Below are 57,671 nucleotides of genomic sequence, written 5' to 3' on the forward strand. Positions count from 1 at the left end.
ATTCAACCGCCCGTTCGGGATAATATTCCTTGAAAATGCACATCGCGATAGCAGGCTTTTCAGAATTCGGGTACCAGTCGCTTTCTTCCGGGTTGCGGATGTGCCAGAGGTAATCTTCGCCAAATGTAATGCCCGTAAGCTCTTCCACATTTTTATAGGCATTAAGGATATAGCCTGCAGTCACTTTAATGTGAACAGGTTTTTCCGGCAGGATCATGCCGCCACTCAACACTTCCGTTTCCAATTCTTCCTTAAATTCTTCCGCTATTTTTTTGATCACCGGGCTGAAGCCATAACACCAGCCGCAATAAGCATCGTAACAGTATAATAATACAGGTTTTTCCATGAGAGCAAAATTACGAATTTAAGCGAAGATATTTGAGCTAAGGGGATCGCAGATTAAAAAGGATAAAGGTGATTACACGGATTATTTTTCACTGCGTGAAAAACCAAAATGCAGTTTATAAAAACCTGGCTTCATTTAACAAACTGCGGGACTTACAAACTGCGTTTTCGTTTTCTGCGCAGCAGGAAACAATCTGTGTAATCCCCTTCATCCTTTTTAATCTGCGATCCTCTTCTCGCTCATACCTTCGCTTAAATTCGTAATTTTTCAGTTCTTCACGAATTGCACCGGCGCCTGTCCGAACAGATAAATATTAGAGCCGTACAGGTTGCCATCTTTAATATCCAGCTGCACATGATCAAAAACCACTTCGGTGAGCGAAGGCTTGAGGGCAAACTGAAAGAAATTATTGCTGTTCCCTTTGATCTTGTACGATGTAGGAACGTCGGGGAAATAACCATGGATCAATTGCACTTCTTCGCAATCGGGCATGGTTACAGTTGCAATGCCTTCTCCGTTTGTTTCCGCCACCAGTGTATCTTTTTTATGGATGAAATAACAAACAACATTGCGGAGCAGCATATCATTTTCATCAGCAATACTTACAGTAATTCCGTTGCCCGATCTTTTTTCTTCCACCAGTTCAAAATCCTTGCTGGCAGTTTTACTTCCGTGCAGGATCACTTTATCGTTTTCTACCGTGTAAGTACCGTGTGCGCTACGGTCGCTGGCGCCATATATATACATGAACTGAAAAGTATTGTCTGCATTGAACCTGAAGCGTGCTACCATTTCCGGTATCCCACGAAGGGCATATTCGCCCGTAACTTTATTTTGTTGCATAGGTTGTTGTTTTAAAAATCCCAATACCGCGGTAAGCCCGGCAAAACTGATCAGCATCATGGTGATTTTTTTCATTTGAACTGTTTTGATGGTTTGAAATGAATAGCCGTTAATTATTTCCAGTTGGGTTTCAAAAGCATCGCTGCCGCCAGGAATACCGCAGAAAGCAGGATGGGCGTCGCGGGCAGGCACACGAGTAATTTCGCGAGAAAAATATTGCCATTGTTTTTATGATAAAATGAAACAGCAACCACACCAGCCAATACCAGTGCGGCGATATGCACCAGATCGTTGCGACCGTCTGTTTGCCGGGCAGATAAAGCATCTTTGATACTGCTGAGGATGATGAGCACGATGGCTGCACAATTGATGAAAACGCCGGTGAAGAATAATAACATAACAGTAAAATTTTGAAAGACAAATTTTCCGGAATATTTCAAACTTACCGGCAATTGATTCGTCATCGGTTGAAATGAGTAAACCAACGGGAGTTTGAACCACAGAGAAATACAGAGGTTCAAAAGTTCAAAGGTTCAAAAGGTTGAGAACTGCGAGTTAGCATAACAACTTTTGAACCTTTGAACTTTTAAACCCTTTGAACTTTACGCGCCGTTCGTTTGCCGGATGTTACCTTTTGCAAATTCTCCCGCCGGTATTTGATTCTAATCGTAATCTTTATACCTTAACAGCTTATAACCAATAACTTCAGGCATGCTGCGCAGAGTAATTTATATTATTTCCATCATCTTTTTGCCCGTCGCAACGCATGCCCAGTTCATATTTCAGAATATCCGCTGGCAGGATGGCCTGAGTGCAAAAGAGATCCGCTGCATGTACAAAGATGCCAGCGGTTTTTTATGGATCGGTACCAGCAACGGGCTCAACCGGTTCGACGGTGCCGTAGTGCGGCAATATAAAAATACCGAACACCTCAGCAGTATTTATGTGAATGCCATTTACCCGTTTGCCGGCACCGACAGCCTGCTGATAGGCACCAAGCAAGGGATCAGGATCTTCAATAAAAAGACCGGCACTTTTACTGCCGACAAACGCTTTGAATTGCTCAAAGATGAATTGGTAGGGGTGATAGAAGCCGACAACCGCGACCGCATCTGGATCGGCACCAACGGAAAATTGTACGTGTATGCCGATGGAAAAGCACAACCGGCTTCGGCGGTGATGCCTGCCGCCAAAAACATCGGCTACCAATCGTTCAACCTGGGTGCTTTTACCTGGGATAAAAGCCGCGACGGTTTTTGGGTAGGTGGAAGCGTGACCTATTTCCTCGATTGTAAAAGAAATGACCTCTACGATACCGCACACAACCCACTGAATTATCCCTTACTCGATAAACGCGAAACTTACGCTATAGCGCTCGACAATAAGAATAATATATGGTATGGCTGTAATGAGGATCTTTCGCTCAACTTCTGGAACAGCCGCACCAATACCACCGAAACTTATTTTGAACTGGATGGAAGAAAGCTTTCCTCCGGTGGTGTCAACCGCATCTTCATCGATCACAAAGAGCGGATATGGATATCCACCTGGTTGTTTGCTTCATTTTTGAAGGAACCGGATAAACCCATCAAGAAAATACCTTACAGCCAGTCGCAAACCTATTCCATCGGTTATGGTTTTTTTCGCGATGCGATAGAAGATCCGGAAGGGAATGTATGGCTGGGAACAATCAACGGTGTAAGCAAGAGCCAGGCAAAAGATCCGCTGGAAGCGATCTACCAGCTGCCCAGCTTTGAATTCTTTTTGCAGACAGGTTTTGCGCATATCAATCATGTGAGCATCGATAAGGATATAATTGTTGCCGCAAAAGAAGAAGGGGTGGTGATGTACAATACTACCGAGCGAACTTATAAACGATACAAAGTAACGTCTGACCCCGAAGACCTGCTACGCAACCGGGTGGTGATGAGTGCAAAGTCGGGAAACAAATGGTGGTTTGCGGGGGAAGACGGAATTTATTCGCTGGAAAACAGTAATTCCCAACTTGTAAAATTTAACCAGGTAAAACCGGGCAACATAAAGGGGGCTAATTTTATTTTTGCCGACAGCAGTGGTAACATCTGGTTTCAGATCGTACATGACGCCCTTTACCGATATAATACGGCCACCAATAAGTGCGACCGCTTCGATGGCTCCGACAGCACCCATGGCAAATTTAAATATGGTACCTGCAAAACAGCGCTGGTGCTGCGCAATAAAGATGTACTCTTTACAATGGGTGGCGCTGGCATACTGAAATTCGATGTAAAAACGGAGCAGTTTTCCGTGATACCTGTTGCTACACCAAGGGAATTCAATGTAAATCAATTGCAGGAAGATAAAAAAGGCATATTGTGGGCAGCTGTGGCCAATAAAGGAATTTACAAAATGAACCTCTCCGGAAAATTCCTGGATAGCATTAATACCAGCAACGGGCTGTTGTACGACAATATTACCAATCTGGCTATCGACAACCGTGGTATTATCTGGGCGGCTTCGCGGGAAGGCATGATGTTCTTTGATCCGGAAATAAAAGCGGTGACAAAAGTAGAGATCGATCTGGGGCAAACGTTGCAGGATTACTGGAACAATATTACTTTTCAAAATGGAAAGATATATGCGGTGATGCTGGATCACGTAGTGGTGATCGACCCGTTGCTTTATTCGGCAGTAAAGGTAAAAACCCCGCCACACATCACTTCCATCAAAATATTTGGCGAAGAGATCACGAAACAGGCAGAAGAAGGTACGATAGAGCTTTCGCCCAACGAGGACTTTGTCACTTTTCAATTTGCATCGCTCAACCACCGCGAGATACTTTCTTTACAATATAGTTATCAGCTGGAAGGCGTAGATAAGGATTGGGTCAACTGCGGGCGCTCCTTATCGGTTTCATACAACAATCTGCCTCCCGGCAATTACACATTCAAAGTGCGCAGCACCGATGAGCATGGCAAATGGATGAACAGCATCACCAGCGTGAAGCTGCACGTAAAACCTTACTGGTGGCAGACCTGGTGGTTCATATCGCTATGTTCCATAGGGGCATTGCTGCTGTTGCTGGCTGCTTACCGCAATAACCGCAACCGAAAGGAGAAGAAAAACATTGACCGTACGATCGATTATTTTGCCAACTCGGTATATGGCGAAAATTCTGTGAACGAGATCTGCTGGGATATTGCCCGCAACTGTATCTCTCAATTGGATTTTGAGGATTGTGTGGTCTACCTCTACGATGAAAAAAGAAATGTATTCATACAAAAAGCGGCCTACGGCGAAAAAAACCCGAAAGGCCACGAGATCATCGATCCAATGGAAATTCCGCTGGGTAAGGGTATTGTAGGAACGGTAGGCCAAACGGGCAAACCTTTGCTGGTGGCTGATACCGAGAAAGACAGCCGGTACCTGATCGACGATGCGAAACGAAATTCGGAACTGGCGGTTCCCATCCTTCATGACGGGAAAGTGATCGGTGTGATTGATTCCGAACATTCGCAGAAAAATTTCTTTACAGACAATCATGTGAAGGCGTTGAGCACGATCGCGTCTATCAGTTCGAATAAGATCGCGGAAGCCAACGCGGAAATGCAGGCAAAGGAGAATGAAGTGCAGTTGCTGGAGATCAGGAAATTATTGGCGGAAAGCCAGTTGATGGCGCTGCGTGCACAGATGAACCCGCATTTCGTATTTAACTGTCTCAATAGTATACAGGAATGTATCGTGACACATAAGTATGGCGAAGCGAGTAAATACCTCAACAAATTCTCCAAGCTTTTCAGAAGTGTGTTGAACAACTCGGATAAAAAACTGGTGACGCTCAGTGAAGAAAAAGAAGTGTTGCAATTGTACCTGGAACTGGAAGCGATGCGTTTTGAAAACAGTTTTGAATACAGGATCACCATCGACGAAGAAATGGAAATGGACGAAGTGCTGGTGCCTTCCATGTTGCTGCAGCCTTTTGTAGAAAATGCGCTCTGGCATGGGCTGATGCACAAACAAGGCAACAGGGAAATGTTCATTCATTTCCACCAGGTAAATGATGAAGTATTCCAATGTATCATTGATGATAACGGGATCGGGAGAAAAATGTCGGCCGAACTGAAAGTGGCGCAAAGCAAAACCAAACGCCACGAATCAAAGGGCATGCGTATTTCGCAGGATAGGGTGGACCTGTTGCAACGCCAGGGCCAGCATGCTTCCATGCGGATCATCGATAAATACGACGATGCCGGAAATGCCACAGGCACCACGGTGATAATAGAGTTATCTACCTTCTTAACATAAAAAACAACTGTCATGATAAAAGCATTGATCATTGATGATGAAGTAAAAGCCAGGAACATACTGAAACACTATGTGGAGAATTTCATAAGCGAGATCACCGAAGTGCAGCAGGCGGAGTCTGTGGATGCTGCGCTGGCATTGCTGGAAACATACAAACCGGATGTGGTTTTCCTGGATGTGGAAATGCCTCATAAGAATGGATTTGATTTTCTCACGGCTTTACCGGAAATAAATTTCGATGTGATCTTCACCACTGCCTACAACCAGTATGCCATCCAGGCCATCCGCTTCAGTGCGCTGGATTATTTGTTGAAACCTGTAGATCCTGATGAACTGAAAGCGTCTGTATTGCGCCACCTGGAAAAGAAAGCCGATCATTCGGAACAGGAAGAACTCTACCGTAACCTGGTGAGTAATATAGAGAAGAAAGATGTGCGGGATTTTCGCATTGCCGTACCTTCCTCCGAAGGTGTGCATTTTTTCACCATTGATGAAATATTAAGGCTGGAAGCCGAAAGGAGTTATACGCATATTCACCTGGTGAACAAACGGCCATTCCTGGCGTCGAAAACCCTGCGTCATTTTGAGGAAATGCTCACCGATTTTAACTTTATCCGTACACATAAATCACACCTGGTGAACCCCAAACATATTACAAGGGTAAGTAACGATAAAGAGTTTGTGTTGCTGACAGATGGCTCTAAAGTAGAAGTTTCGAGGAGGAAGAAGGATGAGGTTTTTCAGCAGCTGAAACTGAAGTAAAACTGAACCACAGAGAAAGGAGAGTACAGAGCAACACAGAGGGTATCGCACATTTGCATTTACTCTGTGTTGCTCTGTACTCTCCTTTCTCTGTGGTTCAAAACTGCCTTTGGCTGGATAAATACTACCATTCGCAAACTCTATTATAAAATAGCCCCATACTTGTTTTTACTTTGTTCTATCAACATGAAACAAGGTATCAACATGAAACTTTTCAAACTAACACTACTCATCCTTTCGGTGGCCATGTTATTGTTTTCATGTACTGCCGGTCGAAATGTCAACGGATTGATAATCTCTACACACAAATACATCAATTACCAGTCGGCCGAAACAGGGCATTCCAATGCCGGGCCCAACGAAGACGGAAAAGAGATCAGCAGCCAATAGGCTAAACATTAAATCAGGGGGTTTACGATTAAATATCAGGAATGCGATAGTGGTTTATCGCATTTTTTCGTTTGGGTAATTGTTACTGTAGTTTTCTTTTAGAACCAAAACCCTATTTTTGTTTGACCGGCAATAAAAGTTCCGTCTGTTAAATGAAACGAACATCCCCTGTCAAAACCGACCTTTCTTTATTGCATGCGATAAGGGGTGTGGCGGCGATGTATGTTGTGGTATACCATGCAAAATTCATAATGTGGTGCGGCGGGGCAGAATATCTCAAAGCTTTTCCCCGTGCCGGCTGGAACCCGCTGGATTATGTAATATTCCTGCTCGACATGTTATTCAGCTCCGGTTCGCAGATGGTGATGATCTTCTTCGTGCTTTCCGGTTTTTTCATCGCTATGAGCCTCGAAGGACTCAAAGGTACGCCGGGCCAGAAAGTAAGGAATTTTTACACGGTGCGTATATTGCGCATCTACATTCCGTACCTGGCGTCTATACTCGTTTCGGTGCTGGTACTTTATTGGGCTTCAACATTTGCGCCGGATCTTTTTAATACCATCAGCGGCCGGGAGTTCAATACAAGGCTGGTTGCCGCGGTAAAAGATCTTACGTTTTCTAATTTTCTGCAGTCGCTGTTGTTTACCAAAAACCAGGAGTACATCGGCTTCAACTATGCATACTGGTCGTTGCTGCATGAAGGGCTGTTTTATCTCTCCATTCCTTTCATCTACCAGTTCAGGAGGTCATACCTGGCATGCTCATTTTTGTTGTTCCTGGCGGGGGCGCTGTTTTTTTACAATAGTAGCGAAGACGATGTTTTCATCAAATTTTTGTTTGAATATAATTTCTACTTCGCCGTGGGGATCACGCTGTATACCTACCGCGATGTTGCCGGACAGATCATCACTAAAAGGAATTTCAAATGGCCGATATTGATCTGCTGTTTCTTTTTAACGATCGGTTTTATTGCCCTTACGATCGCCAAAGTGAGCCTGCTGCCGAATATACTGGCGGTGATGACGGCAGTATTGCTGATGTTGCTGCTGCTCAATTATGAGATCGGGAATACTATTTTCGTCAAAATGATCAAGAGCCTGGGCAAGATCAGTTACTCACTTTACCTTATTCATGTGCCTGTACTGATTGCTGTAATGGCACTTCTGAACCGTTACACCGGCAAGCAATTCTTTTATGGCCACGTATACTGGATCGGCGTGCTGGCCAGCCTGCTTGCAGGATATGCTTTTTACAGGATAGCAGAAGGGCCCTCGCTGAGGCTTATTTCTTCCCTTAAAAAACGCCTCCGAAAAGAACACCAGGCTGATTCTAAACCCTAAACCCTAAGCTTCTTCCACCGTTCGTTGTTTGCATCCTGCCGTTCGTTAAGCCCGTAGCTACCGTTCGTTGTCTGATCGTTTCCTTTGCATTCGGTAACAATGGTCCGTTTTTGATCCCACAACCAACCCTCACTTGAAGATCAGCAACATAGTATGTTGCTTTTTGTATTGTTCAACCTTTCTCACAGAGAATAAGCCTTTGGCATTTTTTCAACCGCCGCTTGCAAAGCATATGCAGTAAGCCCGGCAAGCGTATTGTTCCTTTGTGTAAGAATCAAGCATGTAAATAAAATACCCATGTCAAACACCAAAAACATCATCACCATTACGGCGGTTGCGATAGCAGCACTCGTATTCATTAAAAAACTCATGTGGCCGATCATTAAACGATACTTTTTAAACGAAAAATTATACGCGGGGGCAGTGCTTCTTACGGTAGAGCCGACAGGTATAAGTATCAACAAACAACAACAGCTGATACTTCAATTACAGGTGGAACCGGACCACGGAAAAAATTTTGTGACGGAGATCAAAGCGCTTTTCGACGAAGCTGAAATTGCTGCCTTGCAGCCGGGGGCAAGGATGTGGGTAAGTTACAATGCCCATTATCATAAAAAGATCAGCCTTCGTAAAGAGGAACTGAAAAACAACGGAACCTTTTTCCGTACCCAACAATAATAATTGAGAACAAACAATCCGTAGTTACAAATAAAAGCCGTCTCAATGTTTGAAACGGCTTTTATATTGCGGGGAATGGATAACGGTATAATGGATAATGTTCAACTGGGAATGACGAATTATTCATTATCCATTACTATTATCCATTAAAATTATTTCCGCGTGAACCTGATCTCCATCGTTTTTACTTCCTTTCCTTTCTTATCGCAGTACATGGTGAGCAATTGTGTCTGGTCGTCAATCACCTGCATGGTTTCGCGGGAGTTTAATTCGCTGCCGTCGCCTGCTTCGGGGTCTACCATGCTTCCTTTAAGTTCGATGGTCTTGGTAGATTCGTTCCAGGTTCCGGTCATCGTTACGAGGCCTGTGCCCATGTTGTCGATCCAGGTACTGATGAATTGTTTTTTTGCATTGTCGTACGCCATGGTAGAGATACCTTCAAAAGGCATACCCATCATGGTGCCGGCATGGGAACTCGTCTGGTAACGGCCGCCCAGTAACATTTTGTTCTGAGTTTTGATGGTCGCTTTTTCCGGCGGAGCCGCAGGATCCATCCACATGCTTACTTCGCCGGTCCATTCACCATTCCAGGAAGCCATCATTTTATGCATATCTCCCGGGGTGGAATAAGCCATCCAGTTTTTCATTTTGGTGGCAGAATCGGGTTCGGCTTTCGGCGCAGCATCTTTTTTTACATCAGCAGCAGCTGAAGCCGTGTCTTTGGAAGAAGCGGTAGTAGTAGTTTTGTCTGCATCATTACAGCTGGCAAAAGCGAATGTTAACAGGCAAACGGCAATAATCGAATGTTTCATATGTATATATTTAAGATTAGAGATTAGTGATTAGTATTTTTCTAAGTATCAATTTCTAATAATGTTTCGAAGGTTTGACTATTGACAATTCACTATTCACTAATGGGCTTGCAACCAGTTTTCCCCCGACCCCAGTTCCGCATCTGCCGGTACGCCGTTGGGTAAAGCTAATGCGCTTTGCATACAATTCAAAATGACGGGCTTTACTTTTTCAAGCTCTTCTTTCAGCACATCGAAGACCAGTTCATCATGTACCTGCAGCAGCATCTTGCTTTTAAAACCGTGCCGCCTGAATTCCTCGTCGATCTTTATCATGGCCAGTTTTACCATATCCGCAGCCGAACCCTGTATCGGGGAGTTGATGGCATTTCGCTCTGCGAAACCACGTACCGTAAAGTTGGCGCTGTTGATATCTTTCAGCCAGCGTTTTCGCCCCATCAGCGTTTCCACATAACCGTTTTCTTTACAGAAATTGATGGTATCGTCCATGTACTTCTGAATATTGGGGAACTGTTTTTTGTAATTATCGATGATCTCTTTCGCTTCACCACGTGATATACCCAGGTTTTCCGCCAGCCCGAAGGCGCCCTGGCCGTAGATGATGCCAAAATTCACGCTTTTCGCTTTATAACGCATTTCTTTCGTTACTTCCGCTTCGGGTACATTGAATACTTTGGCAGCCGTAGCCGTATGGATATCTTTCCCGGTGCGGAATGCATCACACATGTTTTCGTCGGCGCTGATGGCTGCTACGATGCGCAATTCTATCTGCGAATAATCCGCGGATACCAGCACGTGATTTTCATCTCTTGGAATGAATGCCTTGCGGATCTCTTTGCCTTTTTCGGTGCGGATGGGGATATTCTGCAGGTTGGGATTGTTGCTGCTGAGCCTGCCCGTAACCGCTACAGCCTGCGCATAACTCGTATGCACACGGCCTGTTTTGGGATGTATCAACTGTGGCAACGCATCCACATAAGTAGATTTCAACTTCGTAAGCTCACGGAAAGTGAGAATGTCATCGCAGATCTTATTATTGACGGCCAGTTTCAGCAGCACATCTTCCCCGGTAGCGTACTGGCCTGTCTTGGTTTTTTTTGCTTTCGGATCCAGTTGCAATTTATCAAACAGCACTTCTCCCAATTGTTTGGGCGAAGCCAGGTTGAAACGCACGCCAGCCTGCTCGTACACAGATTCCTCCGCTTTTTTTGCATCAGCTTCCAGTTCTTTGGAATAACCATTCAAAAAACCGACATCCACTTTGATGCCTTCAAACTCCATATTGGTGAGCACTTTCACCAACGGGTTTTCTACTTCGTAAAATACTTTTTCTACTTCCTTTGTTGTTAATTCCTGCAGGAAAACATTTTTCAACTGCAACGTGATATCTGCATCTTCCACCGCATACTCCTTCGCTTTTTCAATTTCAACATCCCGCATGTTACCCTGGGTCTTTCCTTTTTTGCCAATGAGCTCTTCGATATGAATAGGTTCATAACCGAGGTATTTTGCACTGAGCAGATCCATGCTGCGTTTGCCATCGGGCTCAATCACATAATGCGCCAGCATGGTATCAAATATTTCCCCTTCCAGTTCTACACCATACCATTTCAATACCAGCAGATCGTATTTCAGATTCTGGCCGGTCCACACTTTTGTTTCATCGGAAAATACAAGGGAGAACAACTGCAGTATTTCCATAGTGCGCTGCCTGTCGGCCGGGCAAGGCACATAATATCCTTCGCCTGTTTTTATGCAAAAGCTTAAGCCTACCAGTTCTGCCAGGTTTGCATCGATGTTGGTGGTTTCGGTATCGAAGCTGATCTCTGTTTCAGCAGATAACTTTTTGATGAGTTCCATGATCTGTTCATCCGTATCTGCCAATGTGTAATGATGTGGGGTATTGTGAATGTTTTTATCCACCACTGTTGGAGTATGATCTTCAGTGGTATCCTCTAAACCGGTAGATGGGACGGATGTTACCACGGGGTTTCCAAAGAGGTCCATTTGTCCGCCTGCGGGTGATTTTTTTGCATCGGCTGTGGCTGGTTCGTTGTTCTTAGCCTCTTCGCCAAACACACGTTTTGCCATCGTTTTAAATTCCAGCTGATCGAAAATATCCATCAGCAGGTCTTTTTTTATTTCCTTCAAACGAAAATCTTCCGCATGAAATTCTACCGGAACATCCAGGATGATGGTCGCCAGTTTTTTACTCATGATGGCATCTTCTTTTCCACTGCGGATCTTTTCGCCCAATGAGCCTTTTATATGATCGGCATTGGCCAGGATATTTTCGAGTGTGCCATATTCTTTCAGCAATTTCGCGGCGGTCTTTTCGCCCACTCCCTTTATCCCCGGAATATTATCCACGGCATCCCCCATCAATCCGAGTATGTCGATCACCTGGCTCACATTTTCAATATCCCATTTGGCACATACTTCCTTCGGCCCCATGATCTCTACCGTTCCACCCTGGTAGCCGGGTTTGTAGATGTTGATATGGTCCGACACCAGCTGCCCGTAATCTTTATCGGGAGTTACCATATAAACGGTATACCCATCTTTTTCGGCCTGCTTGGCAAGGGCGCCTATCACGTCATCGGCCTCGTATCCGTCTTTTTCGATGCAGGGAATGTTGAAACCGGTGATGATCTTTTTGATATCGGGAATAGCGGACAGGATATCTTCCGGGGCTTCCTGCCGGTTGGCCTTGTAATCGGCAAAATCAGTGTGGCGTTCTGTAGGAGCATGTGTATCAAAACACACGGCAATATGTGTAGGCTTCTGGTTATTGATCAGCTCAATGAGTGTATTGGTAAAGCCAAACTGGGCATTGGTATTGCGGCCTTTACTGGTAATACGGGGACTTCTGACAAGCGCATAATAGGCTCTGAAAACAAGGGCCATGGCATCGAGGAGGAAGAGTTTTTTTTCGTCGTTTTGCATCTGCCAAAGATAACAAATCTATGATCTAAGATGTATGATCTATGATCTTGGGGAATTCAACAAAATTTTGTGGTGATTTTCTCTTGTTTGTGAAAAATAAGAGGAATAATTTCCAAGAAATTTTTTATGAAAAGAGAAGAGTTGGAAAAACGAACTAAAAAATTCCACATTGACATCATTGGTTTTTGTACTGATTTTCCGCGGACACACGCAGGTTTCGAAATTGCAAAGCAGTTAATACGATCAGCGGGGTCAGTTGGTGCAAATTATCGTGCATCCGGACGAGCAAAATCTATAGCCGATTTTATTAATAAGATCCAGATCATTATCGAAGAAGCTGATGAAAGTAAATATTGGCTTGAAGTGATATTAGAAAGCAAGTTAAAATCTACAGAAGAGGCGAAGATTTTAATTAAAGAAGCTAACGAATTAACAGCCATCTTCGCCGCTTCCAATAAAACAGCAAAAGCTAATCGAAACAATGTATGACCTTAAATCTGTAAAGATCATAGATCATACATCGTCGATCATAGATTTTTAAAATCTCGTATCCAGATAAAGCGGCAACATCGCTCTCCACGTAGGCCAGTCATGTTTCCACTCATGTCCCCATACATCGAGTTCGTGGTGGATGCCTTTGGTATTGAGCACGCCCGAAAAATTGCGGGAAGCCTGCGGATCTTCATAATCGCCGCTGCCGGTGAGGATGTGAATATGACGGCTTTTGCGGATATGATTGAGATTCCATTCGTCTGAAAGATTAGGAATATAATGGCACGGTGAATTGAAGTATACCTGGTCGTCGTAAAAACCTTTGGTATACTCCGTGAGATCGTATACGCCGCTCATGGCGATGACGCCGTCGATGAGGTCGGGGCGTTTGAGGAAAAGGTTCATGCTGTGCAAAGCGCCAAAAGAAGCACCGCAGGTGATGATGGGTGTTTCTGAAGAAGTATTCGTCTTGATGAAAGGGATCACTTCATTAAAAATATAATCGTTGAACTGGTTGTGGCGGATGGCTTTGTGTTCGCCGGCCATATTGTTGTTGAGCCAGCTTTCGTTGTTGATGCTGTTGACAGAGAATATCCTCACTTTTCCGCTATTGATATAGGGAGCCAGCGTTTCCATCAGCTGAAAACGTTCGTATTCCAGGTAATCGGCAGCCGCAGTTGGTACGAGCAGGAGTGCGAAACCATAATCGCCGTAGGCCGCGATGGGCATTTCCTTTTGTAAAGCGGGGCTGAACCAGCCGGATAATTCTCTCTTCATGATATGTTAGTTTTAAAAGTTTGTAGGAACTTCCTGTCAAAATGAGTTAAAAATGCCCTTATTGTAAATATAAAATAAAAATCCACTGAAAAAGCGTTATCCCCGAATGTTTACTTTGAGGTAGAATAATGAGGGGAAATGAAAAAGGGTTCTTATTTTTGTCTGCACCTATAATTAAGATATATATGTCTCGTACTATCAAAACATGGCTACTGTTATTATCACTCAGCCTTACACTTTTCAGTTGTGAAAAAGAATATAGTGAAGAAAACGGGGGAACTGTCGGCGGCGGCGGTGGTGGCACCCAGGGCGGAACGGCTGTGTTTACACTGGCTGGTGCCCCGGGCGGATGTACTACACCCTCCATTACAGGAACGTACAAAGCGGGTACAGCACTCACTTCTACAGAAAAAATAACATTGATAGTAAATGTTACTACCATCGGTACCTACACCATTTCTACAGGTACAGCCAATGGCATCACTTTCTCCGGTTCGGGAACATTTACCGCAACCGGCCAGCAATTCATCGAACTTACTGCAACAGGCAGCACGCCAACCAATGCGGGTACTTTCAGTTACCTGCCCGGCACGGCAGGATGTAGCTTTTCCATCACTTACCTGGCTTCTACGGGAAGCAGTTCGGGTACAGCGGTATATACTTTTAAAGGTGCACCCGATGACTGCCTTACACCGGTGATCAGCGGAACTTACACCGCAGGTACTGCAACCAATACCACTAACACAGTTAAATTACTGGTGAACGTAACTACCGCCGGCACTTATACTATCACAACAGGTACGGCCAATGGCATCAGCTTCAGCGCTACCGGCACTTTTGCGGCACCGGGTGATGCAGATATTACCTTAGTGGCGTCAGGAACACCGGTTTCTGCAGGAACGGTGCAGTATACACCCGGCGCTACGGGATGCTCCTTCAGCATTACGGTAGGTGCAGGAACCCCGCCAGCCAGCAACACTTTCTTAAAAGCTACGATGGGAGGAACAGCTACCGAATTTAATACAGGGCTTTCAGGAATGTTGCTGAGTGGCATGTCTGGTATCCCATCAAGCCTTACCGCAACGGGAACTATTTCCAGCCCTTCCACTGGCTCCGATAACTTATCTGTTGCTTTTACTAACACAACAGCAGGCTCTTCCATTACCACCGGTGCTTATCCGAATATTTCGGTAACAAATACGACCAAAGGTGTCATCGTTCGTTATTTTAATAATGCAGGCGACTTATACCAATCCGGGTTTACAGCGGATACGTTTACAGCAAATGTGTCAACAGTTTCATCCACTGCAGCTACTGGAACTTTTAGCGGTACGCTTTATAAAAATGGGGCAGGGCCGGAATCGATAGTCGTTACCAATGGTAGCTTCAGCGTTACATACTAATCATTAAAAAACTTCCATCATTAAAATGGCCGCTTTTAAAGCGGCCATTTTATTTATTAGTCTATTCAGTCTATTCCAGCACCCCCTCCTTTATCTCCGTCCACAACTCACGGTAACACTTAGCCGCATAACTGCTGTTTGCAAACTCCATGATCGGTGCCTTATGGATGCCCATTTTTTCTACATCGCTCAGGTAAGGGATGAAGTTTTGAAAAAAGCGCTTGTCCTTGTTCAGTTCCTGTATGAGCTCGTTGTGCATGTTCTTACGCAGATCGGCCATGGTAAAGAAACACATCATTTTGGCCATATCCACATCTTTCTCTTTAAAGTAATCCTTTACCATGTTGTAGGTGCGGATGGAAAGCGTGGTTGGTATCACCGGCATCAGCACGATATCTGCCGCATGGAAGATATTTTCGCTCAGTGCACTGAATCCCGGCGGGCAATCGATGAACACAAAATCATATTCTTTCTCCAGCTGTTTCAACACTCCTTTCAGCCTGTTCTTGTTGCCTTTCATTTCTTCCAGCATGATGTCGAAGCTTTTGGAAGAATTATCAGCGGGGATCACATCCAGCAATTCAAAGTCCGACGAAAGGATCGCATTTTCCAATAGCGCATCCTTGGTGATCAGCTTCTTGATACCCGGATGTACTTTTGGCTTTGCTTTATAATAAAATGAAGACGATCCCTGCGGGTCGATATCCCACAATAACGTCTTGAAACCATCTGCCGCAGCCAGGTATGCAAAATTTACGCAGGAGGCAGTTTTGCCCACACCGCCTTTGAGATTATACAACGCAATCGTAACCATAAATGAATGATTTAGTACTGGAAGTTAACATATTTTAAAAAAATATTTGGATATGAGCAGGATAAAATTATTCCACCCAAACATATAAATACATTTAATTCTAGAAATACTACAAAAAATTCTTAAAATGTTAAACTCGCGAGAATCTATAATTTCCTTTAATATTCGTAGCTAAATATGAACCATGTGAAGGGGCTCGCATTAATTCTTCATAAACTGCTTGCGGAACATCAAAATATTGATAAATCGAACCATTCAAAAATTCTATTTCTAAAGTACTTGAATTTTCATCATAACCTATTGAAGCAATATTAGATGAGGTGACTGAAGTTCTGTCCATAAGTTTTATTGTTTTACTTTATTTATTATAGGATTTTGTGATCTCCACGTTTCAACGAATTCTTTATAATTAGGATTTTGTTCCATTTTAATACCCCAGCCCCCGGGTTGCATAGAATCTTCTGGAAGTAACTCATCATATACAATTGGATCTTGACTGTCAGGGCGTTTGTCTTTTGGTGGAACGTCTATTATTGCTCTCATGGGTAATTTTACAGCTTCTCCTAAAACTATAGCTTCTCCTGTTCTTAAAATTGGCAGCATATTTACTAGTCCATCTAAATTATCACTTACAACGCTAGTAACGTGACTTCTGTCATTTGAATTAGTTAATCTTAAAGCAAAAAAAGTTCCGCATTGTGATAAAATTGTTGAGTTGATTTCAGAGGGTCTTTGACTCACAATCATAGTTCCAATTCCATATTTACGGCCCTCTTTGACTATTCTTTGAACTATTGCTAATGCAGAGCCAGCTATAGAATCATTTAGATAATTGTGCGCTTCTTCCATTACAAGTAACAATGGCCTGCTTCTTCCTCCTTGTGATAAATTTCTTGCCCAAAATAAACCTTCATATATTATTCTCAATAGCGCGGCAATTATTGTGTTCAGCATATTATTTGGAATGCCAGAAAGATCTAGAATTGTAATAGGTTTATCTGATCCAAGCCAATCTCCAAATAAATCATCTAAGTCTTTTGAAACAATCCCATTAATATCAGGTTTCCAATCACCGGGGGAAAACAAGAAATCATATATAGGATTTCTCAACTTAGAAGTGAATCCTTCTAATTGCCTTCGAATATTTAAATTAGAGCCACTTAAAAATATTTGGGCTGCAACTTGTGATTTATATTGAGGGGGTAAAATTAATTCTGCATCACCTGTTTGCAAAGGAATGTTTGCATTGTCAATTGCAAATGCTTCTGTAGTATTATGTATATCAAAATCTTCTTCAATGTTACTTAAACATTGACCTGTAGCTTGGGTAGTATGGGTTGAAAAAATCATTCGTTGAAGGTGCAGCCATAATCTATTTAAACTAAAGGGAATAGGTGTATCAACGCTCAATCTTTGTAAATTGATACCATCATAAATAGTATCTGTGGCCGATTTTCTTTTTAAACTTAATATTTTATCTCCAATAATAGCTTTATCTTTTTCATCCACTTGACCTAAAATCAGTTCAATTAATTCGTCGAAATTTAAGGCCCAAAAAGGAATATATAAATTCTTATAAATGCTATTAGTTGTTGTTTCAGTATTGATTTTATAAATGTTAGCACGATCTTTTAAAGCGGTTCCATATTCACCGTGCAAATCAAATACGATTACTCTTGAAGATGGATATTTGGTTGGTTCTGAAATAGCATTTAACAATCCCGCAACTGTTGTCGATTTACCAGAGCCTGTTGTGCCTAGAACGGCAGAATGTCTAGTAATTAGTTTATTGATATCTACTAATGCTGGTATTGAATCAGCCCCAGCAATATGTCCAACTTTAACAAAATAGGGCTTATCAAGTTTACCATAAATATTTTTCAAATCATCCTCAGAAACCAAATGTACTTCGTCTCCGATAGTCGGATATTGAGCAATGCCCCTTTCAAATCGTCCATTCCTATACCCTTCTCCAATTAATTGAATTGTGGCCCATCGATTTCCATAGGGATTAGCGACAATTTGATTTTCTGGTACGGCGCTTGCCCCAACTTGTGATATAATTCCAAATAAATGAGAATATCCAATTGGGATTTTGGCAAAACTTCCGATTTGACCTATTCTATATCCTTCTCCATCTACAAAAGTTAACCCTGTAATTCCAATATTTGTTAAGTTGACACTTACCGTAGTCCCTTTTACATCCTGTACAATTCCAAATAAAGTTGATTTATTTTGCATCAGTCGTTGTCGTTTGATTAATGCCAATTAAAGCTTGTAAAAACCTTCCCATCGTTGCGAAGTCTCCAAGTTTTAACCAGTGGTTAATAGTATTAACATCAGGAGCTCCACCAACTCCAGGAGTTATGGTGACTTTAGTTTCGACACAGGTCGCTATATTCTCATGATCTTCAAAAACTTTATTGACTTTCCATTCACCACGAAGCGTTCCTATTATAGCTTCATCATAACACCATAAGGAAAGATTTGAGCGTTGTTTTGCTATCTGAATTGCATTAGGATATCTATCTTTTATAGACCCGTCTGTGGGGTCAGTTATTGTACCAGTATCATACATTAAAGCGATAGCTATTGCTGTTGGATTTGATTTGAGCGCATTTATAATAGCCCCATTTAAGTGCATATCATTAAATGAGTAGCCACAAAGAATTAATAGTGAAGAAGGTTGTCTAATAAACTTACTTAATTGATCAATTAATGCTAAATATGGCATTTTTCTACTTTGTTCATATTTTAAATGAGAAGGGTAAATTAAATTAGCTTCCTCATATTTCGCCAAATAACTCGTGCGATAAACGTCGTGAGAAGAATTTTGCAACCAATTTATTGATCCGTGAATCTTCCACAGCCGACTCCAATGTTTAGGAATTAAATTATCTTCAATAGCCCTTAAATCAAAAAAAGGAAACCGACTACCGACAAAACCATCAAAAAACGGAACAGAATTATCCTCAAAAGCCTGCTCCATTAAAAGGTCATAATTTGTTGTAAAAATTTCGACAGGTACTTCTCTATCAATTGAATTAATCCAACTTGCTAAATTGTGATATGGAGTATTAAGATCAGGCAGAGATACATTTAAGAGACTAGCTATTTCTGAGCAAACATTTTTTTCTAATAATTCTAACTCATTTTCCGTAAACCCTCGAACGTTTCCTCCGGAAGAAACATTTTTTAATCCTCGTATAAAAGTCAAAATGTCTTCAATATTTTCAATGTTTTTATTTGCAAGTGCAATTTCTTTCAGAAGTAAATCGTATTTATTTTCTGGTGTTCCTGTGGCTGCTTTTAATTTCAAATTAACTTTGATAGTTAACTCTTGTACTGCAGGGATTAAAGGCCAACTTCCAGTCGGCATATCTACTGCTAATGGACATCCAGCGGAAATAAAAAAACCAATTCGTTTTTTATCTTGAGATAAAGCTTGCCTTAGATATTTGATGTGTTTAATCGGATCGTGCATATTAGGGCAGGTTTGGGTTAAATCTGTAGGAAGGTAAAGTTTTTTATCAACAAACAAAAGTTTTAGCAATTGTGAGAAAAAACGTTCAACTGAAATAAGTACAAACCTTTTTCAGTATATATAATATCCGGTAACACTCACAAATGTTAGTAAAGCAATAATAAATCAATCAAAGAATTATTCGCTGTAAGTGCGAATCGGTAATTCTGTTTATCTTGGCGATAAAATGGGTACATAACTTTGTGCCTTCAAAATTTATATTGTTTCCATGAGCAGAACGTTTGTATTCGGAGATATCCACGGGGCTTTCATAGCACTGACAGAATTGATTGAGACCATCCAGGTGAAACCGGAAGACCGGCTTATTTTTTTAGGCGATTATGTAGATGGCTGGAGCCAATCCTACGAAGTGGTACAATACCTGATGGAACTCGATAAAAAATATTCCTGCATTTTCATCAAAGGCAATCATGATGTATGGTGCGAAAACTGGCTTAGACAAGGAACAATCGATGAACTCTGGTATCACAGTGGCGGCAAAGCCAGCATCGAAAGCTATTCCAACCGCACAGACCAGGATCTGAAACAGCATATCAGTTTTTTTGAACGGATGGAAAATTATCATGTTGATGAAGAAAACCGTTTGTTTGTGCACGCCGGATTTTCGGCTGTACGCGGGCCGCAACATGAACGTTATGCCAGTAATTTTACCTGGGACAGGACACTCTGGGAAACCGCTATCAGCCTCGACGACCGCATCCCCAAAGATTCTCCCCGTTATCCCAAGCGGTTGAAATTATTCAAAGAGATCTACATCGGCCATACACCTACTTTATACATCGGAAAATATGAGCCGGCCAATGCCGCTAATTTGTGGAACATGGATACCGGTGCAGCTTTCGATGGAAAATTATCGGTGATGGATATCGATACCAAAGAATTCTGGCAGAGTTACCAGGTGATGGAATTATACCCTAACGAAAAAGGAAGAAACTGAATTTAATTCTTAGCTGTCAGCCTGAGCTTGTCGAAGGCGCCTTCGACAAGCTCAGGCTGAAAAATTTTATCTGCTGTCAGGGTGAGCTTGTCGAACCCCGCCTTCGACAAGCTCAGGCTGACAGACGTTTATTTTGATAATAACAAAAAACATCATGACAACACTCAATCTCATCAACGCAGCAAAATCGGATATAAAATATTCATTGGTAACTTTTCCGGATAGCCAGCCACATATCAAAATAGATACAGCCACACTGGGCGACGACAGGGCTGTATGCCGCATCATCACACGCATTTCGAACCCTTCAGACCTGCTGATGCCTTTGTTTGCAAAGAACGTTTTATCGTATGAAGGATTTGAAAAAGTGGAACTATATATTTCGTATCTGCTGGCAGCCCGCATGGATAGGGTTATGACGGGTGGCGAACCTTTTTCGTTGAAAGTGATGGCCAATATTATCAATTGCGCCGGGTTCAGCAAGATCAGGATATTCGATCCGCACTCGGAAGTAAGTACGGCTTTGCTGGATAATTCGTATGCCATCAGCAATACGGCATTTGTAGCGGATGCGTTGAAAGATTACCAGTCCAAAACATCTTCTTCCACCGCCGAAGGATTCTGCATCGTTTCGCCGGATGCGGGCGCCTTGAAAAAAATATACAAAGTAGCCGAAGCGCTCAACGGAATGGAAGTGGTGGAATGTATGAAGAACCGGGATGTGAAAACCGGGAAGTTGTCGGGCTTTAAAGTATTTGCCGAAAACCTTGCAGGCAAAACCTGTTTCATTGTGGACGATATCTGCGATGGTGGCGGTACGTTCATCGGTGTGGCGGAAGAATTGCGCAAACTCAATGCCGCAAAAGTGATCCTGGTCATCAGTCACGGAATATTCAGCAAAGGATTGTCACTGCAAAATGTGGACGAAATATACTGCACCAATTCTTACAAAGAAATACAGGAAGAAAATGCGCATATCACTGTAATTGATGTGCAAAAATACTTATAGAATATCCAGCCTTTCTTTTGGCTTGCAAGCTAAATATAATGAGCCGGGAAGACGGGAAGAAGAAAAAAATACATCTTCCCGTCTTCCCGGCAACTATATTTTGCTTCCCGTTTATCAAATTCGCTCCCTGCATTTACTCAAAAACCCTAACTTGCCTTACTTTTTTACACTAATTATCACCTGATATGCAATTAACCAGTCGTATAGTGGCAGCACTCGTTTTGCCCTGCATCTGTTATTCTGTGACCGCACAAAAAAAGGCTCTCACAGACAACCAGTATTTCAAATCAGATTTCAAGGGGATCGTACAGTCGTTGTCGGCCGCTACTCGATGGATCGACAATACGCATTTTTTGTTGCTCAAAGATTCAAAAACATTTGTGGTAGATGCAAAAACCGGCGCTGAAAGAGAAGCCGGTGATGCGGATAAGACCGTAACGAAAGAGCCCGCTAAAACTACCGCATTCATAAAAAATGCGAACGTATTTGCCAAAGTAAACGATGTTGAAATACAGCTTACCAATGATCCTGCACCGGAAGTGAACCCTACGGTAAGCCCGGATGGTAACTATGTGGCCTACACGAAAAAGAATGATCTCTATACCGTGAATATCGCTACCAAAAAAGAAACACGCCTCACCAATGATGGTACCGATGTGATATTGAACGGGTATGCCAGCTGGGTATACATGGAAGAGATACTAGGAAGGGCTACGGCTTACAAGGCTTACTGGTGGAGCCCCGACAGCAAACACATCGCTTATTTCCGCTCGGATGAAAATAAAGTTCCTGAGTTCATCATCACCGACGGGCCGGGCCTGCATGGGGTGGTAGAAAAAACACGTTACCCGAAAGTGGGTGATCCTAATCCTGAAGTGAAGGTAGGTATCGTATCGCCGGATGGCGGCGCTACCGTATGGAGTGATTTCAATGAAAAAGACGACCAGTATTTCGGAATGCCTTACTGGAAGCCGGATGGCAGCGCCTTGCTGGTGCAATGGATGAACAGGTTGCAGAATAACCTGGTCATTTATGAAGTGAATCTTACTACAGGCGCTAAAAAAGAATTTTACAACGAAACACAAAAGACCTGGATCGAACTGGAAAACAAGCGCCTCACTTTTTTAAAGAACGGAAAAGGATTGATCCTGCAGAGTGATGCTACAGGATGGAGCCATCTTTACAATTATGATATGAATGGCAAACTCCTCAATGCGATCACATCGGGTAAGTTTACTGTAACGGATGTGAATTACATCGATGAAAAAAACAACCTCGTTTATTTCTGTGCCCGTAGCAGGGAAAATACGGCGCACAAAGATTTTTATAAAGTCGGTCTCAATGGTAAAGGCCTCACCAGGCTTAGTTTTGGTGATTTCAGCCATGTGATCACCAGCATTTCTCCTGATGGAAGTTATTTTATTACCAATTACAGCAATGTATCTACGCCGGCGAGGCTTGCATTGGTGAGCAATAAAGGAAAGATCATTAAAGAACTGGGCAATGCGAAAGCTGCGGAATTTGATTCTTATGAACTGGCAAAGACTGAATTCCTTCGGGTGAAAAGCGACGACGGATTATACGATCTTCCGATGAAAGTGACCTGGCCGGTGAATATGGATAAAAATAAAAAATACCCGGTGCTGATCTCCATTTACGGTGGTCCGGATGCGGGCAACTGTAATGATACCTGGACATTATCCGGCAACCAGCAGTTTTACGCCAAAGAAGGATTGATACAGGTAGTAATGGATCACAGGGCCAGCGGGCATTTTGGCAAAGAAGGCGTAAATTATATGTACCACAACCTTGGCTACTGGGAAATGAAAGATTACAGCACTATGGTAAAATGGCTGATCGCTAACGGTAACGCCGACCCCACAAAGATCTGCATTACCGGCTTCAGCTACGGTGGCTACATGAGTTGTTATGCACTTACCTACGGTGCAGATGTGTTCACCCATGGCATGGCAGGTGGCAGCGTGGTAGACTGGACACTCTACGATTCTCATTATACCGAACGATTCATGGGCACACCGGCCAATAATCCTGAAGGATATAAAACAAGCTCCGTACTCACTTATGCTGATAAGCTGAAAGGCAAGTTGCAACTGGTTCACGGCATTGTAGATGATAACGTGCATCTTCAGAACAGCATCCAGCTTTCTTCCAAATTACAGGATCTGAAAAAAGATTTTGAAGAAATGTTTTACAGCGGTGGCCGCCACGGGTGGGGAGGAAACAAAGGGGCGCATTTCGCTAACCTGAAAACAAAATTCATCTATAAGTATCTGTTGGAGAAAGATGTTCCGGCAGGAATGCTGAGATAGTGAATAGTCAATTGTGAATGGTGAATGGTCAATAGTGAAACCATCGAACGTTGTTATTATATGGATAGTTTGTAATAACAGAATTATATATCCAAAAGGCCGATGATAGATCATCGGCCTTTTTTGTACGCTCCACAGAGGTATACCTGCAAATTAATTCGTGTAATCACCATACTTGCATTATAGAAACTTTGTATTTATATTAGTCAAAACTTTTGCTGTATGAATAAAATCTCACATCATCGTCTTGCATGTATTGTATTTGCCATCATCATGGGAATATTTGGAATTTTCCATCTTTTCAATGCTGAAAATATGAAGGGTACTGTTCCTTCCTGGATACCCGGAGGGATCATCTGGGTGTATATTACGGGTATCGGGTTTGTATTGGCTTCGGTAGCTATTCTCATCAACAAACAAACAAAGCTGGCGTGTTACCTGCTGGCGGCCATGTTACTGATCTTTATCTTTACCATCCATGTGCCCACGATTGCTTCCGGCAAAGACGAAGCAACCAAGCAGATGGCGTTGTTGCTGATGTTGAAAGATGTAGGGCTTACCATGGCTGCGGTTTTGGTAGGATATAACTCCGACAGGCCGGATGATGAACCGAATGAATAAATTCAATTAAGAATTAAGAATGTTTGCCAGGGCAAAGATTCCTGGATAATCGAAATTTAAAATGGCTGCAGTATCTGCAGCCATTTTATTATATCGTCTTAGGTTTTCTTTTTTTGATGTCTAGGTAATCGAGGAAATAGATCACGCGGACAGAAAGGCTGTTGAATTGTTTACCGGTAATGGTCTTATCGAAATTCTTCACATAATTCCTTTCAAAGCTGCGGTTGAAATCTTCGCCGATGTCTTTCCATACGATGCTGAAGAAGCTACCCTGGGCAAACTGCCAGTTATACACCATATCCACACTGAAGAAATTGTAGTTCTGGTTTACATTTCCGGTGAAAGGATTATCCGGTGTCTGCATATTTCCATCAAGATCCAGTTGATAGAATTGCTGAGGATTTACTTTGCTCCAGTAGTGACGGGTGCGGAACGAAAGCCCCATCCTGTTGGTGAAATTATATTTTACACTGAGCACGTTTTCAACCACAGAAAGATCTCGCCTGGAAAAAATGATGGTGTCTGTAAGTGCCGAATAATCCGGGGCATGCAGGGTGGCAGCCCATCCAGCCTGGTTCTTGCTTTCGGTAATGGAAGTAGAGAAGTCTACAGAGAATTTGCTGTTGAATCGCACTTTTGCAGTTGCGCCTGCGTCAAACGTCCTGCGCTTGAAAACACCGCCGCCGCTTGGGTTTATATACGTAGTCCAGGAAAATTTCTTCGCAGTATTGCTTTCAAACCAAAGGTTCAGCCCCATGCCTGCCTTGTTGCGGAATACACGGCCATAAGAACGCGGTTCGTAATAGTCATTGTTCCTTTCATTCCTGTAAAGGTTGAACCCGAACCACCAGAGTTTTTTCGTTTGTGCGTTACCGTTAATGTTCCAGCCGATGTTCTGGTACATCAGGTGTTTGCGTTTGAAAATATCAATCGGTGTCACCAAAGTGTTGTACCAGAAGTTCACATTCAACCCCATCTGGTTGTACCACTTTTTAGGTGTGCGCCAGCGATAGCCGGTCCACATGCCTTCTTCCATATAATTGTTATTGGTAAAATACCCCATGTCGCTTTTGTCGTATTTCGCATTGTACAGGTCCTGGTAAACGCTGAACAACAAGCGGCCACTGGTTTTGCCAAAATAGATCGAATGCGCATAACCGGTGCTGATATCTTTCTTTCCGTTGATGATATTGCTGAAACTGAAATTACCCCCAAGGTTCCAGATATTCTTTTTATCGTACAGATCGAAAAGTCCTGAAGTTACATTTGCATCATAGGCACTTCCACTGCGCCATACGTTGGTATTCACCAAAGAAACGCTGCTGTTGTGTTTTAGTGTCTGATCCAGTACGAATACATTATAATTGGTCAGCGGCATGCTTTCCAGCTTATATGTTTCTCCATTTGTCTTTTGAAAACTTGTGTATTGTGCCTGCGTTACAGCGTTCAATACCCCGATGCCAAGCCCTTTCTGCGTACGGCCGCTGATCTTGGTGGCATTGATGATCTTTGCCTGCCCCGGATCTTTCGTGATAGTTTCACCACTGCCAGGTTCATAATATTGTTTGTACACCGGATCAATTCCTATCCTGCGGCTGTAGAAAAGATTTCCTTTATTGAACAGCTCTGTACCTTCTGTAAAGAAAGAGCGGTTCTCATTAAATTTTTGTTCAAATGGCGAAAGATTCAAAATACGGTTATCCGTTTGCACCTGTCCGAAATCTGGAATAAGTGTCATATCCAGCGTGAAAGCCTGGTTGATCCCGTACTTTACATCCATACCCCCATTGACGGTAGCAGAAGTTTTTTTAGTGCCCGCTTCAGCAGTTCCATCATGATTTACATAAGTAGAAAAATAAGGCGAAAATTGCAGACGGATCGGCGGCTTGATATCTTCCAGCCCTTCGTATGTACCTTCCTGTGTAAGAAATCCGTTGATGTTGGGATCGAGTGGTTGCCAGAATAATTGCTGGCCGCTTTTCTGCCTTCTCCTCACAAAATTCAAGCCCCAATCCTGCTTTTTCTTTTTTCCGAAACGGATAGCAGAATAGGGAAGGAACATTTCAAATGTCCATCCGTCGGCCTGTATCTTCGAAGCGCTTTGCCATACGGCATTCCAGCTGAAGTCTTCATTGTTGGGAGTGGTTTTGGCGTCAAATTGTTCGCCGAGTGGCGTAACAAAATATTCAAAACCATTTTGTTTATCCTGGTAAGTATCGAATACTACTCCCAGGAAATCGTTGTTGCCAAAATTATCCCTACCCACCAGTTCGGAAGCGATGCTATCCCTGTTTTTTTCGTGCATATAACCACCAACATAGATGCCTTCGTTGTTGTAGATCATGTAAATGACAGAAGCATTTTCGGCACTTTCTGCACGAAACGGAACCGGGCGAAGCTCTACGAACTTATCGGCTACAGGGGCTACTTTCCAGGTTTCTTCATTCAGCTCGCCATCTATTTTGATAGCGGAATTGAAGCGTTGTGCCGGCATTTTTTTTACCGCCGCCTTTTGGGCAAATATGGAATTGCAGCAGCAGATGCAGATGAGCAGTAGCCACGTAGTCTTGGTAGTCATGGTGTGTAAACCTTTTGTTGATGAAGGTTTGAGTAGTTTTTGCTGCAACGAAATTATAGATCGTTCAGGGCAAACTTCTACCGTTCATCAAATGATGTTGTAATTAAGAATTGTTTAACAGGGAGAAAGAAAGATGCTGGATGCTGGATGTCTGGCCTATTAGAATTGGGTTTCGCTTATTTCTTCGCTACAATATCCAGTATCCGGCATCCAGTAACCAGCATCGGTTTTACTTGAACCTTATCTTTCCGAAGCTTGACTTCACTTTCACTTTCACGGCTCCGGTGCCGGAAACACCTTCGTAGTCTTTGTCGAATTTTGGTCCGTGATCATCTTCATCATCTTCACCTCTTTCTTTGATCTTGAACGGACTGTCGTTGTCAAAATCGCCGAAGCTGGTGTGGATGGCGAAAGTGCCGTTGAAATTATCCGGGAAGCTGAGTTGTATATCGGAATAAGAATTGCTGATGTTGACATCGGTCACCTCATTGGTAATACCGATCCTGGTTTTGTTACAGAATTCCAGTGAGCTTTTTACGGCTCCGCCAAAACTGTTGATCTTCACTTCAGAATAACTGAAAGTTGTTTTACCGCCGCTTAGTTTATCGGCTTTGATAGAACCGAATTCTAATTTTATCTGGTCAACATTCGTCAGCGATCCTACTTCGAGCTCGCCAAATTTTTGAACGATATCTGTAAGGCCGCCGCGGGAGTCGATAGTGGTTTTACCAAACTCATTTTGCACTGCCAACGGATTGCCCTCAGGCATTGATACTACATAGTTAATTTCCATGGATTGATTTTCATTCTTTTTTCCACGGTTGCTTTTGTTGCCTATTTTAGTTTCAAACGAAACAGTGCTTCCGCTATTATCGTTGATGGTAATATTGTCCAGGATATCCTGCGCACGTTCGTCGGAGCTTGCTTTGGCGATCACGGTCACTTCCACTTTCACTTCACTGCCTTTGTAACTATTGATCTGCACGCTTCCAAAGGAGTTTTTGATAGAAACCTTCTGGTCGGAAGTAAGGGAGTAGTTTTTGTTGTAGGTTTTTTTCTTCTCTACGTTCCAGTCATCTCCCGCGAATAATGTTACCGCAGGCAAAAGGAAAAACAGGGCGAGTGCCAATGGTTTAAATGCTGCTTTTATATGTTTTTTCATAACGCTTCTTTTTGTTGTTGTTAATGTTTTTTACGATCTCCAGCTGACGGTTAAGAAGTGCCGACTGTAGCTTTAGATTTTCGAGCATTGCTTCCAGCAATTGCTCACTGTTTGGGTGTTTCGACTTTTGTTTTTTCAGCTCAGCAAATTCCTCATCTATTTTGGCAAAGTCGGAAGCGAACTGTTGGTAAAGTAATGGTTCATCTTTTTTAAGGATGGTGATCTGCTGTTGTTTCAACTCCACCAGTTTGGTATAGTGGGCCAGTTCCTGCGATTCGATGGATTCCAGAGTGGGTGTTGCAGCAGCCAGTTCCGGAGCTGTCGACTGTATTGGGGTCAACGTATCGAGTGTGGTAGGTTTGGGGTCAGTATTAGTTGTTGCTAATTGTGTGCTGGTTTCGGTGGTATCAGGAGTTTGTTGTTTAACAGGTGTTTGCACGCCAGCCAGGGGTTTATCAGGAGTTACTTCTTTCCTGGTGAAAAAGAAAGCGGCACCTGCAACGATCACTACCGCAGCGGCCGCAGACATCCATTTGCGTGCGCCCATGCTTACCAGCAGCCCCTTTTTTCCGGGATTTTCAATCCTTTTTTCGATCCGCTGCCACATTGCCCCGGAAGGTTCGTAGTCGTCGAACTCCCCGCGGTTGTTTTGCATGAAATCTTCAAATTTGTTATCCATAATATGCCTCCTTTTCTAATATTTCCAGTATTTTTTTCTTAGCCCTGTGATATTGGATCCGCACGTTGTTGTGTGCGATCCCCAATAAAGTGCCGATCTCTTCCTGCGGTAAACCATCGATCGCATAAAGATTAAATACCAGCTTATAATTTTCGGGTAGTTGGCCGATGGCCTTTTTTACCCGTTGAACTTCGTATGTAAAAAGATCTTCATCCACACTGTCCTCATCACTCTTATCGGAAGCCTGAACGCTTGTTATATCCACCCAGATCGCTTTTTTCTTACGCAGGTGGCTGATGGATTTATTGATCACGATCCTTTTCAACCAGGCTTCAAATGGACTTTTATAGGTATATGTGTCCAGTTTTTTAAAAGCATCCACAAACGCGTCCTGCACCATATCTTCCGCATCGGCCAGGTTATTCAGGATACGCATGCTGCTGTTCAGCATCGATTTGGCGTATCGTTTATAGATCACATAATAAGCCTTGGTATTGCCCTGCCTGCATAATTCGATCTGCTCGTCTAGTATTGGTATGTCTAATGTCTCGTTCAAGCCGTTTGGTTGCTTTTAATAGTATATCGCCATGTTGAGGAAAATGTTACACGGCTTTTTCATTTTTTTTAAAATTACTCATTAGCCCGGCGATATTTCATATTTGACGGGTGAAATGCCCAGATAATCTGGCAAATGGCGAAAAAACTGTTCTGAAAGGACATAAAAGACGGGTAGTTACAGTGGTATGCTTTTTGGGGCATTGCAGCAAAGCCTCGATGAACAGCCATGGGTTATGGATGTTTGTGGGAGCTTACCAGCAAAACAAACATTTCAAACTCATTAAAATTACAAGTATGGCAAAGTATTCAAAAGGGGCCTCTAAAAAGGTGGAGAAAGTGATGAAGGAAAAGAAGGCAGGCACCCTTAAATCGGGGTCAGGTAAAAAAGTGGCCAGCAGGAAACAGGCGATAGCTATCGGCTTATCCGAAGCACGTAAACAGGGAAGTAAAGTTCCGGCTAAAAAAGCCGCTCCAAAAAAGGCCGCCGTTAAAAAAGCAGCCGCTAAGAAGGCCGCTCCTCAAAAATCCGTAGCGAAGAAAGCTGCTCCAAAAAAATTGATAGCAAAGAAGTCCCCTGCAAAGAAAGTAGCAGTAAACAAATCGGCCCCTAAAAAAGCTGCGGTGAAAAAAGCCGCTCCAAAGAAAGCAGTTGCTAAGAAAGCAGCATCAAAAAAATCTGCGGCTAAAAAAGCTGCTCCTAAAAAAGTTGCTCCACCAAAGAAAGCGGCGCCTAAAAAAGCGGTAGCCCCGGTTAAAAAATCGGCTCCTGTAAAAAAAGCCGCTTCTAAAAAGTCTGTAGTAAAGAAATCTACCCTTCCCGAAAAGCCATTGTCGTTGACAGCGCCGGTAGAAGGTACAGAAACAGATACACCTCAGGCGCCACCACCGGCACGGCCTTCAACCCCAACACCGGAAGAAAAGCCTGCAGAAATACCAGCTGAAGAAAATACCGAACCCGTAAAACCCGTGGAGGAACCTACAGAGATCAATCCGCTGACGGCCGAGCATCATGGTGCACCGATGCCACCGGATAAATATGGGCAGGCAAAAGATACGTACCACGGGCATGTTCACCCGTCGTCGAAGAAAAGTACTATAAAACCGAGTGGAAAGAAACCTCTTTGGAATAAATAATCACAGGTTAATAATGATCACGCGGATTTCGCTGATCATTTTGTAAGGCTCGAATCCTTAAAGAAAAATGCAGGTTGTGAGGCCTGCATTTTCTTTTGAAATATCTGTTATATACGAAATCAGCGTACTCCTTGTAATCTGTGGTTCTTCTTAAATAAAAAGATCATTATACAATTTCCCTCCGGGCACTACTGAATATCCGGACAGGTCTGTAATGCCTTCCGCAGCCAGCACGGCTTCATCAATGAACGCATTGCCGGTACATTCTGTAGAAGGCTTGCTCAGGATATAATAAGCAGCGTCAGCTACTATCTCCGGTGTGCGGCTCATTTTGATCAATGCGTCACCACCCAGCAGGTTTTGTACCGCCGCAGTAGCGATGGTGGTACGTGGCCAGAGTGCATTGGCCGCGATATTGTATTTTTTCAATTCTGCCGACAACCCCAGGGCGATCATCGTCATATTGTATTTACTCAGCGTGTAGGCAATGTGGTTGGTAAACCATTTGATATCCATATTTACCGGGGGGGAAAGGGTCAGGATATGTGGGTTTGCCCCGTTCTTTAAATGCGGGATGCAGGCTTTGCTCACGAAAAAAGTCCCGCGAACGTTGATGTCATGCATCAGGTCGAAGCGCTTCGGTCTGTTTTTTCTGTTGGCGTAAGACCAATTGCAGAAGCATTGTTGATCAATACATCGATACCACCGAAATGCGCCACAGCTTTGTCTACCGCATCCTGTATCTGCTGTTCATCACGGATATCGCATTGCAAGGCAAGCGCTTTGCCGCCCGCCGCTTCAATTTCTGCGGCAGCAGAAAAAATGGTTCCTCCAAGTTTGGGATTCTCTTCGGTGGATTTAGCAGCTACTACAATGTTGGCTCCTTCTTTTGCAAGTCGTAAGGCGATGGCCTTTCCGATACCACGGGAAGCGCCGGTAATGAAGATCGTTCGGTTTTGAAAACTCATAGCAAGCTTAATTAGTGATTGCTAAGATAGGGAAGAAAAATCGCAGATTAAAGATGATTACGCGGATTTCGCTGATTACTTCGTACGGAATGGATATAAAATGAAAAATGCAGGTTATAAGGCCTGCATTTCTTTAGAAATATCCGTTATTAAAATTAATCTGCGTTTCCTTTATACCAATGTAGCTTCTGCCGTGATCTTCGTATTGAAAAGTTTTGATATCGGGCAATTCGCTTCCGCATCTGCAACAGCTGCATCAAATTGTTCTTTGGTGATGCCCGGTACAGTTGCTTTTACTGTAAGGTGAGAAGAAGTGATAGCGCCATCTTCCAGTGCAATATCGCAGCGGGTATCGATGTTGTCGGCAGTAAAACCGGCAGCGTTCAACACAAAGCTCAGCTTCATGGTGAAACAGCCGGAGTGCGCAGCAGCAGCCAGCTCTTCAGGATTGGTACCAACGCCATCCGCAAAGCGACTGTTGAATGAATACTGTGTATTGCTCAACGTGGTGCTTTGTGTGCTGAGTGTTCCTTTTCCTTCTTTACCTGTTCCCTGCCAGTTGGCATTTGCGTATCTTTTCATTGTTGTTGTTTTATGATTATAAAAATTGTTTTGCGTATTGAGTTTCATTGAACCCTACAACTATTGTTCCGTTTGTTTCTATCACCGGCCTCTTGATGATACTGGTATGCTCCTGCATGATCTTAAAGGCTTTGGCCTGTGTGAGCGTTTCATTTTCTAATGAGGGCGCCAGTTCTTTCCAGGTAGTGCTTTTTTTGTTGAAGAACGTTTCCCAGTCGGAAAGTTTCGCCCACTCTTTCAGCTTTGCTGCCGTGATACCATCGGTTTTATAATTGTGAAATTCATAAGGCAGGTTATGCGCTTTGAACCAGTTGAATACTTTTTTAACGGTATCGCAATTCGGGATACCATAAATAACAGGTGTTGTCATGATCAATAATCCGGCATGGTGGGTTTGGTGAGTAATATCTTTTCGATCTTTTCTTTCACTTCGGACGTCAGCAATGGCAAAACATCCAGCGCCTTCAGGTTTTCGGTGAGCTGTACTTTTTTAGTAGCACCCAATATTGCTGTGCTTACATTGGGATTGCTGATGCACCAGGCGATGCTCAATGCGGCCGTGCTTACACCCAGTTTTGCTGCCAGGTCGCCGAGTTTTTTTACTTTCTTCAATTTATCTTCCATCACCCAACGGTTTTTCAGCCAATCGAAACCCTGCAGTGAAAAACGGCTGCCTTTAGGAATGCCATCGTTATATTTTCCGCTCAGGAGGCCTGATGCCAGGGGACTGTAAATCGTTGTTCCCAGGCCAACGGTACGATAGATGTCAAAATATTCCCGCTCCACTTTAGTTCTTTCAAAAAGGTTGTATTGCGGCTGTTCCACAATTGGTGCAATGAGATGATTTTGTGCAGCTACCCTGTGTGCTTCCATGATCTCGGCGCCACTCCATTCGCTGGTGCCCCAGTACAGGACTTTTCCCTGCTGGATGAGGTTGTGCATGGCCCATACGGTTTCTTCAATAGGCGTGCCTTTATCCGGGCGGTGACAATAATAAAGATCAAGATATTCTACCTGCAGGCGTTGCAATGCCTGGTTGCAGGCTTCTACGAGATGCTTGCGGCTACAGCCTTTTTCATTTGGTTTGCTATCGGGGCCTTTCCAGCCCCAGAAAGCTTTGGAAGAAACAATATAGGAAGAGCGGTCCCATTTTTTCTTTTTGAGCACACGGCCCATCATCTTTTCACTTTCGCCAAGGGCATAAACTTCGGCATTATCAAAAAAATTGATGCCGTTGTCATACGCGATCCCCATCAATTCTTCGGCTGATTTATCATTTATCTGTCCGCTGAAACTTACCCAGCTGCCAAAAGATAAGGCACTTACCTGCAATCCGGATTTTCCTAAACGACGATATTCCATTTTGTTTTTTTGTATAAAAGATGAAGTTACGAATTAACGACTAAGTCACGAAGCGACAAAGGTTCACAAAGGTATAAATACATTATTTTTTGTCATCCAAACAATGAGTATCATTGGTGGGTTTGCATTCACCAGAATACAATACAATTTCCTTGTCCGTAGGGAAAGTATGGTATACGGTTGTAAGAAAAAGGAAATGCGGGATGCACCTGCGGGAAAAACAACGCCTAAACTGAAAAAATGAACTTCGTGCTCCTTTTGTTATTCGTGGCTTTGTGGTGTTCTACTGGGGAAATTGCGAAGCGGGTACTTTGATCGGCCCTCTGGGATACGTAATATGCCAGTTCTTAAAATCCTGGCTGGCATCGAGTCCGGTGCCGTCCAATACCTGCGTTTTGGTACGGATACGCACCGGTTTATCGGTATAGAATTCGGTGCCTGTGCGGCTCCTGTCCCAATACAGTTCCTGGCAGTACAGCGTATCGCCCTTTTCGATATTGATCACCCGTATGCTGTCTTTCATAAAAACGATGTTCCTGCTTTCCTTATACTTGGCATAATTGGCTTTGAGCTTGCTTTCCAGCTTTTGCTCCGCGTTATAAAAATCCACATAGATCATTTTTGGAAATTCGGTATAAGGAACGGTATCCTGCACCCGCAGCATGAGCGGCGAAGTGAGTATGGCTTTGGTGTTACCGCCGGTAGTAAAGATGATCCTGATGTCTTTGGCTTCTTCCACACCAAGGCTTTTGGCGTTCAGTTTTTTTACCTCGTTCTCATCATTTTCGCAGGCGCATAAAAAAAGGCAGCCGGTTAAAAAGGCTGCCAGAATTTTTTTATATGAAAAGGACATTTGCAAAAGAGTAAATGATTTTAAGTACCAAAGGTAATCCATTAATCGTATTTCAGCTTCTGGAACCACCGGGTGTTCATGGTGAAACCTATGCTGAAACGGGTGATGTTCTCACGGATGCTCTGGCTGCTCTTGTTGCCGCGTACGCCAATGTCGATACCGGCATTGAAAGTAGCGAAGCCACCGTAGGGGTTGCGGCTATTGAGCGATGTAAGCGGGAAGCCTGCGCCAAAGGTTGCGCCGTATTCAGGCCTGTCGGCACCCAATGTGATGTAGTCTTTGCCATAAAATAAACCAGCCCTGTATTTTACAAATTTCCAGTATTTGCTTGGGGGAGTCCTGATATCGGCAGGCATATATTGAGCGCCTACACGTACCGTCCAGTTATTTTGCACGTTCGCGTCTTTTGCCCCGAATGAAGAATATCCTTTCCAGTCAGCCAGGTCAAGATCGGCCCCGATGATCCAGTGGTAGTTGGAATCTGAATAAGTGAACCCGAAACTGTAGGTAGCCGGGTATTTGATCTTACCTGAGTTGCCTTTTACATAACTCACCGTATCGATGGTAGTAATGCCACCATTGCCATCGTAACGGAAAGTTTCGGAAAGGGCATCGCGTTTAGCCGTCAGGTTTTGCGCCAGGTTGGTGTATGCACCCAGCCTGATAGTCCCTTTGCGGGCAGTACGGAATTCATATTGGGCCCCGATGGTAAGAAATATACCGCCGAACCTTGTAAGCACTTCTGAATTTGATCTCTGGTAAATAATGCTGTCGTTGTAAAAGATCTTTTTGCGGGTGTAATCATTATTGCCGAAGGAGTACCCTGAGCTGATACCGAAACTGAATTTCTTTATCCTGATACCGGTGCTGATATTCGCCTGGGAAAGCCCGCCATTTCCTTCAGATAAAAAATCGAGACTGTCGCCGGTAACCGGGTCGCGGCCTGGTTCCAGCAGTTTGTAGTTGATACGGGTAACAGGGCGGAGGCCAAAACTCACCCCCCACAACAGGTTTTTCTTTTGTTTGATAGGAAACCCCAGTTGCAGGTAAGAAATATTGGTATTGGTAGATTTGAAACGTTCGGGAGAAGTATTGCTTTTAAGTGTCCTGATGTCAATGGCACCGCCTACATCAAAAACCGTTACGGCAAGACTGGAAATGGAAGCCGGGTTATTGAGGTTGATGGACTGAAAATCGGAAAAGCCGGCGGAAATACCGCCCATCGACTTGTTGACTATATTGCGGTTAGGTGTGATATCCCCCATGCCAAACCTGGAGTAGGGAGAATTTTCCTGGGCATAAGAAAAAGCAGAAAAAAGTACGGCGATCGCGAGTCCGGAAATTCTCTTAAGTCGGGCAGTTGTTAAGTTCACTAAGTGCATACAGTCCTTTGAATAAAAAATTATGGTCGGCAAATATCTTCTTTTTAAGTTGACTGGCAAAATAGGCCGAATTACCCCCGGTTAAAACCACGTTAAAGTTCCCGTATTTAGCGTCATATTTTTCTATAATACCATCAATTTCACTAGTCATTCCATTTATTACGCCGGAAAGCATATTTGTTCTGGTATCATAACCGATCAGCGGAAAATTCCAGCTGGCGGTGATCAGGGGCAGTTTTGCGGTATAATCGTGCATGGATCTGAATCTCATGTCCATTCCCGGCGATATACCGCCCCCCAAAAACTGGTGGTATTGATTGATGAAATTATACGTGATACAACTTCCCAGTCCGATCACGAGGTTATTTTTTCCAGGGTAAAAATGAACGGCCGCGGCACATAATGCCAGCCTGTCGGCACCGATGGTTTCAGGTTTGCCAACAGCCGCGGTAGAGAAATTGATCCTGGTGGCGGCAGATAATTTGTGAAAAGCAGTTTTTTCGGCCAGCAAGGTTTCCAATGCAGGGTTATGGTCGATCACCGAGGAAAGAATGCTGCGCTGCGGCTGAAATTTTTCCAGGGCGGCATTGATCTCCGCTTCGCTGTCATTTTCAAAAAATATTTCTTCGGTAAATTCCCCGTCGGCGAAAATTGCGGCTTTCAGCCTGGTATTGCCAAAATCAAAACAAATAGTAGTGGTCATCGATGCAGTATATGGCGTTAAAATTGAAACCCTTCCAGGTTTTTAAAATGGCCGTTCAGTTTTATCTTGTTTTTCAACTGATCCATTTCTTCCAATACAGGAGTTACTTTCGACAGGTGGCGTTTCAAAAATTCCTGCCTGTGCAGTTCCTCTTCCAGCTCAAGCAGGTAGTATTCATCCTGCAGCGACATACCCGCATGATGCGCCACATCGTAACTCAGCAACTGATCATCCGGCTTCTTGAAGTCTTTCGTCACATTCAGGCTGGCATGGATGTCGCGGATGCCCTGCAATACTTTTTTCATCAGCGGGGCGCTGCCTTTCACCGATATGCGTGGATAATTTACAATGGCACCGCTGTATAATTTTTCAGGAATTTCACGAACGATCTCGAGTATTTTAAATGTCTGCAAACCCACCGTTTTGATATCCATTGTACCATCTTCATAAGTGTTGCTTATCTCCAGCACTTTTACCAGCGTACCCATTTCACTCACTTTGTTTTCCAGTACGGTCGGGATGCCAAATGGTTTTTTTGTGTCAAAACATTCTTTTACCAATTGCTTGTAACGCGGCTCAAATATGTGCAGGTTCAGCTGCTCACCGGGATAAACGACGATGCTGAGGGGGAATATGGGGATGAAATTAGTCATAAGTAAGTTTAGAAGTTTAGGGGTTTAGGGGTTTAGGGGGTGTTTCTAAACCCCTAAACTCCTAAACCCTATTTTACTTCCTGCATATCTACCAGTTTTTTATAAAATCCATTTTGCGCAATCAGGCTGTCGTGCGTACCCCTTTCTACAATTTCACCTTTTTGCAATACGATGATCTCGTTGGCGTGGCGTACCGTACTCAGCCTGTGTGCTATCACAATGGACGTACGGTTGGTCATCAGGTTGTTGATGGCATCCTGCACAAGGCGCTCGCTTTCGGTATCCAGCGAAGAAGTAGCTTCATCCAGTATCAGGATCGGAGGATTTTTCAATACAGCTCTCGCAATGGTCACACGCTGCCGTTCGCCGCCGCTGAGTTTCATGCCCCTGTCTCCGATATTGGTATCGTAGCCTTCTTCTTTTTTATTGATGAATATTTCCGCATTGGCAATTTGGGCCGCATGGGTTATTTCTTCTTTGGTAGCATTTTCTTTGCCAAGAGCGATATTGTTGGCAATGCTGTCGTTGAATAAAATAGCTTCCTGTGTTACAATTCCCATCTGGTCGCGGATAGAATGTAAGGTGTAGTTTTTGATGTTTACGCCATCGATCAGCACCTCACCTTCGGAAGCATCGATGAATCGGGGTACCAGGTCGGCCAGCGTACTCTTACCGGCACCACTGCTGCCAACAAGGGCTACTGTTTTGCCCTTCTCAATTTTAAGACTGATATTTTTCAGGATAAGGTTGTCTTCGTAACGGAAACTAACATTTTTCAATTCGATCGCACTGGTGAATTCTTTGAGCACTTTAGCATCCGGAAGTTCCCGGATACCTACGGTTTCGTTGATCAGGCCTTCAATACGCTCAATGCTGGCTGCACCCTTCTGCATATTGTAAGATGCATTCGACAGGGATTTCAGCGGTTGTATCAGCTGCGCAAAAATGGCAATATACGCCAGGAAGTCGCCGGCATTTAATGTAAATGATTTGTCTTGTGTAAGCACCATTTTGCCTCCATACCATAAGATACAAAGTACCGCAACGATCCCTAATACTTCGGATACCGGCGAAGCCAGGTCCCTTCTTCTGTTCGCCTTGTTTTTCAGGTGAAACATCGATTCGTTCTCATCTTCGAATTTTTTCTGGATCTTTTTCTCCGCGTTGAATGCTTTGATGATCCGCATGCCGCCCAGCGTTTCTTCAATAATAGAAAACAATGCACCGAATTTTTCGAGCACCTGTGTATTCTGTTTTTTTAATGAACGGCCGATCCTGCCGAGGACCAATCCGGCTACGGGTAAAAACAATACAAGGAAAAGCGTCAGCTGAGGGCTGACGCCCACCATGTAGATAAAATAAAAGAGAATTGTTACAGGCTCACGGAAAAGGCTTTCCATCACACTGATGGTGGAATTTTCCACATCGTTGAGGTCATTGGAGAGTTTACTCATGATGTCGCCCTTGCGTTGCTCGCTGAAATAACCGATGGGAAGATTAAGGATCTTTTCATACATACCGCTACGCATATCGTTCAGTATACGGTTGCGGATAGGGTTGAGCATGTACATACTCAAATAGGCGAACAGGTTTTTCAGTAATATGGCGATCAATACCACGATACAGATCACCATCAGTGCACGGATGCTGCCTTCGGGGGTTTTAACAAGTTCTGCGATCCAGGTCTTAAAATAATTTACCGGGTTGATCTTGTTGAACAGGCCTGATTTACTGACTTCATCAAAAGCGCTTTTCTGGCCGAAGATGAGCATCAGGAACGGACTGAGCAGCCCAAGTGAAATAACGCCGAAAATGGCCGCCAATATATTGAACGTAAAATAAGTGCCCACAAGGCCGGGATACTTTTTTACGTATTTAAAGATTTTGCTTATGTTCTTCATGCGAAGTTGTTCTATATAACTTAAAATGAACCTGCAAAGTAACTATTTTTAACCCGATAAGGTTTCGCAAAACGAAAAGCCCTTTTCCTGTCACTGGCCGCCCAGGCTTTTATAAAAGCAATCTTCCAGCTTTTGTACCGAGGCTTCCCAGCTGAATCGTGAAGATATCAGCGTGCTTCCACCTTTGGCCAGCTGTAGGCGTAATGGGTGATCATTGATCAGCGAGTTGATCTTTTCGGCCATTTCTTTTACATTTCCAGGTTCCGCGAGCAGGGCTGTTTCATTTTCAATGGCGTAATCGAGATGCCCGCCAATATTGGTGCATACTACGGCACAGCCGCAGGCCATAGCTTCTGCAGGGGGCAATGCCCAGCCTTCGCCCAGGCTGGGAGAAAAGAAAATAGCCGCCTGGTTGTATAATTCTGCAAGATTGCCTGGCCGGTAGTGATAACTGATCCATTCCGGCAAATCCTGCGGCCTGGGATAAACGCCGAACAAAGTAACCTGCAGTGCCGGCTGATCCTGCTTTACCAGCTTTAAGGCGGCCATGCCGTTTGGTGTTCCTTTTCGGGGCTCTTCAGAATACAGCATGATGAGGCTGGCATTTGCTCTTTGTTGGGGAGGCGTTTGTACAAAGAATTTTTTGCCTTCGATCGCATTAGGAATATGGACCGGCTGTACGCCTGAATGATCAGCTACGAGCTGTTGCAGGTACCGGGCAATTACCAGGTGGTTTACAGGAAGCGAATAACTGGCATGTACTTTTTCATCCATCCCCTTCCATATTTCATAATCCTGTATCAGGTTGAATTTTTTTCCTTTGGAAGGGGAAAGTTCACTTACCGCATAGGTCATCTGCCACCAGGTGCTTATGACGATATCTGCATCCGGGATATACTTATCGGTGATGGAAGGAACGATCATGCTTTTTATTCGTTTATCCAGAGGGAACCATTTGGGCCTCGCTACTCCCCGCAGCAGGTATATCACCCATTTTACCCATACAGGCGTAGACGACTTTTTAAAAGGCCGCTTAACAGCATGGAATATCGAAACCTGGTGGCCGTTTCCCGCAAGGCGGTTGGCATACTCGTACATGATCTTGGCGCCGCCAACAGGCTTGGTAACAGGAAATGGCAGTATGACATTGATGGTAAGGGATCTCATCAGATATGATCGATTTTAGGATGGAATGAGAGGGACCTTGCGGTGGCCGCCCAGGCTGTTTTGATGAACGTCCATTTAAGGTCCTTTCTTTTTTTCATGATGCGGAAAGGCATCACGAAAAAATATTTCAACACCGTGGTAAAATATTTTACGGCACCTTTTTCTTTTTTAATGATGAACAAAGTATTCCGGATACCGTATTTGTATTTCCACAGATTTTTTCCATCATCGTTAAAAATGTCGGCGCTGTAATTGGTGGCCGTTTTGTGCAATACCACGCTGGAGGGAACATAAGAGCCACTGTAGCCGCCCTTGATAATGCGTTGTGTGTATTCTGAATCGTCTCCCCAGATGAAAAATTCTTTATAGGGCAGGCCAACCTGTTTCACGGCTTTGACGCTTACCAATACCGACACAAAAGAGCACGCATTCACCAGCAGTGCTCCGGTATGGTCAAACTGGTTGAAAGGTATCCCTTGCCTGCTGAAGATGCTGATATGGGGAAGGTTCATCAGGTGTGGTGTGCCATCGAGCCAGGTAACTTTACTGCATACAAAACCGGGGTCAGGTTTTATATCGCCGGAACCGGCCACTTTCAGTAATTCTGCCAGCGCCGGAGGTTCAGGGATGCTGTCGTCGTCCATTATCCATATCCAGTCGGCTCCCAGTTCATAAGCTTTTTTTACACCTGCCGAAAAACCCGCCGACCCGCCAAGGTTGGGCTGATGGATACAATCCAGGCCCTGTTGTGCTTTCAGCCATTCTTCCGTGCCGTCGGTGGAGCCATTGTTTACCACAATGATCTGATCCGGTGTGTGCGTTTGGTTCTTTACCGCCTGTACAGCTTCCTTTAAAATCCCTATCCGGTTATATGTAATGATCGTTGCCGCTACTTTCATGGTATATAATTAAAATCGTTGGATGGGTTTATCTTTCAACGATCCGGTGATAACCGCTACTACCTTTTCCACATCCAATAAAATTGTACCGTTATGTTTTGCAAGGTCATTTAATTTTTTTGTTGATGTATTCATTTTTTTTCTCCCCCGGAAAAATAAGGATAAGGATCTCAGATAATAAAACCGCAGCGTAAAAACCCGTATAAGCGTTTCGGGTATTTGCTGCAGGCACCACAATATTTTATTGCCGCCCGAAAGATGTATGGCGTGTAAAAACATCTTATTACGATAATAGATGGTATTGACGAAACGTTTGCTGCTGCTGGACTTGATAGATACAGAAACCTGGTGGCGGCATACGGCAAAATGGTCATAATAACATTTCCAGCCGAGGCGCCACGCACGCAGGCTGAGATCGAAATCTTCCACATAAAACGGGGCATATATTTCATCGAAGCCACCAAGGGATAGCAGTTTTTTACGGTCAACCAACGCATTGGCCCCGGACAGGTACATCGAATACAGCCGGTCGTTTTCGGATGGCTGTGCCGCATAGTAATTGCCCGAGGTCTTTATTTTGGCCCCGTGAAAAGAAGGGTATTTGGCCGCGTCCTGTATCTTTTCATCTTCCCATCCTATTATACGCCCCATTACACCAAAAGTATCGGGCAGGTCAAAATATTTGAAGAGGCTATGAAAATAATCCGGCGTAAGCTTTACATCGCTGTTTAATAACAGCACCAGGTCTTTGGTGGCCTTAAATATCCCCTCATTGATGGTGGGCGAAAACCCCCGGTTAACGGGGTTTTTTATTAAGATCACAGAAGGGTGATATGCTTCAAGATAAGCAATGGAGTCATCTGTTGACCGGTCATCTGAAATGATCACTTCGTATTGCTGTCCTGAATTTTCCAGTGCTTTATACAGGCACGGCAATACCTGCTCCAGCAAATGCCGGCCATTGTAATTGGGGATGATGACAGAAATTCCATGGTATGCCATGCTATTGATAAACTTACGGTTGTGCTGTAAATATTTTTAAAGATAGAAGTTATTATGGTGGCCTAAGCCAAGGTCGGCCACTTTTAATTACATTTGATTTAAAGAACATCCGCAATCAAAAGTCATTTAATTGATCGGTCCTTACGTTTATCTATGTGGCAGCAAATAAAAAACGATATCAGGCAGGGAAATATCAATGCGCTTGCACGCTGCATATCCTTCATAGAAAATGAAGTGCCGGGTTACGATGGTTTGCTGGAATCTTTGTCGGCATCTTCTACTCCCGTTATCGGCATTACCGGCCCGCCCGGTGCCGGAAAAAGCACCCTTACTGATTCGCTGATCGGCCTGCTGGTAGAACAACAGAAAAAAGTGGCGGTACTTTGCGTCGACCCTTCTTCCGCCTTCAACCTGGGCGCTTTGCTGGGCGACAGGATACGGATGAGCCAGTGGTACAATAATCCAAACGTTTTCATACGGTCGCTGGCTACCCGGGGTTCGCTGGGCGGACTTCATCCTAAGATCATCGAGATAACCGATCTGCTGAAATTTGCGCAGTTTGATTTCATTATTGTAGAAACGGTAGGTGTGGGGCAAAGCGAGATCGAGATCGCGGGCCTGGCGGATGTGACGGTTGTGACGATCGTTCCCGAAGCCGGTGATGAAGTACAGACAATGAAAGCCGGGCTGATGGAGATCGCCGATATTTTTGTGGTAAATAAATCAGATCGCCCGGGGGCGGATCTTTTTGTAAAAAATCTACGGCTGATGCTGGCGCCTGCGTTCAGCAACCATCAGCAGGAAGTGCAGATCGTTAAAACGAGTGCGCTCAACAGGGAAGGTATCGGCGAACTGTTGGCTGCTATAAATCTTGTATTGAAACAACAGAATAACAACGATAAAAAAGCGTGGTTACTGGCGGAAAAAGCATATCACCTGATACAGCAATACCGCATGAAAGATATCAAAAAAGACAAATTAAAAGACGAGCTGGAGCAGTTGAAAAGCGGGGAGAATATCTACAGCTATATTAAGAGATATTTGCCGGAAAACAGACAATGAATCGCTGGATTTTGTGTTTTATCATACATCATAGATCTTACATCATAGATCATACATTGTTCCCTTCTTCTTTTTCCATCGCCTTATTGTTTTTCCACCAGCGGAAACCGATGAAACCTACGATGGCGAAGGGGGAGAGCATCAGGTAAAGAATTCCGCGGTTGAGCCCCAGGGCAGGTTTTTCGCCCAACTGCGATGCCGTTTTAGTACACATGGCGCATTGTGCTTCAGCGCCGGAATATACCAGCACAAAAACCAGCAGCAGCGAAACTATCATCAGCATTTTTTTCATAAGGCAAATTTACAGGAAAATTTCGAAAAGGGTAGTCAACCCGCGGTAGTCTACTCCCGGTAGTCAACTCCCGGTAGTCAACTCCCGGTAGTCAACCCTTTTTCCTTCTCCTGTAATACAAAATCCCCATAAGTAGTACCAGGAATAAACCGCCCGCCATCCAAAACGCCAGCGTTTTTTTATTGCGGGGCAATACTACCGGCGATGTGTCGCCCATGATCACCAGGCCTGCCCAGTATTTCGGGGCCAGCATACGGCCTTCATTTTCTGAGAGATATTTCAGTTTTGCCTGCCGCAGTGCTTCATCTTTCGTCATGCCTTCCAGCAGGTTTTTGTAAAAATGATCTGTGATGATCGTACTCGATTGCTCATCGATTTTCCACAATCCTGTGAGGATGCTCTGGCTGCCGGCATAACTGAAAGCATGCGCCATCGATACCATTCCTTCCCCATCCTGGTAACCTGCTTTCCCTGATTCGCAGGCAGTTAATATCACCAGGTCGGAACTGAGGTCGCAGTTATAGATGTCAAATAAATAAAGCGAATTTTCCCCGGATGCTTTCTGCGGGTCTTTTGCAAAAATCAGCCGGGAAAATTCGGGGTAATTGTTATTCGCTTCAGCGTGGGTGCCAATGTAAATAATAGTATGGTTGCCCGCATGTGTACGGAATGCTTCCGGTGTAGAACGATCGTTGAGGAAAATTTCGCCCCCCAGGTTATCGTGCACTTCCCTCACCAGGCTGGTGGTAAACGGAAGCGGGAGCAAAGAGAGGTAAGTGTTATCCGCGTGCAACGAATCGTTTTTGATCAATTCGCTGTAAACCTTCTTCTGCTCATCAGAAAATTCCGGCGAAAAACCAATGAAACTAGCTTTCATTTTTGAAACCGGCTTTTGTTCATTCAGCGCCAGCAGGCTATAATAATATGAGATAGCATATTTATTTACCAGTGCTTTTTTTGCCAGGTCGCGGTAATTGTCAACTCTCTCCGGAACCAGCATATCAAACGTGATGTTATACAGGATATCATCGGGGATGATCATCACGCGGTTGTTGCCCACGAGTTTTTCTACCGGTTTCCACAATTGATTGTAAAGATTAAAACCGGCTTCCCCGGCCTGCGCGGGAGCTGTTCTGGGATCATTGAGCGCCAGCACATTTTCGGTAAGCCGGTCGGTAGGCAAGACGATCAGTTGCTGCTTTTGTCTGGTAGCCACCAGCACAAACAGATCAGGGCCTGTGAAAAAATAGCGCAGCACGGTGATCCCTGCGGGAATAGACTGGCTCAATGCGGCCACGTTTTTTTCTTTTGTACCATAACGCATCTCATAATATGCCGGGTATTTTTCGCGGAGCATCTGCTGATAATCGTTCCAGCTGTTTACTGCGGCTATGTAAGCTTTGATCTTTTCATCATGCGCCGCTTTGCCCTGCAATGCCAGCCGGATAGATTCCCTGAGCCGGGCTTCCTCCGCCATGATACTTGCCGGTACCTGCGAAAACCTGATCGCCCTTTGTTTGTCCATCCGCGACCGGATACGGGCATACATGGCCTGCTCGTGCGAACCGATCATCTTGTCGAGGTAATCGGTTTTGCCTGTAGCGGCGTATAATTCGTAATTCAGTTTTTTTATAAAATCGAGCAATTCGCGGTAGCCGGCCATCAACGAAGTGATGTCCTTTTCGCTATACAAGATGCCCTTTCTTTTGTCCACCACGTTTCTTGCTTCATATAATTCTTTCAACAAAGCATTCAAAAAAGCAGTATCCTTCTTTTCCTGCAACTTGTATGCGGCTTTGGATTTGAGCAGTACCAATGCAGGTTGCTCCATGGAAATCTTGATGGAATCCAGCAGGTCGCTGCTTTGCGGCGCCAGCTTGTTTAAGATGGACAGCCCTTTTGTGGCAACAGCAAAAACCTGCGCATAATTTTTCAGCCGGAAATTTACTTCAGCCAGGTTTTTCAATTGCAGTATCGCCGCCAGCGAATTTTCGCCCTGCGATTTATTTACATAATGGAGGCCTTTAGTGACAGAAGAAATTGCGAGCGCCCCCTCATTATTATCTGCATAAAACAACGATTGTCCACCCAGGTAACTGAGGTAAAGATCGTCATACTGTCCCTGGTACACGATGTCGTAGATCCTGTCCGCTTCATGATAAGCGGCCGCGGCTTCACTGTTATTTTTCAGGCCTTTTGCCGCTACGGCCAGCTGGGTATAGGCTTCAGCTCCCCAGGAGTTTTCAATATCACCGAGCGTTTTTATCCTGTTGATCGCATCCAGCAGATAAGTTTTTGCCTTCGGGTAATTATGTTGATTGTTGTAAATGGTGGCCAGGAAGATCAGTGATTTATATACCTCCGGACTTTTATCACCGAAAGTTTTCAGCTTTTGCTGGTAAGAATAATTGAGCAGGTCATGCGCTTTGGTAAAATCGCCGAGCTCTAGATAAACCTTCGCCAGGTTGTCGATCGCCTGGAACTGGTTGATGCGGGAATTCTCTTTTTTGGGATGGGGCTCCGGTGAAGCGATGAATTTTTTATTGTTATCGATCACCTGTTCAAACATGTCGATCGCTTCCTGTGTTTTACCCAAAACATTGAGGCAACCTGCAATATTATTTTGCACCAGCGCCACCCTGAAATTCCGGTTCAGTGGAGTAGCTTCCAGTTTGTTCAATGCCTCGATCGCTTTGTTCCAATAAAAGATGGCACTGTCGAGCCGCGACGAATACCACATCACTATGCCCAAAGAGTTGTTGGCAAAATATAATTTCTGTTCGTCGGGTTTGGGATCGGTTTTCAAAAACTGTATCGATCGTATGTAATGATCACTTGCGATGGCATATTTCCCCATGCGCATGCTGTAATCGCCGAGGTTGGATTGTATGGCCGGAATATCGGCGGCGATGACAGCTCTTTTATTGGCAAAATAATTATCCAGTTGCGTCACCAGGTCGTAAGCAAGTTGATGGTTTCCGGAATTGCTGAAGAAAGAAGCGGCTTCGAGGTATATTTTTACCAGCGCCTTATTATCGGGAAAATTGTTTTTTGCTTTCTGCACAACCCCCAGCACATCAGCTTTTGCAGCAGTTTCACCTTTAAGGGCATTGCCCGATTTTCCAAGATAGTTGATGTAGGCGGAAATGGTGTCCGCGTTTTTCTGTACAAAGAAATTACTGATCCGTTCCTTGCAGAGCCTGTTTACTTCTTTAAAGTTTTCAGTTTTGAGCAATTCTTCTACATCCGGCACCACATTGTTTTTCTGGCAAAAAGAATTGCTGAAAAAAAAGGCCGATGTGAAAATGAGGAAAAGATATTTTATCATTCTTTTAGTTTGTGCAGTAGTGCTGCTTTTTGCGGATGTCCCGACGAGCTGATAGCTTCGATGGCTTCGTCTTTTTTACCAAGCCGTATCAACGCCAGCCCTTTGTACCAAAGAGCTTCGGAAGAAAAAGCTGTGCGACCGGTTTTTAATACATCGTTAAAATAGCCGATGGCTGAAGCTCCGTCTTTATTGGCTAAATAAGCGCTTCCGATAAAATAATTGAGCGTATCGTTTCCCGGGTTAAGCGGCAGTAATTTTTTCCAGGAATCGATGGCGGCAGAATATTTTCCTGTTTTGTAATCTACCATCGCCCTTTCAAAATTGTAATTTTCAGATACACTCATTTCTGTCGCAAGGCCGGCATCGGGTTTATAAAAATCAGCATATAATTTTTCGTCCGCCGAAGGCTTGAGAAACAGCCACCAGCAGCACAAACCAATCAGCCCGATGAGTACCGCGGCAACCGATAGTTTTTTGAGCCACGAGATCGGCCTTATTTTACCCGGCTGTACCTGATGGAATGTGTCCAGTTTTTGCCTGAGCGCAGCTTCCCGGATGCCGAGTGAGAGCAGTTTTATCTCTTCCACTTTGCTTTTCCATTCCGGGTCCGATTGAAGGCGTTGCTCAAACGATTCTTTTTCAGGTAAAGTAAGTTTACCGGTGATGTAATCGTCTATCAGCGCCAGGTCCGGTTCGGTTATATTCAATTGGTTATTGCTCACTTGTGGTTAAATTTTTTCGTTTTTCAAAAGGTTTCTCAGTTTTTCAATACACCGGTATTTGTTATTCCTTGCCGTAGCTTCTGTCCAGCCGAAAAATGCGGCGATCGTTCTCAGCGATTCTTTTTCGTAATAAAATCTTGTCAGCACATCGCGGCAATTTTCGCCAAGCTTCTGCATGTTTTTAGATATCGCAGAAATATACTCACTGGCAGTGTCATTGGGTTCATCATCGGCAGTTTCCTGGGCATCATACTTCAATGGAGCAGTTTTTTTGTAGGCCGATGAGCGCAGGTGGCTGATCCATTTATTTCTGCTCACCTGGAAAAGATATGCTTTCAACGATTGCTCATTTTGAGGGACAAATTTTTCCAGTTGTATATTTTTCCACACGGCGATGAACGCTTCCTGGAAAATGTCTTTCGCTTCTTCAGTGCTTCCGTTGTTTTGCAGGATATACCGCTCGGCAGCACTGTAGTTATCGGTATATATTTGTTGCAGCACCTGTGAGCTATTGTCTTTGATAGCCTGTACTTCTGCTGAAAAATTATGTTCTCCTGATGTGTTTGCCGGCATAGATTAAATATAATCAAAAACGGCAATATCCTATGGTAGCCAACGAGTAATAGTGAAAAGTTATTCTTACTTTGTTTCTATCATGTTTTATTGTTTCTCTTATATCGTATCTACTGTTGAAATGTCATCAATGCGATAAGTTTTTAACTGGGCATAAAAAAATCCACTCATGGGGTGGATTTCAACTTTACAATCATTCTTGTTTAAAATAGACACATTTAACAAATTTCCTCAAGAGTTTCAATATAGTCATCAACCGATTGATAAAAAGCTGATTTCAATTGTTTTACAGATTTCGCTTCGAATATTACTAAATCATTGATATCAATTAGCTTTCCATAAAAAACTATATCTTCTGCACTGAAGAAAATCCTTGCTTTATAACCTTTGTATTGCAGTAAATTTTTCATTTAACCATAAAATTATTATGTGAAAAACAAACCTTAAAAGAGATCTTCAGGAGAAATTTTGATTTCCTTTATACGTGGCAAATCTATGAAATAATATTTTTTTAATACAGCTATTATTATGTTGCTGATTAATTTTTGAGCTTCATTTAATGACATAGGTTTTTTAGGTGGTTTTTGAGATTTGTTTCCGTGTCTTGCATCGATACCTAATGTTTCAAAATTGTTTGCAGTATGATTAAATCTGTCTAGTTCAACTGCGTTGAATCCTAAAGCTTCAAGGGATTCTTTCCCTTTCAAAAAATATTTAATTTCATCTACCGCTTTATATAATGAATTATAATCCATACCGCTGCTACTTATTTGTAAAAGGTTTCTTATAAAATCATCTTTTGCTGCGATATGTATTAATAGAGAAATTGGGGTTAATTTATGATCTCCATTCTTATCTTCAGTAAAATAAGAAAAGTCAAAAAGGCTATTTTTAATAGTTCGGTCAAAAAGGGGGACTTTTTCTTTTCCATTATAAAGAGTTCCTAAAACTATTTGCGTATATGATTTTTTATTTTCATGAATAATGTATAAAACCCCGTCTAATAACATTTTTAATTTAAAAGCCCTGTTGTACACTTCATTTGGATCAGAAAGATCATTCAAATGAGGTGAAGAAAATTCTAACCAAAAACCAAAATCATCTGATTGCTCAATGATACATATATCCTCATTATCTGGTATGGAAGCCAGCTCTCTCAAAAGATTTGTATAAGGATGTTTAATTTCAAATATCCAGTTATGACTCATTATATTATGTTCATTTAGTTTAGTGAAATGATGCTAACTAAAAAATCCGCTCAATCGAGCGGATTCATATTTAAGATCATTTATTTCTTATACAGCTTCTGAAGCCATCGATTTGCTCATACGCTTCCTGTCATCTTCGTTCAGGATGGTTTTCCTCAAACGGATGTTCTTTGGCGTAACCTCAATGCACTCGTCCTGCTGGATATACTCCATACATTCTTCCAGGCTCATCAGGATCTTCGGAGCTGCTTTGGAAGCATCATCCGATCCGCTTGCACGGTGGTTGGTCAGCTTCTTGGGCTCGGTTGCATTTACTACCAGGTCTCCTGGTTTGATGTGCTCGGCGATGATCTGGCCTGCGTAAACATCTTCACCCGGATCAACGAAGAAACGTCCACGGTCCTGCAATTTATCGATAGAGTAACCAGTTGTTTTTTCAGTGGTTTTGCTCAGCAATACACCATTGTTACGGCCAGGAATAGGGCCTTTCCACGGACGGTATTCTGCAAAACGGTGTGCCATTACAGCTTCACCCGCAGTTGCGGTAAGCATGTTGCTACGCAAACCGATCAATCCACGTGAAGGGATATCGAATTCCAGATGCTGCATTTCGCCTTTGGTTTCCATTACCAGCATTTCGCCTTTACGTTGTGTAACCAGGTCGATCACTTTACCGCTGTAATCAGCCGGAACATCTACCACCAGAACTTCATAGGGTTCGCTTTTCACACCGTCGATATGTTTTACCAACACCTGTGGCTGACCGATGGTCAACTCAAAACCTTCCCTGCGCATCGTTTCAATCAGGATACCAAGGTGAAGGATACCACGGCCAAATACGTTGAAGCTATCAGCACTGTCGCTGTCTTCTACACGCAGCGCCAGGTTCTTTTCAGTTTCTTTGAACAAACGATCACGAAGGTGACGGCTGGTAACGAATTTACCTTCTTTACCAAAGAAAGGAGAGTTATTGATACCGAACAACATGCTCATGGTGGGTTCATCCACGCTGATGACAGGCAATGCTTCCGGGTTTTCTACATCAGCGATGGTATCACCGATGTTGAATGATTCAAGTCCAACGATCGCACAAATATCACCGGCAAAAACTTCCGTTACTTTCTTTTTGCCCATGCCTTCAAACACATATAGTTCCTTGATCTTCATTTTTTTGATAACGCCATCAGCCTGTACGAGGGCGATCTGCTGATTTTCTTTCACGCTGCCACGGGCCACTTTGCCGATCGCGATCCTTCCGAGGAAAGAAGAATAATCGAGTGAAGTGATCTGCATCTGTGTGGTACCTTCATTTTTCTTTGGTTCGGGTACGTATTCAATTACCGCATCCAGCAAAGGCAGGATGTTGTCGGTTGGAGTAAGGGAAGTGTTCATCCAGCCGTTCTTGCTGCTACCATAGATGGTAGGGAAGTTCAGCTGCTCTTCTGTAGCGTCGAGGTTGAAGAACAATTCAAAAACCGCGTCGTGCACTTCATCCGGACGGCAGTTTTCCTTATCTACTTTATTGATCACCACGATCGGTTTCAGGCCGAGCGCCAGTGCTTTTTGCAATACGAAACGTGTCTGCGGCATCGGGCCTTCAAAAGCATCCACGAGCAGCAAAACACCATCGGCCATTTTTAATACCCTTTCTACCTCACCGCCAAAGTCACTATGTCCCGGAGTATCAATCACGTTGATCTTCACGTCTTTGTAGCTAACAGAAATGTTCTTGCTAAAAATGGTGATACCACGTTCCCTTTCGAGGTCGTTGCTATCCATGATCAGTTCACCGGTTTCCTGGTTTTCCCTGAATACCTGTGTGGCATGGATGATCTTGTCTACTAAGGTTGTTTTACCATGATCTACGTGGGCGATGATGGCGATGTTACGAATATTCATTATTGATTTTTTTAGCCGCTGCGTTTGCCCCGGGCGTAAGCGATATGCTTGCGAAATAGAGGTTAGCGCTCAGGCTGTTTTTAAGGGCGCAAAGGTACTCATTTTTGGCGGGATGGCAAAGGGAAATGGAATTATAACGTTAAAATGATGCTGATAATTGACAAGTGATTGATCTGCATTGTATTATGGGGTAAGGTATTCGAAAATTTTACCAATGGATTAATTTGGAAGCGATCACCTCACAGATGATCAGTTCTGTTTCCGTTTCAATAAAAACGATCATGTATTTTTTCTTGTAAGAAATGCATTTATAACCTAATTGTGCTCTGGACGGCTCTTTACAGTAAGCGTGAAGTTTTCGCGAATCAGAAATCAGCAATATGTAATTATATAAGGCATCTTGCGGTCATCCCTTTCGATTCGATGAACCATGCTATGGCAGCAATGTTATCAGCAGCGGTTTTCTTAATACTTATTTTTCTGCGGCCCACTTGCGGATCAGTTTTTTGCTATATGACCTGGCCTCCTCCAGGGAAAATGTCTTCTCTGGAGCTGATTTTAATGCGGCTTTCTTTTGCAAGGCATGATATTCCCTGGCAGGAATCAACACATATTTCTTTTTATCAATAACAACTTCAGTCATTTGTGGGTCATTTCACCAAATTTAAAAAAATTATGCCAATACATCTTAATTAAAAAATTTAACAAAATAATTCTTGCTGCAAATCCAGTTTGAAGTTTTTCGCATATTTTTTGATAAATAAGATTCAAATAAAACTCATCAATGAACAACAACAAAACGTTGCCGCCGCTGGCCTTCTGCCTCCTTTTTGATGCCATCGGTTACCTCAGTTTTTCCATTCCTTTCGTAGGCGAATTCGCCGATGTGATCTGGGCGCCACTTTCCGCCATGATCTTTTATAATATGTTCGGTGGAAAAATGGGCGTTTTCGGCGGAGCCTTCAGTTTCCTGGAAGAATTGTTGCCGTTTACCGACATCATTCCCACTTTCACCATTTCGTGGCTGATAAGGTCGAGGGCCATGGCCAGGCAAAACCTCAATAAGGTGGTCGTACTGAAATAATTACCGTACATATAATTATATAACCCGTTGGAAATTTCCGCGGGTTTTTTGTTGACTAATTGAGTATATTACCCTCCCGTTTTATAAGTGATCAAATTCCGGCCAATGATTGGGTACGGATATTTTTTAAACTGAATTTTTAAACAACACTTCAATGAAAAGAACCATCTTGCTGCTAGCTTTCCTGGCAGGCGTCTTCCAATTATCTGCCCAGACAAATTTCACGGCGCTGAAAATTTCCCCGGCTTACCCCAGACAAAGCGGGAAAGTAAATTTCGAATACAACAAAAGTTATTCGCCGCTTATCAAGCAGGCAGGTGTGGAAGCAGTAGTATATCTCTTTGCTAAAAACGGCTCTTATAAACTGACAGAACCGGCTCTTGTTAAAAAAGGGAATCTTTACAGCGGTAATATTGCGCTGGATACCAATACAGTCGCCATCGCTTTCTCTTTCAGTTACGGCGAAGAAAAAGATGGCAATGGCAGCAAAGGATACATCGTGCCGGTGTATACAGACAAAAACGTACCCGTGAAAGAATATTATGCCGCTACCAGCAACCTCAACAATGGTATGGGGGAATATCTCCTGGGAATGTCGACTGATGCTGAAAGGTCATTGTCAATATTGGAAGAAGGGATCAAACAATACCCTGAACTGAAATCCGAACCGTCTTTTTTCAGCACTTATCTTAATGTGATCAACCGTGCAAAAAAGAAAGAAGCAGTTCCCATCATCTATGCTGAACTGGCGGCGTTCGAAGCCAAAGGCAACTTGTCTGAAAATGCTTACAATGTATTGATACAGGCCTATGCCCGCGACAAGAAAAAAGAAAAAGTGGATAGCCTTGTAGCTGCAAGAAATGCCGCTTTCCCTAACGGTGATTGGGTGAAGAATGAAGCAGGAGCAGCTTTCAGCAAGGAAAAAGATCCGGCAAAAAAACTGGAATTGTTCAACGCATACCTGGCGAAATATCCGGATGCCAATAAAGACCTTGTCGACAACTACAGGTCGCAGCTGGCCAACGCGTATGCTAAAGCAAAAAACTTTACCGCTTACAACGAGTGGAATAATAAGATCACTAAAAAATCAATCGCTGCATCCAACAATAACAGCCTCGGCTGGAATATGGCAGAAGCAGATGATAATGTACCGGAAGCAAAAAAAATGTCAGCAGCAGCAACTGCTTATGCAAAAAATGAAATGCTTAAACCAACGGACAAAAAACCCGATTTCTATACTAAAAAGCAATGGGATAAACAGCGCAGATCCACGTACGCGATGTATGGCGATACGTATGCCTATATCCTTTACAAAGAAGGTAATTATAAAGAAGGCTTTACTTATGCAAAAGATGCTGCCACCATCAACGATCTGAAAGATGCTGAATTGAATGAGCGTTATGCATTACTGGCAGAAAAAGTGTTGCCTCCGGCAGAATCAAAAAAACTGATCGAAAAATTTGTAAAAGAGGGAGTGGCTACTTCAAAAGTAAAAGAATCATTGAAGACCCTGTATACTGCTGAAAAGAAAAGTGATGCCGGTTTTGATGCTTACCTGGCTGCTTTGGAAGCTACGGCAAAAGTGAAGAAAAGGCAAGAGATCGCTAAAACAATGATCAGCGATGCCGCCCCTAAATTCTCCCTCAAAGATTTTGATGGTAAAACAGTCTCTCTCGACGACCTGAAAGGAAAGATCGTGATAGTAGACTTCTGGGCTACCTGGTGCGGTCCTTGCATCGCTTCCATGCCGGGCATGAACAAGGCCCTGGCAAAATACAAAGACAATGAAAATGTAAAATTCCTGTTCGTAGATACCTGGGAAAATGTAGATAACAAACTGGAAAACGCGAAGGACTTCATGGCAAAGAAAAATTATCCTTTTCATGTATTGATGGATACGGAAGATAAAGTGGTGACCGATTTCAAAGTAAGCGGTATCCCTACAAAATTCATTATCGACAAAGAAGGCAAAGTGCGGTTTAAAGCAGTTGGCTTCAACGGGAATGAGGATGAACTGGTAGAAGAATTATCTACGATGATCGAACTGGCAGGAAGCTAAAGATCTCTGTTAAAGAATAAAGCCCCGGTACCAAAAGTATCGGGGCTTTTAGATTGGAAGGAGGGATCACAGATTTGAAAGGGATGAAGGGGATTGCACAGATTATTTTCACTTCGTGAAAACTGAAATGCAGGTTACATTAAATTGACTTCAGTGAATAAGTTGTTATACTTATAAACTGCATTTCGGTTTTCGGGTCATTTCATTCCAGTTCTCCTGGCAGGGTTCAGGAATTGCAAGTTGAAGTTGGATCATAGCAGTCAGGTTTTCGGGTGAATATGTAACGTATAAATATGTGTTATGTATTGGATGACAAGAAAAAATAAAAATATGTTGCATAAGTTGACAACTGCCACCAGTTGTCAACTCGGTAGAGTAGTCAACTCAAAACATACCGGAAGCAAAATCGCCGACTTTATTCTTAACTTTACACACTTATGCCATTCAAATTACACTCCTCCTATACACCCGCCGGCGATCAGCCCGCCGCCATCGCACAACTGACCGAAGGGATACTCAACGGCGAAAGACATCAGACCTTGCTGGGCGTTACCGGAAGCGGTAAAACCTTCACCATGGCCAACGTGATACAGAATGTACAAAGGCCCACACTTGTGCTTACGCACAATAAGACTCTGGTGGCGCAATTATACGGTGAGTTCAAACAATTTTTCCCTGATAATGCAGTGGGTTACTTCGTTTCTTACTACGATTATTACCAGCCTGAAGCCTATATGCCTGTCAGCAATACCTACATCGAAAAAGACCTCAGCATCAACGAAGAGCTGGATAAACTTCGCCTGCAGGCTACGGCACAATTGCTCAGCGGCCGCCGCGACATCATCGTTGTGGCAAGTGTGAGCTGCATCTACGGTATGGGAAACCCTGCGGAATATGAGAACGGCATCATCCGTATCCACCAGGGGCAGGTGATCTCCCGCCAGGGATTTTTGCATGCACTGGTAAATTCATTGTACCAACGCAGCCAGGGAGATTTTACCAGGGGAACTTTCCGGGTGAAAGGCGATACGATCGACATCAATCTTCCGTATGTGGATTTTGGTTACCGGGTAAGCTTTTTCGGCGATGAGATCGAAAGCATAGAAACGCTGGAACTTACTACCGGCAAGCGTATCAGTACTGTGGAAAATGCGGCGATCTTTCCGGCCACCTTATATCTTGCGCCAAAAGATATGCTGGCACAGGTGATCGGTGAGATACAGGATGAATGTGCCGCACAGGTCACTTATTTCAAGAACAGCGGAAAATTCATTGAAGCGCAACGCATCGAAGAACGTGTGAATTACGATCTTGAAATGATCCGTGAGTTAGGTTACTGCAATGGCATTGAAAATTACTCCCGCTTTTTTGACCGTCGTTCGCCCGGCGCCCGCCCATTCTGTCTTTTGGATTATTTTCCCAAAGATTTTTTATGCATCATCGATGAAAGCCATCAGACCATTCCGCAGGTGAGCGGCATGTATGGCGGCGACAGAAGCCGAAAACTGGTACTCGTAGATTATGGTTTCCGCCTTCCATCGGCAATGGATAACCGTCCGCAGAATTTTCATGAGTTTGAAAACCTTGTCAACCAGACCGTGTATGTGTCGGCTACGCCGGGCGAATACGAACTCGAAAAAAGCGAAGGGGTGGTGGTAGAACAGGTAGTAAGGCCAACGGGATTGCTTGATCCGCCGATAGAGATCCGCCCTTCCATCAACCAGATAGACGACCTGCTGGAAGCCATAGACGAAAGAGTGAAACAAGGCGATCGTGTGCTGGTGACAACCCTTACAAAACGTATGGCGGAAGAAATGGATAAATACCTTCACCGCATCGATATAAAAAGTAAATACATCCACAGCGAAGTGGATACGCTCGAACGGGTGGAGATCTTACGCGAACTCCGCCTCGGCATCATCGATGTGCTGGTGGGCGTGAACCTGCTGAGGGAAGGGCTCGATCTGCCCGAAGTATCACTGGTGGCAATACTGGATGCCGACAAGGAAGGGTTTCTTCGTAATGAAAGAAGCCTTACGCAGACCGCAGGAAGGGCAGCCCGAAATGTAAATGGACTGGTAATATTTTATGCAGATAAAATGACGGAGAGTATGCAAAAAACAATTGATGAAACAACCCGCCGCCGCGAAAAACAAATAGCATACAACATTGAACATAATATTACCCCGACCACCATCATCAAAACAAAAGAACAGGTTTTTGCCCAGGGCAGTGTGCTCGATGTAAAAGGGTACGACCCCAGCAATCCGTATGCGTTGCAGGGCGATGAAGACATCATCAAAGTGGCAGCAGAAGAACAGGAAACTTATAAGACCATTCCACAGATGGAGAAGGCGATAGCCCGTGTGAAAAAAGAAATGGAAAAAGCGGCGAAGGATCTCGATTTCATGGAAGCGGCGAGGTTGCGAGATGAAATGTTCAAGATGAAAAAGGAACTGGAGGAAATGAAATGATTTTTAATTAGTACAGTCATTGCGAGCCAGGCGAGGCATTTCCTGAAAAGGTTACATACCAGGAGGTTGCCTCGTTTGGCCAGCAACGACTACTCCAGTATCGGTCTCAACCACCTCGTTACCTCTTCCAATGGCATTCCTTTTCTTTCGGTATAATCTTCCAGCTGATCTTTTTCTATTTTACCCACACCAAAATATTTACTTTCAGGGTGCGCAAAATACCATCCGCAAACGGAAGATGCCGGATACATCGCCAGTGATTCTGTAAGATGGATACCGGTGGCTTCTTCGCCGCCGAGCAGTTCAAAGAGTTTGTATTTTTCCGTATGGTCCGGGCAGGCGGGATAACCCGGCGCCGGGCGGATGCCTTGATATTCTTCTTTGATCAACTGCTCATTGTCGAGGTGTTCATCCGTTACATACCCCCACAATTCCGTACGTGTCTTTTTGTGCAGCAGCTCCGCAAAAGCCTCTGCCAGCCTGTCGGCCAGCGCCTGCAAGGTGATCTTGCTGTAATCATCCAGCGCTTGCTCAAAACGTTTGATATGCGGTTCTATTCCATGTATGGTAACGGAGAAAGCCCCCAGGTGATCCTGTGCCGGATGGCCTTCGGGTGCTATGAAATCAGCCAGGCTGAGATTGGGTTGACCGGCCGCTTTTTTAATCTGCTGGCGCAAAAATTCCAGCTTCTGTATCTTTCCGTCATCGTGTACATGCACCGAATCGGCAGCCACTTTATTGGCTTCCCAGAAACCAACCACACCCTGTGCTGTGAGCCATTTTTCGTCGATGATCTTCTTCAGTAATTTCTGCGCATCGTTGTAGAGATTGGTCGCTTCCTTACCCACCACTTCATCGGTCAGTATCGCCGGAAATTTTCCGTGTAATTCCCATGCGATGAAAAACGGTTGCCAGTCGATGAACTCCGCGATCTCATCCAGCGGATAATCATTGAATACTTTCGTGCCGGTAAAAGCTGGCTTCACCGGTTTAAATTCTTCCCAGGCAATAGCCGCAGGATTTTGCTGTGCTTCCGCAAATGTGAGGTATTGCTTGGCT

Annotated in this window: 49 protein-coding genes and 2 pseudogenes (1 of these 51 running past the window's edge); 16 read left to right on the forward strand and 35 right to left on the reverse strand. The window is 43.7% G+C overall.

The features are described 5' to 3' along the window. The 3 genes and pseudogenes from EGI32_RS03830 to EGI32_RS03840 all read right to left on the reverse strand — a co-directional run. Positions 1 to 346: pseudogene (locus EGI32_RS03830) on the reverse strand (DsbA family protein); the annotation flags it as partial. Between the two features lie 267 nt (positions 347 to 613). After that, positions 614 to 1,264 (reverse strand): hypothetical protein, encoded by a 651-nt coding sequence (locus tag EGI32_RS03835; RefSeq protein WP_255154048.1) that lies wholly within the window; start codon positions 1,262 to 1,264, stop codon positions 614 to 616. A 38-nt stretch (positions 1,265 to 1,302) separates the two neighbouring features. Continuing rightward, entirely contained in the window at positions 1,303 to 1,587 is a 285-nt protein-coding gene (locus EGI32_RS03840) for a hypothetical protein (protein ID WP_255154049.1), read from the reverse strand. Positions 1,588 to 1,900: 313 nt separating this feature from the next. On the opposite strand from EGI32_RS03840, the gene EGI32_RS03845 reads away from it, so the two are divergent. The 5 genes from EGI32_RS03845 to EGI32_RS03865 all read left to right on the forward strand — a co-directional run bounded on the left by EGI32_RS03845 (position 1,901) and on the right by EGI32_RS03865 (position 8,643). Continuing rightward, on the forward strand, positions 1,901 to 5,473 hold the full coding sequence (locus EGI32_RS03845) for a histidine kinase (protein WP_255154050.1): 3,573 nt from the start codon (positions 1,901 to 1,903) through the stop codon (positions 5,471 to 5,473). Between the two features lie 12 nt (positions 5,474 to 5,485). Next, positions 5,486 to 6,235: a LytTR family DNA-binding domain-containing protein gene (locus EGI32_RS03850; RefSeq protein ID WP_255154051.1), complete on the forward strand. Its 750-nt coding sequence runs from the start codon at positions 5,486 to 5,488 to the stop codon at positions 6,233 to 6,235. A 204-nt stretch (positions 6,236 to 6,439) separates the two neighbouring features. After that, complete coding sequence (locus tag EGI32_RS03855; RefSeq protein WP_255154052.1) at positions 6,440 to 6,625, forward strand: hypothetical protein; 186 nt, start codon at positions 6,440 to 6,442, stop codon at positions 6,623 to 6,625. Positions 6,626 to 6,777: 152 nt separating this feature from the next. Next, positions 6,778 to 7,965, forward strand: coding sequence for an acyltransferase (locus EGI32_RS03860; protein ID WP_255154053.1), 1,188 nt, complete (start codon positions 6,778 to 6,780; stop codon positions 7,963 to 7,965). Positions 7,966 to 8,262: 297 nt separating this feature from the next. Next, the gene (locus EGI32_RS03865; protein ID WP_255154054.1) at positions 8,263 to 8,643 is read left to right on the forward strand and encodes a hypothetical protein; all 381 of its coding nucleotides are present in this window, start codon (positions 8,263 to 8,265) and stop codon (positions 8,641 to 8,643) included. A gap of 152 nt (positions 8,644 to 8,795) precedes the next feature. Here EGI32_RS03865 and EGI32_RS03870 read toward each other — a convergent pair whose 3' ends face one another. Beyond that, complete coding sequence (locus tag EGI32_RS03870) at positions 8,796 to 9,455, reverse strand: DUF1579 domain-containing protein (RefSeq protein WP_255154055.1); 660 nt, start codon at positions 9,453 to 9,455, stop codon at positions 8,796 to 8,798. A 99-nt stretch (positions 9,456 to 9,554) separates the two neighbouring features. Then, the gene (polA, locus tag EGI32_RS03875; RefSeq protein WP_255154056.1) at positions 9,555 to 12,401 is read right to left on the reverse strand and encodes a DNA polymerase I; all 2,847 of its coding nucleotides are present in this window, start codon (positions 12,399 to 12,401) and stop codon (positions 9,555 to 9,557) included. 126 nt (positions 12,402 to 12,527) lie between these two features. Here polA and EGI32_RS03880 point away from each other — a divergent pair, with 126 nt between their 5' ends. Then, positions 12,528 to 12,890, forward strand: a complete 363-nt coding sequence (locus tag EGI32_RS03880) for a four helix bundle protein (protein WP_255154057.1) — start codon at positions 12,528 to 12,530, stop codon at positions 12,888 to 12,890. A gap of 48 nt (positions 12,891 to 12,938) precedes the next feature. Here EGI32_RS03880 and EGI32_RS03885 read toward each other — a convergent pair whose 3' ends face one another. After that, positions 12,939 to 13,670: an esterase family protein gene (locus tag EGI32_RS03885; RefSeq protein ID WP_255154058.1), complete on the reverse strand. Its 732-nt coding sequence runs from the start codon at positions 13,668 to 13,670 to the stop codon at positions 12,939 to 12,941. A gap of 185 nt (positions 13,671 to 13,855) precedes the next feature. Here EGI32_RS03885 and EGI32_RS03890 point away from each other — a divergent pair, with 185 nt between their 5' ends. Further along, on the forward strand, positions 13,856 to 15,073 hold the full coding sequence (locus tag EGI32_RS03890; protein WP_255154059.1) for a hypothetical protein: 1,218 nt from the start codon (positions 13,856 to 13,858) through the stop codon (positions 15,071 to 15,073). 70 nt (positions 15,074 to 15,143) lie between these two features. Here EGI32_RS03890 and EGI32_RS03895 read toward each other — a convergent pair whose 3' ends face one another. From EGI32_RS03895 to EGI32_RS03910, 4 genes are all read right to left on the reverse strand, one after another. Beyond that, positions 15,144 to 15,887: a ParA family protein gene (locus tag EGI32_RS03895; protein WP_255154060.1), complete on the reverse strand. Its 744-nt coding sequence runs from the start codon at positions 15,885 to 15,887 to the stop codon at positions 15,144 to 15,146. A gap of 130 nt (positions 15,888 to 16,017) precedes the next feature. Then, positions 16,018 to 16,227, reverse strand: coding sequence for a KTSC domain-containing protein (locus EGI32_RS03900; RefSeq protein ID WP_255154061.1), 210 nt, complete (start codon positions 16,225 to 16,227; stop codon positions 16,018 to 16,020). 5 nt (positions 16,228 to 16,232) lie between these two features. After that, positions 16,233 to 18,155, reverse strand: a complete 1,923-nt coding sequence (locus EGI32_RS03905; RefSeq protein WP_255154062.1) for an ATP-binding protein — start codon at positions 18,153 to 18,155, stop codon at positions 16,233 to 16,235. Beyond that, positions 18,118 to 19,428: an SIR2 family protein gene (locus EGI32_RS03910; RefSeq protein WP_255154063.1), complete on the reverse strand. Its 1,311-nt coding sequence runs from the start codon at positions 19,426 to 19,428 to the stop codon at positions 18,118 to 18,120. Before EGI32_RS03910 ends, EGI32_RS03905 begins: the two co-directional genes overlap by 38 nt. Before the next feature lie 211 nt (positions 19,429 to 19,639). Here EGI32_RS03910 and EGI32_RS03915 point away from each other — a divergent pair, with 211 nt between their 5' ends. The 4 genes from EGI32_RS03915 (at position 19,640) to EGI32_RS03930 (ending at position 24,328) form a co-directional block, all read left to right on the forward strand. Next, on the forward strand, positions 19,640 to 20,368 hold the full coding sequence (locus EGI32_RS03915) for a metallophosphoesterase family protein (RefSeq protein ID WP_255154064.1): 729 nt from the start codon (positions 19,640 to 19,642) through the stop codon (positions 20,366 to 20,368). Positions 20,369 to 20,522: 154 nt separating this feature from the next. Then, complete coding sequence (gene prs, locus EGI32_RS03920; protein WP_255154065.1) at positions 20,523 to 21,377, forward strand: ribose-phosphate diphosphokinase; 855 nt, start codon at positions 20,523 to 20,525, stop codon at positions 21,375 to 21,377. Positions 21,378 to 21,562: 185 nt separating this feature from the next. Beyond that, on the forward strand, positions 21,563 to 23,707 hold the full coding sequence (locus tag EGI32_RS03925) for a S9 family peptidase (protein WP_255154066.1): 2,145 nt from the start codon (positions 21,563 to 21,565) through the stop codon (positions 23,705 to 23,707). Between the two features lie 222 nt (positions 23,708 to 23,929). Next, positions 23,930 to 24,328, forward strand: a complete 399-nt coding sequence (locus EGI32_RS03930; RefSeq protein ID WP_255154067.1) for a hypothetical protein — start codon at positions 23,930 to 23,932, stop codon at positions 24,326 to 24,328. An 88-nt stretch (positions 24,329 to 24,416) separates the two neighbouring features. On the opposite strand, the gene EGI32_RS03935 is transcribed toward EGI32_RS03930, so the two are convergent. The 4 genes from EGI32_RS03935 to EGI32_RS03950 all read right to left on the reverse strand — a co-directional run bounded on the left by EGI32_RS03935 (position 24,417) and on the right by EGI32_RS03950 (position 29,303). After that, a complete protein-coding gene (locus tag EGI32_RS03935) occupies positions 24,417 to 26,906 on the reverse strand; it encodes a DUF5916 domain-containing protein (RefSeq protein ID WP_255154068.1) in 2,490 nt (829 codons plus the stop codon). A gap of 229 nt (positions 26,907 to 27,135) precedes the next feature. Continuing rightward, positions 27,136 to 28,068 (reverse strand): hypothetical protein, encoded by a 933-nt coding sequence (locus EGI32_RS03940; RefSeq protein WP_255154069.1) that lies wholly within the window; start codon positions 28,066 to 28,068, stop codon positions 27,136 to 27,138. After that, positions 28,040 to 28,747: a hypothetical protein gene (locus tag EGI32_RS03945; RefSeq protein ID WP_255154070.1), complete on the reverse strand. Its 708-nt coding sequence runs from the start codon at positions 28,745 to 28,747 to the stop codon at positions 28,040 to 28,042. The genes EGI32_RS03940 and EGI32_RS03945 overlap by 29 nt, the downstream gene beginning before the upstream one ends. Then, positions 28,740 to 29,303 (reverse strand): RNA polymerase sigma factor, encoded by a 564-nt coding sequence (locus EGI32_RS03950; RefSeq protein ID WP_255154071.1) that lies wholly within the window; start codon positions 29,301 to 29,303, stop codon positions 28,740 to 28,742. Before EGI32_RS03950 ends, EGI32_RS03945 begins: the two co-directional genes overlap by 8 nt. Positions 29,304 to 29,599: 296 nt before the next feature. Between EGI32_RS03950 and EGI32_RS03955 the strand changes: the two genes are divergently transcribed. Next, entirely contained in the window at positions 29,600 to 30,439 is an 840-nt protein-coding gene (locus EGI32_RS03955) for a DUF6496 domain-containing protein (RefSeq protein WP_255154072.1), read from the forward strand. 150 nt (positions 30,440 to 30,589) lie between these two features. On the opposite strand, the pseudogene EGI32_RS21270 reads toward EGI32_RS03955, so the two are convergent. The 12 genes and pseudogenes from EGI32_RS21270 to EGI32_RS04020 all read right to left on the reverse strand — a co-directional run bounded on the left by EGI32_RS21270 (position 30,590) and on the right by EGI32_RS04020 (position 41,911). Next, a pseudogene (locus tag EGI32_RS21270) lies at positions 30,590 to 31,407 on the reverse strand (SDR family oxidoreductase). 171 nt (positions 31,408 to 31,578) lie between these two features. Continuing rightward, entirely contained in the window at positions 31,579 to 31,989 is a 411-nt protein-coding gene (locus EGI32_RS03970) for an OsmC family protein (RefSeq protein ID WP_255154075.1), read from the reverse strand. A 16-nt stretch (positions 31,990 to 32,005) separates the two neighbouring features. Further along, the gene (locus EGI32_RS03975) at positions 32,006 to 32,359 is read right to left on the reverse strand and encodes a Spx/MgsR family RNA polymerase-binding regulatory protein (protein WP_255154076.1); all 354 of its coding nucleotides are present in this window, start codon (positions 32,357 to 32,359) and stop codon (positions 32,006 to 32,008) included. Between the two features lie 2 nt (positions 32,360 to 32,361). Further along, a complete protein-coding gene (locus tag EGI32_RS03980) occupies positions 32,362 to 33,351 on the reverse strand; it encodes an aldo/keto reductase (protein WP_255154077.1) in 990 nt (329 codons plus the stop codon). 283 nt (positions 33,352 to 33,634) lie between these two features. After that, positions 33,635 to 34,204, reverse strand: a complete 570-nt coding sequence (gene lptC, locus EGI32_RS03985; RefSeq protein ID WP_255154078.1) for an LPS export ABC transporter periplasmic protein LptC — start codon at positions 34,202 to 34,204, stop codon at positions 33,635 to 33,637. A 41-nt stretch (positions 34,205 to 34,245) separates the two neighbouring features. Further along, positions 34,246 to 35,586 carry a hypothetical protein gene (locus tag EGI32_RS03990; RefSeq protein ID WP_255154079.1) on the reverse strand — a complete coding sequence of 447 codons (1,341 nt, stop codon included), beginning with the start codon at positions 35,584 to 35,586 and terminating at the stop codon, positions 34,246 to 34,248. Continuing rightward, on the reverse strand, positions 35,552 to 36,289 hold the full coding sequence (locus EGI32_RS03995) for a type III pantothenate kinase (protein ID WP_255154080.1): 738 nt from the start codon (positions 36,287 to 36,289) through the stop codon (positions 35,552 to 35,554). Before EGI32_RS03995 ends, EGI32_RS03990 begins: the two co-directional genes overlap by 35 nt. A gap of 17 nt (positions 36,290 to 36,306) precedes the next feature. Continuing rightward, positions 36,307 to 36,942, reverse strand: coding sequence for an LON peptidase substrate-binding domain-containing protein (locus tag EGI32_RS04000; RefSeq protein WP_255154081.1), 636 nt, complete (start codon positions 36,940 to 36,942; stop codon positions 36,307 to 36,309). A gap of 68 nt (positions 36,943 to 37,010) precedes the next feature. Then, positions 37,011 to 38,843: an ABC transporter ATP-binding protein gene (locus tag EGI32_RS04005; RefSeq protein WP_255154082.1), complete on the reverse strand. Its 1,833-nt coding sequence runs from the start codon at positions 38,841 to 38,843 to the stop codon at positions 37,011 to 37,013. A 90-nt stretch (positions 38,844 to 38,933) separates the two neighbouring features. Continuing rightward, complete coding sequence (locus EGI32_RS04010; RefSeq protein WP_255154083.1) at positions 38,934 to 40,010, reverse strand: glycosyltransferase family 4 protein; 1,077 nt, start codon at positions 40,008 to 40,010, stop codon at positions 38,934 to 38,936. After that, the gene (locus EGI32_RS04015; protein ID WP_255154084.1) at positions 40,010 to 40,909 is read right to left on the reverse strand and encodes a glycosyltransferase family 2 protein; all 900 of its coding nucleotides are present in this window, start codon (positions 40,907 to 40,909) and stop codon (positions 40,010 to 40,012) included. The genes EGI32_RS04010 and EGI32_RS04015 overlap by 1 nt, the downstream gene beginning before the upstream one ends. Positions 40,910 to 40,918: 9 nt before the next feature. Next, the gene (locus EGI32_RS04020) at positions 40,919 to 41,911 is read right to left on the reverse strand and encodes a glycosyltransferase family 2 protein (RefSeq protein ID WP_255154085.1); all 993 of its coding nucleotides are present in this window, start codon (positions 41,909 to 41,911) and stop codon (positions 40,919 to 40,921) included. Between the two features lie 153 nt (positions 41,912 to 42,064). Between EGI32_RS04020 and meaB the strand changes: the two genes are divergently transcribed. After that, on the forward strand, positions 42,065 to 42,973 hold the full coding sequence (meaB, locus tag EGI32_RS04025; RefSeq protein ID WP_255154086.1) for a methylmalonyl Co-A mutase-associated GTPase MeaB: 909 nt from the start codon (positions 42,065 to 42,067) through the stop codon (positions 42,971 to 42,973). 49 nt (positions 42,974 to 43,022) lie between these two features. Here meaB and EGI32_RS04030 read toward each other — a convergent pair whose 3' ends face one another. The 8 genes from EGI32_RS04030 to EGI32_RS04065 form a co-directional block, all read right to left on the reverse strand. After that, entirely contained in the window at positions 43,023 to 43,265 is a 243-nt protein-coding gene (locus EGI32_RS04030) for a hypothetical protein (RefSeq protein WP_255154087.1), read from the reverse strand. Positions 43,266 to 43,356: 91 nt separating this feature from the next. Beyond that, the gene (locus EGI32_RS04035) at positions 43,357 to 46,593 is read right to left on the reverse strand and encodes a CHAT domain-containing protein (protein WP_255154088.1); all 3,237 of its coding nucleotides are present in this window, start codon (positions 46,591 to 46,593) and stop codon (positions 43,357 to 43,359) included. Beyond that, the gene (locus EGI32_RS21275; protein ID WP_255154089.1) at positions 46,590 to 47,315 is read right to left on the reverse strand and encodes a tetratricopeptide repeat protein; all 726 of its coding nucleotides are present in this window, start codon (positions 47,313 to 47,315) and stop codon (positions 46,590 to 46,592) included. Before EGI32_RS21275 ends, EGI32_RS04035 begins: the two co-directional genes overlap by 4 nt. Before the next feature lie 6 nt (positions 47,316 to 47,321). Beyond that, the gene (locus EGI32_RS04045) at positions 47,322 to 47,888 is read right to left on the reverse strand and encodes an RNA polymerase sigma factor (protein WP_255154090.1); all 567 of its coding nucleotides are present in this window, start codon (positions 47,886 to 47,888) and stop codon (positions 47,322 to 47,324) included. Positions 47,889 to 48,106: 218 nt separating this feature from the next. Beyond that, a complete protein-coding gene (locus tag EGI32_RS04050; protein ID WP_255154091.1) occupies positions 48,107 to 48,298 on the reverse strand; it encodes a hypothetical protein in 192 nt (63 codons plus the stop codon). Between the two features lie 33 nt (positions 48,299 to 48,331). After that, the gene (locus EGI32_RS04055; protein WP_255154092.1) at positions 48,332 to 49,096 is read right to left on the reverse strand and encodes a hypothetical protein; all 765 of its coding nucleotides are present in this window, start codon (positions 49,094 to 49,096) and stop codon (positions 48,332 to 48,334) included. 87 nt (positions 49,097 to 49,183) lie between these two features. Continuing rightward, positions 49,184 to 50,995, reverse strand: a complete 1,812-nt coding sequence (gene typA, locus EGI32_RS04060; protein WP_255154093.1) for a translational GTPase TypA — start codon at positions 50,993 to 50,995, stop codon at positions 49,184 to 49,186. A 472-nt stretch (positions 50,996 to 51,467) separates the two neighbouring features. Continuing rightward, on the reverse strand, positions 51,468 to 51,638 hold the full coding sequence (locus EGI32_RS04065; protein ID WP_255154094.1) for a hypothetical protein: 171 nt from the start codon (positions 51,636 to 51,638) through the stop codon (positions 51,468 to 51,470). A gap of 141 nt (positions 51,639 to 51,779) precedes the next feature. Here EGI32_RS04065 and EGI32_RS04070 point away from each other — a divergent pair, with 141 nt between their 5' ends. The 3 genes from EGI32_RS04070 (at position 51,780) to uvrB (ending at position 56,612) form a co-directional block, all read left to right on the forward strand. Next, complete coding sequence (locus tag EGI32_RS04070; protein WP_255154095.1) at positions 51,780 to 52,079, forward strand: hypothetical protein; 300 nt, start codon at positions 51,780 to 51,782, stop codon at positions 52,077 to 52,079. A gap of 154 nt (positions 52,080 to 52,233) precedes the next feature. After that, a complete protein-coding gene (locus tag EGI32_RS04075; RefSeq protein ID WP_255154096.1) occupies positions 52,234 to 54,138 on the forward strand; it encodes a TlpA disulfide reductase family protein in 1,905 nt (634 codons plus the stop codon). Between the two features lie 437 nt (positions 54,139 to 54,575). Next, positions 54,576 to 56,612, forward strand: a complete 2,037-nt coding sequence (gene uvrB, locus EGI32_RS04080) for an excinuclease ABC subunit UvrB (protein ID WP_255154097.1) — start codon at positions 54,576 to 54,578, stop codon at positions 56,610 to 56,612. 89 nt (positions 56,613 to 56,701) lie between these two features. On the opposite strand, the gene metH is transcribed toward uvrB, so the two are convergent. Further along, positions 56,702 to 57,671: the final stretch of a methionine synthase gene (gene metH, locus EGI32_RS04085; RefSeq protein ID WP_255154098.1), read on the reverse strand. The gene runs 1,751 nt beyond the window's last position; only the last 970 of its 2,721 coding nucleotides appear in the window; its start codon lies off the right edge, out of view; it ends in the stop codon at positions 56,702 to 56,704.

Source organism: Ferruginibacter sp. HRS2-29 (assembly GCF_024343615.1).
Taxonomy (GTDB): domain Bacteria; phylum Bacteroidota; class Bacteroidia; order Chitinophagales; family Chitinophagaceae; genus Ferruginibacter.

Bases quoted from the DNA above. Each gene is read 5' to 3' on its own strand.
- EGI32_RS03835 (WP_255154048.1), bottom strand. From the start codon at position 1,264: ATGAAAAAAATCACCATGATGCTGATCAGTTTTGCCGGGCTTACCGCG.
- EGI32_RS03840 (WP_255154049.1), bottom strand. From the start codon at position 1,587: ATGTTATTATTCTTCACCGGCGTTTTCATCAATTGTGCAGCCATCGTG.
- EGI32_RS03845 (WP_255154050.1), top strand. From the start codon at position 1,901: ATGCTGCGCAGAGTAATTTATATTATTTCCATCATCTTTTTGCCCGTC.
- EGI32_RS03850 (WP_255154051.1), top strand. From the start codon at position 5,486: ATGATAAAAGCATTGATCATTGATGATGAAGTAAAAGCCAGGAACATA.
- EGI32_RS03855 (WP_255154052.1), top strand. From the start codon at position 6,440: ATGAAACTTTTCAAACTAACACTACTCATCCTTTCGGTGGCCATGTTA.
- EGI32_RS03860 (WP_255154053.1), top strand. From the start codon at position 6,778: ATGAAACGAACATCCCCTGTCAAAACCGACCTTTCTTTATTGCATGCG.
- EGI32_RS03865 (WP_255154054.1), top strand. From the start codon at position 8,263: ATGTCAAACACCAAAAACATCATCACCATTACGGCGGTTGCGATAGCA.
- EGI32_RS03870 (WP_255154055.1), bottom strand. From the start codon at position 9,455: ATGAAACATTCGATTATTGCCGTTTGCCTGTTAACATTCGCTTTTGCC.
- polA (WP_255154056.1), bottom strand. From the start codon at position 12,401: ATGCAAAACGACGAAAAAAAACTCTTCCTCCTCGATGCCATGGCCCTT.
- EGI32_RS03880 (WP_255154057.1), top strand. From the start codon at position 12,528: ATGAAAAGAGAAGAGTTGGAAAAACGAACTAAAAAATTCCACATTGAC.
- EGI32_RS03885 (WP_255154058.1), bottom strand. From the start codon at position 13,670: ATGAAGAGAGAATTATCCGGCTGGTTCAGCCCCGCTTTACAAAAGGAA.
- EGI32_RS03890 (WP_255154059.1), top strand. From the start codon at position 13,856: ATGTCTCGTACTATCAAAACATGGCTACTGTTATTATCACTCAGCCTT.
- EGI32_RS03895 (WP_255154060.1), bottom strand. From the start codon at position 15,887: ATGGTTACGATTGCGTTGTATAATCTCAAAGGCGGTGTGGGCAAAACT.
- EGI32_RS03900 (WP_255154061.1), bottom strand. From the start codon at position 16,227: ATGGACAGAACTTCAGTCACCTCATCTAATATTGCTTCAATAGGTTAT.
- EGI32_RS03915 (WP_255154064.1), top strand. From the start codon at position 19,640: ATGAGCAGAACGTTTGTATTCGGAGATATCCACGGGGCTTTCATAGCA.
- prs (WP_255154065.1), top strand. From the start codon at position 20,523: ATGACAACACTCAATCTCATCAACGCAGCAAAATCGGATATAAAATAT.
- EGI32_RS03925 (WP_255154066.1), top strand. From the start codon at position 21,563: ATGCAATTAACCAGTCGTATAGTGGCAGCACTCGTTTTGCCCTGCATC.
- EGI32_RS03930 (WP_255154067.1), top strand. From the start codon at position 23,930: ATGAATAAAATCTCACATCATCGTCTTGCATGTATTGTATTTGCCATC.
- EGI32_RS03935 (WP_255154068.1), bottom strand. From the start codon at position 26,906: ATGACTACCAAGACTACGTGGCTACTGCTCATCTGCATCTGCTGCTGC.
- EGI32_RS03940 (WP_255154069.1), bottom strand. From the start codon at position 28,068: ATGAAAAAACATATAAAAGCAGCATTTAAACCATTGGCACTCGCCCTG.
- EGI32_RS03945 (WP_255154070.1), bottom strand. From the start codon at position 28,747: ATGGATAACAAATTTGAAGATTTCATGCAAAACAACCGCGGGGAGTTC.
- EGI32_RS03955 (WP_255154072.1), top strand. From the start codon at position 29,600: ATGGCAAAGTATTCAAAAGGGGCCTCTAAAAAGGTGGAGAAAGTGATG.
- EGI32_RS03970 (WP_255154075.1), bottom strand. From the start codon at position 31,989: ATGAAAAGATACGCAAATGCCAACTGGCAGGGAACAGGTAAAGAAGGA.
- EGI32_RS03975 (WP_255154076.1), bottom strand. From the start codon at position 32,359: ATGACAACACCTGTTATTTATGGTATCCCGAATTGCGATACCGTTAAA.
- EGI32_RS03980 (WP_255154077.1), bottom strand. From the start codon at position 33,351: ATGGAATATCGTCGTTTAGGAAAATCCGGATTGCAGGTAAGTGCCTTA.
- lptC (WP_255154078.1), bottom strand. From the start codon at position 34,204: ATGTCCTTTTCATATAAAAAAATTCTGGCAGCCTTTTTAACCGGCTGC.
- EGI32_RS03990 (WP_255154079.1), bottom strand. From the start codon at position 35,586: ATGCACTTAGTGAACTTAACAACTGCCCGACTTAAGAGAATTTCCGGA.
- EGI32_RS03995 (WP_255154080.1), bottom strand. From the start codon at position 36,289: ATGACCACTACTATTTGTTTTGATTTTGGCAATACCAGGCTGAAAGCC.
- EGI32_RS04000 (WP_255154081.1), bottom strand. From the start codon at position 36,942: ATGACTAATTTCATCCCCATATTCCCCCTCAGCATCGTCGTTTATCCC.
- EGI32_RS04005 (WP_255154082.1), bottom strand. From the start codon at position 38,843: ATGAAGAACATAAGCAAAATCTTTAAATACGTAAAAAAGTATCCCGGC.
- EGI32_RS04010 (WP_255154083.1), bottom strand. From the start codon at position 40,010: ATGAGATCCCTTACCATCAATGTCATACTGCCATTTCCTGTTACCAAG.
- EGI32_RS04015 (WP_255154084.1), bottom strand. From the start codon at position 40,909: ATGAAAGTAGCGGCAACGATCATTACATATAACCGGATAGGGATTTTA.
- EGI32_RS04020 (WP_255154085.1), bottom strand. From the start codon at position 41,911: ATGGCATACCATGGAATTTCTGTCATCATCCCCAATTACAATGGCCGG.
- meaB (WP_255154086.1), top strand. From the start codon at position 42,065: ATGTGGCAGCAAATAAAAAACGATATCAGGCAGGGAAATATCAATGCG.
- EGI32_RS04030 (WP_255154087.1), bottom strand. From the start codon at position 43,265: ATGAAAAAAATGCTGATGATAGTTTCGCTGCTGCTGGTTTTTGTGCTG.
- EGI32_RS04035 (WP_255154088.1), bottom strand. From the start codon at position 46,593: ATGATAAAATATCTTTTCCTCATTTTCACATCGGCCTTTTTTTTCAGC.
- EGI32_RS04045 (WP_255154090.1), bottom strand. From the start codon at position 47,888: ATGCCGGCAAACACATCAGGAGAACATAATTTTTCAGCAGAAGTACAG.
- EGI32_RS04050 (WP_255154091.1), bottom strand. From the start codon at position 48,298: ATGAAAAATTTACTGCAATACAAAGGTTATAAAGCAAGGATTTTCTTC.
- EGI32_RS04055 (WP_255154092.1), bottom strand. From the start codon at position 49,096: ATGAGTCATAACTGGATATTTGAAATTAAACATCCTTATACAAATCTT.
- typA (WP_255154093.1), bottom strand. From the start codon at position 50,995: ATGAATATTCGTAACATCGCCATCATCGCCCACGTAGATCATGGTAAA.
- EGI32_RS04065 (WP_255154094.1), bottom strand. From the start codon at position 51,638: ATGACTGAAGTTGTTATTGATAAAAAGAAATATGTGTTGATTCCTGCC.
- EGI32_RS04070 (WP_255154095.1), top strand. From the start codon at position 51,780: ATGAACAACAACAAAACGTTGCCGCCGCTGGCCTTCTGCCTCCTTTTT.
- EGI32_RS04075 (WP_255154096.1), top strand. From the start codon at position 52,234: ATGAAAAGAACCATCTTGCTGCTAGCTTTCCTGGCAGGCGTCTTCCAA.
- uvrB (WP_255154097.1), top strand. From the start codon at position 54,576: ATGCCATTCAAATTACACTCCTCCTATACACCCGCCGGCGATCAGCCC.